Raw genomic sequence first — 48,476 nt, 5'->3', positions numbered from 1 at the left:
GTTCACGTGTTACTCACCCGTTTGCCACTTTACTCGTGGAGCAAGCCCCACTTTCTCGTTCGACTTGCATGTGTTAGGCACGCCGCCAGCGTTGATTCTGAGCCAGGATCAAACTCTCCAATTATAATTCGAAGAGTCCCGAATTTCGAAAAATCCGGGTTACTGGTTTACTATGTGTTATGGAATGGATGTTTCGGACACGCACTATCTAGTTTTCAAAGATCTAGGCAGTTATTCATCATAGTATGTGCAACCCGGTTTGTCAACCTCTACCGAAGTTTCACTCGACCTATGATTGACGAAGGATTTGCCCAATCAGAAGACTGAGAGAATCCAGCCTCTCGACTTCAATCTCTTGCCGTCTCGAAGCGTGATGCATATTAGCCGCAACCGTTTCGCTTGTCAAGAGAGTGAAGCAAAATCTTTCAAATAAGCTGCACAAACTCAATCTCAATGACTGAGGATCCGAATAGTACCGGCGGGTCCGGAGATTGTAAAGGCCAAAATGAGATTTTTCTGCGATCGCATGCATTTTTTCCTCAGGCCTCGGCCGGACGGGCCGCCTGATTAGACGATATCAACTAGGGTAAAAAGGATTTAGGTCGCAGATGCCAGCCTGTCGAACATCAGGGCGATGGCACGCCAGTAAAGCCGGTGCTCCTCGGCCAGAATGCGGGCGGAAAGGGTTTCCTCGGTGTCGCCGTCCTCGACCTCCACCGCCCGCTGCATGAGGATGGGCCCGCTGTCCACCCCCTCGTCCGCCAGGTGGACCGTGCACCCGGAAATCTTCACGCCATACTCCAGCGCCTGGCGCTGCGCGTGGAGCCCGGGGAAGGATGGGAGCAGGGAGGGGTGGATATTCATGATGCGCCCCGGATAGGCGTCGAGCAGCACCGGGGTGACGATGCGCATGAAGCCCGCCAGGCAGACGAGGGCGGGCCGGAAAGGCTCGAGCGTCCGCCCGAGCAGCCGGTCGTATTCCTCTCGTCCCATCCCGCGCGAAGGCAGGCAGACAGCGTCCAGGCCGAACTCCCGGGCACGCTCGAGACCCACGGCGTCGGCGCGGTTGCTGATCACACAGCAGATCTCGGCCTCGAGGTCCCCGCGCTCGATCGCCTCGTGGATGGCGACGAAGTTGGACCCCCGGCCCGAAAGAAGTACTGCGATTCTCCTGTTTTCCATCCGCCTCCTTCCGCGCCGCCGGGCGCATCCCCGCGGGCTCCGGCTAATCCTCTTCCCTGTCGAACAGGCTCTTCTGCTTTTCCTCGGGCGCCACCTCGGTCGGATAGCGGTCGGTAAAACACGCCGAACAGTATTGTTTCCGGTCGTCGACGGCCCGGAACACCGATTGGAGGCTCAGGTAACCAAGCGAATCGGCGCCGATGAACCTGCAGATGTCCTCCACAGATTTCATCGAGGCGATCAGTTCGTGCCGGGTGGGGATATCGATACCGTAATAGCAGGGGGCGATGACGGGGGGCGCGGTTATGCGCATGTGAATTTCCCGCGCGCCCGCGGCGCGGACGATCTGCACGATCTTCCGGCTGGTGGTCCCCCTGACGATGGAGTCGTCGATCAGGATGACGCGCTTCCCCCGGAGAATCTCGCGCACCGGGTTGAGCTTCACCTTGACCCCGAAATTGCGGATCGACTGCCTGGGTTCGATGAAGGTGCGCCCGACATAGTGGTTGCGGATCAGCCCGAACTCCAGGGGAATGCCGCTCTCCCGGGAATAGCCGATGGAGGCCGACACCCCGGAATCGGGTATCGGCACCACCACATCGGCGTCCACCGGGTGCTCGACGGCCAGGTGCCGCCCCATCTCCCTCCGGCTGCTGTTGACCGTCCGGCCGAAGACGATGCTATCGGGGCGGCTGAAGTAGATATGCTCGAAAACGCAGAAGGCGGGCCTCTCCTTCGGCAGCGGCATCTCCGACTCCAGGCTCTTTTCCTCGATCCGCACCACTTCCCCGGGCTCCACATCCCGGACATACTCCGCGTCTATCAGGTCGAAGGCGCAGGTCTCGGAGGCGATGGCGTAGGAGCCGTTGACCTGCCCCAGGCAGAGGGGGCGGAAGCCGTGCGGATCCCGGGCCGCGAGCAGGTACTCCGGTGTGAGCAGCGCCAGCGAGTAGGCCCCCTGGACCATCCTGAGCGCCTCCACGAAAGCCTCCGGGAGGGTGCGCCGCCTGGACCGCGACATCAGGTGCAGGATGACCTCGCTGTCGCTCGTGGAATGAAAGATCGCGCCGTCGCGCTCGAGTTCCCGGCGCAGCTGCGGCGCGTTGGTCAGGTTGCCGTTGTGGGCGAGCGCGATCGGCCCGCGCCAGCAGTCGATCAGGATCGGCTGGGCGTTCCAGGCGGCGCTTCCGCCGGCCGTGGAATAGCGCACGTGCCCCAGTGCGGAATCCCCGGGCAGGCGCCCCAGACGGTTCTCGTCGAAGACGTCCGCCACGTATCCCATCCCCTTTTCCAGGTGGAGCTTGTGACGGTCCGAGGTGGCGATCCCGGCGGATTCCTGACCCCGGTGCTGAAGGGCGTATATTCCCAGGTAGGCGATCCTGGCGGCCTCCGGGTGGGAAACGATGCCGAAGACGCCGCACTCCTCTTCCAGTTTGTCCCAGGGTTCCATAGGCAGGATCCAGACCAGTTCTTGTCGTCAGGGCCGCGGTCCCGCCGGGCACACGCCCGCGGGGCCTCGAGTTTCTCCCCGGCACCCCCGGGAGGCTTCCGGCGTTCCGGCAATATTATACACAATCCCTTCCGCGGCGCCCGGCGAAAACCGGGGGGCGGCCGCATCTTTGGCTTCGCCTTCGGCGGGCCTTGATATACCATAGGGGTTGGCCCAGAAAACGGACGGCGTGGCGCGGGATCGATGTTCATCGACGCGACGCGCAGGCAGGCACAGAAAGGATATCGGCTCATGGCTGACATGGATGGGAGCATCGAAACCAAGGATTTCCACCCGGACATTCCGTCGCGCAACACCCCCTTCTTCCTCAAGGGTTCGGGCGCGCTCGACTGGGGCATGCAGAGCCGCCTCGCCAGGATTTTCAGCGCCTCCTCGGGCAGAACCGTGATGCTGGCCATCGACCATGGGTATTTCCAGGGCCCGACGACGGGGCTGGAACGGGTGGACGTCAACATCGTCCCCCTGCTCCCTTACGCGGACGCGCTCATGCTGACCCGCGGCATCCTCCGCACGACCATCCCCCCCTCCTTCGCCCGGGGGACCGTGCTGCGGGCGAGCGGCGGCCCCAGCATCCTCAAGGAGCTGTCCAACGAACAGATCGCCGTGGACATCGAGGACGCGCTGCGGCTCAACACCGCGGCCATGGCGGTGCAGGTTTTTGTCGGCGGGGAATTCGAAACGCAGTCGATTCATAACATGACGCGCCTCGTGGACCTCGGCAACCGGCACGGCGTCCCTGTGCTCGGAGTCACCGCGGTCGGGAAAAACATGACGCGCGACGCCCGGTATTTCCGCCTCGCGTGCAGGATATGCGCGGAACTGGGGGCGCATTTCGTGAAGACCTATTACGTGCCGGAAGGCTTCGAGACCGTCACCGCGTCCTGCCCCGTCCCCGTCATCATGGCCGGAGGGAAGAAACTCCCCGAGACGGAGGCCCTCGAGATGGCGTACCGCGCCGTCAGCGAGGGGGCCGCCGGAGTCGACATGGGAAGGAACATCTTCCAGTCGGAGGCCCCCGCCGCCATGATCCAGGCGGTGAGGCTGGTGGTCCATGAGAATGCAAAGCCCGCGGAGGCTTTCGAACTGTTCCAGGACCTGAAAAACCGGCAGGCGTAGCCGGCGGACCGGGCTCGGGCGGGGCCCCTCCGCCCCCGGGCAAGTCTAAGAGGGGATCACCCAGACGAGGACAGCATGATCAACCGCTGGTCGGACGACAGGGCCGCTCAATTCATCGAACAATACCGCAAGAAATACGGCGAGGACCTGGCCGTCGGCCTCTACGTGGCCTCCCTGATCGGAGCCGAGACCCGATTGGTGCTGCACGGCGGGGGCAACTCCTCCGTGAAAACGGTCCGGACCAACCTCCTGGGCGAAACCGTCCGGACTTTGTTCGTCAAGGCCTCCGGTTACGACATGGCATCCATCGAACCGGACGGATACACGGGACTGGAACTGGACTACGTGGGAAAACTCCGGTCCCTGGAAAAGCTGTCCGACGAGGACATGGTCAACGCCTTCCGCACCCATTGCCTCGACGCCCGGGCGGCCACGCCGTCCATCGAGACCCTCGTCCACGTTTTCGTCCCGGGTAAATTCGTCGACCACACCCACCCCGATTCCATCCTGGCGCTCACGAACCAGGTGGAGGGGGAAAAGCATCTGCGCGCCGCCCTGGGCGAAGGCGTTTCGATCCTCCCGTACGCCCATCCCGGGTTCCCCCTGGCCAGGGCCGTGGCCGCCGAACTCGAACGGAACCCGGGGGCGAGGGCGATGGTCCTGATGCGGCACGGGCTTCTCACCTGGGGGGAGACCGCCAGGGAATCGTACGACACCACCATCGCCCTGGCCTCCCGGGCGGAGCAGTACGTGGAGCAGCACGCCCGGAAACCGGTGATCACCGCGGCCGCCACTCCCCTCCCCCTGGCCCTTCAGCGGCTGGCCGCGGCGGCCCCCGTGATCCGGGGCCTGCTGGCCCGGCCCACCGGGAATCCCGACCGCCCCTGGGACCGCGTCATCGTGCGTCCGCTGATCAACAGGAAGATCCTGGATCTCGTCGATTCGGGATACGCGCGGGAGTTCGCCGCAACGCCCCCCCTGACGGCCGACCACCTCATCCGGACCAAGCCCTCCTACCTCTGGGTCGAGAATCCCCCGTTCGAGGACCCCGCGGCGTTCGGCGAAAAGGTGGCGCAGGGGATCCGCGATTACGCCGCCGCCTACGACGCCTATGTCGACAGGTTCTCGCGCAGCCGCCCGGAAGGGATCGAGGCGGCCGATTCCCTGCCCCGGGTGATCCTCATCCCCGGCCTCGGGGCGATCGCCGCGGAAGGGAGCGCGGCCGCCGCCGACATCGCCAGGGACATCGCCGAGCACACGCTGGAGGTCAAGGCCCAGATCGCGGCGATGGGCGATTACCGGGGGATGGAGGAAAGGGATATCTTCGAAATGGAATTCCGGGCGATCCAGCGCCGGAAGCTCCACGCGCGCCCTTCGCCGCCGCTGGCCGGGCACGTGGCGCTGATCACCGGCGCCGCGGGCGCCATCGGCGCCGGCATCACCCAGGAACTGCTGGAACAGGGATGCCATGTCGCCGTCACCGACCTGGACGGCGACCCGCTGCACCAGTTCACCGAGGAGATGCGCTCGCTGTACGGGCCGCGCGTCCTGGGGATCGCGCTCGACGTCACCGACTCGCAATCGGTCGCGGACGCCTTCGGCTCCGTGATCGGCGCGTGGGGCGGCATCGACCTCGTGGTTCTCAACGCGGGCATCGCCCATGTCGCCCCTATCGAGGACATGGACCTCGAGACCTTCAGGAAAACCGAAAGAATCAACATCGAGGGGACCCTCCTCATGCTGGCCGAATCGGCGCGCCTGTTCAGGAGGCAGAACACCGGGGGGGACATCGTCATGGTCTCGACCAAGAACGTCTTCGCCCCGGGGGCCAACTTCGGCGCCTACAGCGCGACCAAGGCCGCCGGGCACCAGCTGGCCCGCATCGCGAGCCAGGAACTGGCGCCGATGGACGTGCGCGTGAACATGGTCGCGCCCGACGCGGTGTTTTCCCACGGCGCCCGGAAATCGGGGTTGTGGCTGGAGGTCGGCCCCGAAAGGATGAGCGCCCGCGGACTGAGCGCGGAAGGCCTGGAGGAATATTACCGGAACCGGAACCTGCTCAAGGCGAAGATCACGGCGCGGCACGTGGGCAGGGCCGTCCTTTTCTTCGCCACGCGCCAGACCCCCACGACCGGCTGCACCCTTCCGGTCGACGGCGGGCTTCCGGACGCCACGCCAAGATAGCCTGGCGCCACGCCAGGATACCCTGGCGCCACGCCAAGATAGCCTGGCGCCACGGCACGTGGCCCACGCTAAAGGATATATGATCGGTCAATTGAGAGGAAAGCTGCTGGCCAAGAGCCCGAACCTTCTGCTGGTCGACGTGGGGGGGGTGGGCTACGAAGTGATCATCCCCCTGACCAGCTTCTACGAACTCCCGGAAGAGGGGAACGAGATCACGCTCAAGATCCACACCCACGTGCGGGAAGACGCGCTCCTCCTTTTCGGTTTCCGGTCGCGGAGCGAGAAGAGCCTTTTCCTGAAGCTGATCTCGACGAGCGGCATCGGCCCCAAGCTCGCGATCACGATCCTTTCCGGGGCGCGGGTGGAAGAGCTGGCCGCGGCGGTGGCTGAGGGGAACGTCCCCCGCCTCACCTCCATCCCGGGCGTGGGGCGTAAGACGGCGGAGAGGATGATCCTCGAGCTCCGGAGCCAGATGACGCCGTTCCTCCTGCCCGAGCACGCGGAAGCGGCCCGGCAGGGAACGCCCGGCGGGGCCCTGGAAGAGGATGTCGTTTCGGCGCTGACCAACCTGGGCTACCCCCGGGCGGCGGCGGAGAAGGCCCTGTCCCTGACGCTGCGCGAGCCCGAATGCGGGCGGACGTTCGAGGAAATTCTGCGCAACACGCTCCGGCGGCTGGCCGGTTGACACGGTTTTAGGCTATGACAGAACGCACCTTCACACACGCCCTGCTGAACCCGACCCCGGTTTCGGACGAGAAGACCTACGAGCAGAGCCTGCGCCCCCAGACCCTGGCCCAGTACATCGGCCAGCAGAAGGTCAAGGACAACATCGAGATCAGCATCCAGGCCGCGCTCAAGCGCCGGGAGGCGCTGGACCACGTCCTGCTCTACGGCCCCCCGGGACTGGGGAAAACCACCCTGGCGACCATCATCGCCGGGGAGATGAACGTCAACGTCCGCACGACCAGCGGCCCCGTCATCGAGAAGCGGGGAGACCTCGCCGCCATCCTCACCAACCTGCAGGCCAGCGACGTGCTCTTCATCGACGAGATCCACCGGCTGCACCCCTCCATCGAGGAGATCCTCTACCCGGCGATGGAGGACTTTTACATCGACATCGTGATCGGCGAGGGGCCGGGAGCCCGCAGCATCAAGATGCCGCTCCCCCGCTTCACCCTCGTGGGCGCCACCACGCGGGCGGGCCTGCTGACCGCTCCCCTGAGGGGGCGTTTCGGCATCATCCATCGCCTGGAGTTCTACACCCACGCGGACCTGTGCACCATCGTCGAGCAGTCGGCCCTGACGCTGGGGGTCCCGATCGATCATGACGGCGCGCTCGAAATCGCCTCGCGGAGCCGGGGGACCCCCCGCATCGCCAACCGCCTCCTCCGTCGCGTGCGGGATTTCGCCGAGGTACGGAGCGACGGCCGGATCACCCGCCCCGTGGCCATGCAGGCGCTGGAGATGATGGACGTCGACACCTACGGCTTCGATGAAATCGACCGCAAGCTGATGCTGACGATCCTGGAAAAATACAACGGCGGGCCGGTGGGGGTGGGATCGCTTTCCGCCGCCATCAACGAGGACGAGGACGCCATAGAGGACATCTACGAACCGTACCTCATCCAGATCGGCTTTCTCGACCGCACCCCCCGGGGGCGGATGGCGACCCGGAAGGCCTACGAGCATTTTCAGATCACGCTGCCCGGGAACCAGAAGAACCTCTTCTAGCGGCGGCCCAGCCGACGGCACCGCCAGGAAGGGGATTGATCTCGGCCCGCGGGTTGTGGTATCGAACCTAGCCTGGGAATCAGGCGCTATTATAAACCGGGGGGCCCCGGGCTTCCTGAAAGGAGACAGGATATGACAGCAAAGCTCATCAAGGGAACGGAGATCCGCGAGGAGATCCTGAAGGAAATCGAACAGGAGGTCCAGGACATCAAGGCGAAGCACGGCAAGGTCCCCGGCCTGGTCACCATACTCGTGGGAAGCAACCCGGCTTCGATCTCCTACGTCACCCTGAAGATCCAGACGGCGGAGAGGCTCGGCTTTCACGAGATCCAGGACAACCAGCCCGAGACCATTTCCGAAGCGGACCTGCTGGCCCTCATCGACAAATACAACAGGGACGAGTCGATCCACGGGATCCTGGTCCAGCTCCCCCTCCCCAAGCACATCGACGAGAAGAAGGTGATCAACGCCATCGACCCCGACAAGGACGTGGACGGATTCCATCCCGTGAACGTGGGGCGCCTCATGATCGGCGGCTCGGAGCTGAAGTTCCCCCCCTGCACCCCGGCCGGAATCCAGGAGATGATCGTACGCGCCGGCATCGAAACCAAGGGGGCGGAGGTCGTCGTGGTGGGACGTTCGAACATCGTCGGCAAGCCGATCGCCAACCTGATGCTGCAGAAGGGCCCCGGCGCCAATTCCACGGTGACCATCGCCCACACCGCGACCAAGGACCTGGCCTTCCACTGCAAACGGGCCGACATCCTGATCGTGGCCGCGGGCGTCCCCGGCCTGGTGAAGCCCGAATGGATCAAGCCGGGCGCGTGCGTCATCGACGTGGGCGTCAATCGCGTGGGCGAAAAGAAGAGTGAAAAGACGGGCAGGATGGTGGCCATCCTCAGGGGGGACGTGGACTTCGACGCCGCCAAGGAGATCGCGGGCTTCATCACGCCGGTCCCCGGCGGGGTCGGCCCCATGACCATCACCATGCTGATGAAGAACACCCTGAAATCGCTGAAGTACGCGCTGGGGATCGCCTGATCCCTCGCGGCGGGGTATGCGAGAGGGGCCGGGGCCACCCGGCCCCTTTTTGTTTTCCCCCGCGCAGCGCTATCGATAGTATACTGGGGGCCATGGCAGAACCGGGAGAACCGCAGGACCAGGCCCGCCGGCTGCAGGCCGCGATCGAAACCGTCGTGCGCGGAAAGCCGGACGCGGTCCGGCTCGCGCTCGTCTGTCTTTTCGCCGAAGGGCACCTCCTCATCGAGGATGTCCCCGGGGTCGGGAAAACCACCCTGGCCCAGTCGCTCGCCCGCGCGGTCGATTGCTCCTTCCGCCGCATCCAGTTCACGAGCGACCTGCTCCCCTCGGACATCATCGGCGTCTCCATCTTCGACCGGGAGGAACGCGATTTCGTCTTCCGCCGGGGGCCGCTGTTCGCCAACATCGTCCTCGCGGACGAGATCAACCGCACCACCCCCAAGACCCAGAGCGCCCTGCTTGAAGCCATGGGGGAGGGGCGCGTGAGCGTCGACAACCGCACGCACCCCCTGCCGCAGCCGTTCATGGTGATCGCCACCCAGAACCCGGTGGAGTTCCACGGCACCTACCCCCTCCCCGAATCGCAGCTCGACCGTTTCCTGCTCCGGGTCCGGATGGGTTACCCGGAAGCGGGCGCCGAAAAGGAGATCCTCCGCCTCGCGCACGGTTCCACGTCCGAGTCCCCGCTCCCGAGCGTGATGACGGGCGAGGATCTCATGCGCTGCCGGGAATCGGTCCGTCGCGTCCGGGTCGACGACTCCCTGCTCGATTACATCCTGGCCCTGGTGGACTCCACGAGGCGGTCGGAGTACCTGCTCACGGGGGCGAGCCCCCGGGGGTCGCTCGCACTCCTCGGCGCGGCGCGGGCCGAGGCCTTTCTCGACCGGCGCGATTACTGCACCCCCGACGACATCAAGCGGCTGGCCCTGCCGGTGCTGGCCCATCGCGTGGTGGTCGGTTCCAGCTATTCCTCTCCCCATGAAAGGAGCCGGGAGGCCGAGGCGATTCTTGCGGAAATACTCGAGAGCATCGAAATCCCGCTCTGACGGGGTCCCGGGGGAGTCCGGGGAAGGCGGCGACCGGAGAATTTTCCCCCTTTCCTTCTCCGTCACCGCGGCGGGCGGGCTGTACATCCTTCTCCTGCTGCCGCTCTCCCTGGCCGCCATCCGGACGGGGAACAACCTGCTCGTCATCGTCCTGGCCGCCATGCTCGCAGCCGTCCCCGTGTCAGGGCTTGTTTCGCTCGCCTCCCTCAAGCGCCTGTCGCTTTCGCTCGAGATGCCCGAAAACGTCTTCGCGGGTGAACGGGTGGCCCTCAAGGTCGCCGTGAAAAACCGGAAAAGGGTGCTCGCCTCCTTCTCCCTCCGGGTGGAGGAGCGGGGGACCCCCGGCGCGCCTCCCCTGCTCCGGCGCCTCCGCGCCGCGCTCCCGCGACACCGGAAGCGGGACGGGGCGGCCGGGACGCCCGACGGCCTCATGGACCGGCCGGCCTATTTCCCGGTGGTGGGACCCGGCGAAAGCCGGACCGCGCTGGTCCTGAGGTCCTTCCCCCGTCGCGGCCGTTACACCCTTCACGGCTTCCGGGTGTCCACCCGCTTCCCTTTCGGGCTCTTCGAACGGGCCAGGCTCGCCCGCGCGGAGGGGGAAGTCTTCGTCTACCCATCGCCGCGGTCGATCTCCCCCTTTTTCCATCTTCTCCCCTTCCTCCCGGGGGCGCTGGAAAGCGCCCGCCCCGGCCCGGGGGAGAACCTCCGCTCGATACGCCGGTACCGGGAGGGGGAAAGCGCCAGGATCATCGACTGGAAAGCCACCGCCAAAACGCTCCGGCTCATGGCGCGCGAGTATGCGCGCGAGGAGGAGAGCAGGTTCTGCCTGATCCTGGATACGCGCGCCCATGCGCCGCGCACCGCGGCGGGCGGCGAGGCCTTCGAAAAGGCCGTGTCCATGGCCGCCGGAATCGCATCCCATTTCATCGAGGAGGGGACCGCCATCGCCTTTCTCTCCCCGGCGGCGTACCTCGCCCCGGGCGGAGACGCGCGGCATCTGGACCGGATCCTCCGGGAGCTGGCCGTGATCGCCCAGGACGAGGCGCCTGCAGCGGAAACCGTCGGGCCCTGGGAACCCGGGGCGTTCCGGGACGCCGCCCCGCTGCCCGAACTGGAAGGGATTTTTTCCGATAAGCATTACAAGATCATCCTGACCCCCCGCCCCAGGGGGACCTTCCCGGCGGCCGTATGGCGGTCGGCGCACGTGATCTTTTTCGACCAGCTATGACCTTTTGGCGCTGTTTCAAGGTGTCCTCCTATGGCCTGGCCGGGTCCGGTTTCGGCGCGCTGGCCTCGACCGGGGCGCTCCCCCCCGCCGCCGTCGCCCTCTTTTCGATCGTCTTCGCCCTCAGCTGGTTTCTGGACCCCCGCGCGCTCCGCCGGTCGCTCCCGCCCCGGATCGCCGGCAGCCTCCTGCCGCTCTGTATCGCGTTCGCCGCGATCGACGGCGCCTGGCTGTCGCGTTCGTGGCCGGCCGCGCTGGTGCACCTGCTGCCGCTCGTCACGGCGGTGCGCCTCCTCGTCCGCGCGCGGGAGGGGGACCACGGCGTCCTCGCGCTCCTCGGCCTCGCCCAGCTCCTGGCCGCCGCCACCCTGACGGGAAACCTCGTTTTCCTCTTCTGGTTTCTCCTCTTCCTCCCTTCGGCCAGCGCCTTCCTGATCCTGCTGGAAATGCGCCGGGGCCACGGCAGGAGCCTCCGCCGGACGCCGGCCCCCGCCGCCGCCCCCCCCCCGGCCCCACAGCGGGCCGAACCCGACATCGTCGTCCCCTTCCCCGCAGGCGCCTTTGCCTCCGCCTTCATCGGGGTCGCACTGCTGCTTCTGGCCGGAGCGATCCCCCTCTTCTTCCTGCTGCCGCGGGTCACCCTCGGACTCTACCGGCAGCCGGCCGGACCGACCCGTTTCGTCACCGGGTTCTCGGACCGGGTGCAGCTCGGCCGCGACGGCCGGCTCGAGCCATCGGACACCCTGGTGATGCGCGTGAGAACAGACCCGCCGGACCCGCGGCGGGAGCTGCGCTGGCGGGGGCTGGCGTTCGACCATTTCGACGGCCGGGCCTGGACCCGCAGCGACACCGGGACCCGGCCCGTCCCCGTCCAGGGGCGCTTTTACAAGCTGGAGGAGACCGCGCAGGGGACCCGGTGGATCGAGCAGACCTACTTCCTGGAGTCGCTCGACACCCCCGTGGTTTTCCTCCTCGGCCGGGCCCTGGCCGTCGGCCGCGAAGCGGGCGCCCTCGGGCGCGACGCTTCGGGCAACCTGTACGCGCAACGCCCCCGCGGCTCCAGGCTGAGCTACACCGTCCTCTCCGACGCCGTCGAGCCCGACCCGGCGGCGATCTCCGACCTGTTCCCGGTCCCGAAGGAGATCGGGAGAAAATACCTGCAGCTGCCCGACCTGGACCCCGCGATCGCCCGCCTGGCCAGGGAGGTGACCCGCGCCGCTTCCGGCCGCTACGCGCGGGCGCTCGCCCTCGAGCAGCACCTGCGCCGCGGCTACACCTACTCCCTGGAACTGGACGGGCTTGCCGGTCCCGACCCCCTGGCCGCGTTCCTGTTCGAGGCGGGAGAGGGTCACTGCGAATATTTCGCCTCCGCCCTGGCCATCATGATGCGCCAGGTGGGGATCCCCTCCCGCCTCGTCAACGGGTACCGCGCCGGGGACTACAACCCCTTCGGCGGCAACTGGACCGTCCGGCAGCGGCACGCGCACAGCTGGGTCGAGGCCTGGCTCCCCCCCTACGGCTGGATCGAATTCGATCCCACCCCCTCCCCCCCTCCCCCGTCCCGTCATGCGTTCGTGCGGGCGCTCACCGATATCGGGGACGCCGTCGGCCTCTGGTGGTGGGCGGGGGTCGTCCGCTACGATTCCTCCAGACAGCATCGCGTCGCCGGCCGGGCAGCGGCCTGGGTGACGGAACTCGGCGGCAGGGCGGCGGCGGCCGGACGCCTGGTCCGGGACCGCTGGCCCGGCCGCCTCCTTGCGCGCTCCCCCGACCACCCGCCCCGGATCCCCTGGCGGTGGGCAATATGGCTGGCACTCCCCTTGCTGCTGGCGGCGCCGCCGGTCCGCAAAGCCCTGCTCCGCGCCCGGGCGCGCCTCCGGCGCCGGAAACTTCCCCGCGCCACGGCCGTCTACCTCGAAACCCTGGACCTTCTCGAGGCGCGCGGGTTCGGCCGCCGGCGGGGGCAGACGCCCATGGAGTTCGCCCGCAGCATGGAACCGCATCCCGCCGCCGCCCCGCTCGTCGAACTGACCGGCCTCTACTACGCCGCGCGCTTCGGCAATCCCGCCCCCCCGGCGCCCGGACCCGGTTTCGCCCCCCCGCTCCGCTCTCTCCGGAGCGCCCTTAAAAAAAACCCGGAATCCCCGATATAAGACCTTCTCCCCGGATCGCCCGATGTGCCATTATTCGCGGTCCCGAGGGGAGGGTTCGGCCGTGGAAAAGGATTTTGGCGGGAAAGGGTCCCGGCGCTCCGACGCCCCGGTGGAGGCCGTCGACGCCGGACGCCGGGCCCTCCTGGTCCGGGGGGTCGTGCAGTCGGTCCACCCGGATGACGCCGCCACGGGGTACTGGAGCCGGATGCTCCCCGGCAGCGCGCCCGGGAGCGCCCTGCTGCTCGGCATGGGGGGCGGAACCGTGGCGCGGCTGATCGAGAGGACCTTCGGCCCGACGGCCATCACCGGGGTCGACGAGTCCGCCGCGATGCTCTCGGCCGCGGCCGCATTCGGGGCGCCGCCCGGGCGGGCGCGCATCATCGAGGGCGACGCCTTCGTCTTTCTCCGCGCCGACGCCGCTCGCTACGGCTTCATCGCCGTGGACCTCTACCGGGCCGAAAAGTTCGACCGGGGCGTTCTCGCCCTCCCTTTTCTGCGCGCGCTCTGCGACCACCTGCAGCCGGGCGGCACGGCCGCCTTCAACCTGATGGAGGACCGGGCGCTGGCCCGGTCGCTCGCCCGCATCGAGCGCGTGTTCGAGCGCCTGCGCCTGTCGCCCGCCGGGGGCAACGTCGTCTTCCACGGCCGGCCCCGGCCGGATGCGCAGCCGCGGGGGAAACGGCCGTCCTATTGTCCTTGAACCCGCCCGGCGCCGGGCTTACACTTTCACCTCCCGGAGATCGCGCATTGGCCAGAATCGGTTTCATCAGCCTGGGGTGTCCCAAAAACCTCGTCGACAGCGAGGTCATGATCGGTCTGCTCGAAAGAGAGGGGCACGCGATCACCCCGGATGCGGAGCGAGCCGAAATCCTCATCATCAACACCTGCAGCTTCATCGGGGACGCCAGGCGCGAATCGATCGACGCCGTCCTCGCCGCCGGCGAGCTGAAGAAATCGGGAAGCCTGCGGCGGCTGATCGTCACCGGGTGCCTCCCGGAACGGTACGCGCGCGAAATCCGGATGGAGTTGCCCGAAATCGACGCCATCCTGGGGGTCAACCAGATCCCCCTGATCGCGCGCGCGGTCAGGGGGGAGGCCCTCCCCCCCCCCGACTCTTTCGGCCGGCGCGACGCCGATCTCTACCTGTACGACCACACCACCCCCCGGACCCTGTCGGGCCCGCCCCACGCCGCCTACATGAAGGTGTCCGAGGGGTGCGACCACCGCTGCGCCTTCTGCGTCATCCCCAGGATACGCGGGCGCTTCCGGAGCCGCAGCCTGCCGTCGCTCGTAAGCGAAGCCGAACAGCTCGCCGCGCGCGGGGTGCGCGAGATCACGCTGGTTTCCCAGGACACCACCGCCTACGGCTCCGACCTGGGGATGAAGGACGGGCTGGCCCGGCTCCTGCGGGAGCTCGGCCGGGTCGAGGCCATCGGCTGGATCCGTTTCCTGTACATCCACCCCGACCGCGTCAGCCGGGAGTTGATCGAGGCCGTCAACTCCAGCCCCAGGATCTGCCGCTACATCGACATGCCCCTGCAGCACGCCAGCGGCGCGGTGCTGCGGGCGATGCGGCGCGCGGGGAACCGTTCGACCTTCACCCGCATCATCGAGCGCCTGCGCAAGGGGATTCCCGGGGTCACGCTGCGCACGACCCTGATCGTCGGTTTCCCGGGGGAGACGCGGGCCGATTTCCTCGAACTGAAGGAATTCTGCCGCGAAATGGAATTTGACCGCCTTGGAGTCTTCACATATTCGGATGAAGAGGATACGATAGCGTGCGGCCTCGGGCCGAAGGTCTCCCGGAGGACGGCCGAGCGGCGGCGCAGGATCCTCATGGAGCAGCAGGCCGAAATCTCCCGGCGCAAGAACCGGGAGCTGGTCGGCAGGCGGTTGGAGGTTCTGGTCGAAGGCCCGGCCGAGGAAAGCGACCTGCTCCTGGAGGGAAGGCTCCGGTCCCAGGCGCCCGGGATCGACGGCGTCTGCCTGATCAACGATTCCGAGGTCGGCGAGGTCCGCGCCGGCCAGTTCCGGACTCTCCGGATCACCCGTGCCCTGGAACACGACCTGCTGGGCACCATCGTCGCCTAGGTGAGGGACCGAATGATTGTCCGCTGTCCCCGCTGCGGGAAGGAAACGGAAATGACGGGAAACCCGCATCGGCCCTTTTGCGGCGAGCGCTGCAAACTGGTGGACCTGGGGAACTGGGTCACCGGGGCCTACCGGATCGCGGGGAAAGAGGACGAAGACGAGGACGGCCAACCACCGGCGCCTCCGGAAGAGCTGGAATGAAGAACCGCCTGGCGTTCATCATCGGAACCGTGTTTTACATCGGGCGGATTCCCGGGGCTCCGGGAACCTACGCCTCCATCGCCGCGAGCCTGGCCTTTTACCTGATCCACGCGCCTTCGCACTGGGTCCGGCCGGAACTTCACATCAGCGCCATCTGCCTCGTCACCTTCGCCGGCATCCTGGCCTCCGATGCGATCAGCCGGGCCACCGGCATCGAGGATCCCCAGTTCGTGGTGATCGACGAGGTTGCCGGGCAGTTGATCGCCTTCCTGTTCCTCCCCTTCGGCGTCGTCAACCTCATTCTCGGGACGCTCTTTTTCCGCCTCTTCGATATCTGGAAGCCTTTCCCGATCCGCAGGCTGGAATCGCTCGGGAGGGGGGTCGGGGTCATGGCCGACGATGTGCTGGCGGGCGTCTACGCCAACCTGCTCCTGCACGCCGTCAACAGGGTCCTATAGGAGACCGTACCGCCGCCATGAAAGCCGAAATCATCGCCGTCGGATCGGAGATGCTGACGCCGGACAGCATCGACACCAACTCTCTCTACCTGACCCGGCGGCTCGGCGAGGCGGGCTGCAGCGTCCACCTCAAGACCGTCGTCGGGGACGAACCCGGGGAGATCGTCGATGCGCTCCGTGCGGCGCTCGACCGCTCCGACCTCATCCTCGTCAGCGGCGGGCTGGGACCGACGGAGGACGACCGGACACGCGAGGCGGCGGCCCGCGTCCTCGGCCGCCCGATCCGGATCGACCCGCACCTGCTCGGCGCCCTGAAAGGGAAATTCGCCGCCCGCGGCCTGCGCATGAACAAAAACAACGAGCGTCAGGCGGAGGTGATCGAGGGGGCCGAAGTCCTCGACAATCCCTTCGGAACGGCGCCCGGGATGTGGCTGGAGGAACGGGGGCGCCTCCTGGCCCTCCTCCCCGGCCCCCCCCGCGAGCTCGAACCCATGTTCGAGGCGTCGGTAGCGCCGAGGATCGCGGGGCTGGGCGGGGGCGAGCGGCTCGCCTGCCGGTCGCTATACGTCACCGGGATCTCCGAATCAGAACTGGACGCCCGGATCGCCCCCCTGTACGCGGCGTATCCCCGGGTACAGACAACGGTCCTGGCCGGCACCCGGCATATCGCCGTCCGCCTCTACCGGTGGGTGCCGGCCGGGGAGGAGGGGGGGGATCTCGACGAACTGGCCGCCCGGATCCGGGCGGAATTGGGGGACGCCGTTTTCTCCACCGCGGGGGAAACGATGGAGGAGGTGATCGGACGCCTGCTCCGCGATTCGGACCGGACCCTGGCCGTGGCCGAATCGTGCACGGCCGGGATGCTGGGGATGCAGATCACGCGCGTCGCCGGGAGTTCGGCCTGGTTTCTGGGCGGCGTCCTCTGCTACAGCAACTCATCCAAACGGGATCTTTGCGCCGTACCGGAGGAGGTGCTCCGGCGCTACGGCGCCGTGAGCGCGGAAACCGCCGAGGCGCTGGCCCGGGGGGTGCGCCTGGCCTTCGGGAGCTCGATCGGGCTGTCGGTCACCGGGATCGCGGGACCGGGAGGCGGGTCGGAAGAAAAGCCGGTGGGGCTGGTCCATGTCGGATACTCCGACGGGGAGAGGACGGAGAGCCTGCGCCGGATCCTGCCCGGGGACCGGGAATCGATCCGGGAGCGTTCGGCCGCCCTCGCCCTCTCCTGGCTGCGCCGATTCCTGCTGCGCCCCGGGGAAGACGGCTGAACCATGCGCACCTTCATCGCCATCCCCCTTTCGGCCGAATGCCGGGACACCCTCGGCCGGATGCAGCGGACGCTCCGGGAGACCGGGGCCGACGTCCGATGGGTGGCCGTCCCCTCCATTCACCTCACCCTCAAGTTCCTGGGGGAGGCCGACAGCCTGACGATTCCGGCCCTCGCCCGGGAACTGCGGGCGGAGGCGGGGCCGGCTCCCTCTTTCCGTCTCCGGGTGCGGGGTCTGGGCGCGTTCCCCCACCCCGGCAGCCCGCGCGTCGTCTGGTGCGGTCTGGAGGGGGAGACCGGAGCGCTCGAACTTCTGCAGCGGCGCGTGGAGGCGGCCTCTGAGCGGTGCGGGTTCACGCCGGACAATCGGCCCTTCCGCCCCCACCTGACGCTGGGGCGGGTCAGGGGCAAAAGAAATTTGTCCCCCCTCGCCGACTGCATTAAGATGGGATCGGAGCTGGAGGCCCCCCTCCGCGTGGACCGGTTCCACATCTATGAGAGCACCCTGAAACCGCAGGGGGCGGTGTACACGGTACTCGAGACCATCCCTTTGACCGGGGCTTGAAAATGCGACCTGAATACTGGATCCCGCTCCTGGCCTACCTCCTCGGTTCCATCCCTTTCGGCTTCCTCCTGGTGCGCCTCGGCGAGGGGAAGGACATCCGCAGGTACGGAAGCGGCAACATCGGGGCGACCAACGTCTACAGGAGGAGCCGCGCGGCCGGCATCCTGACGCTGGCCCTGGACGCCGCCAAGGGAACCCTGGCGGTGCTGGCGGCCGGGTGGCTCGGGGGGGGCGTGGAGTGGCAGGCGGTTGCGGCGCTCTTCGCCATCACCGGACACGTCTTCACCCCCTGGCTTCGCTTCAAGGGGGGCAAGGGGGTCGCCACCGGGTGCGGCGCCTTTCTCGCGCTCTCCCCGCTGGCCGTGGCGACAACCCTCGTGGTGTTCGCGCTCGTTCTCGCCCTCTCCCGCTACATTTCAGCCGCGTCACTGGCGGCCGCGGCCACGTTCCCCCTCTTCGCCGGCTTCTACGGGGCGCCCGCCCAGGTGCTTCTCTGGGCTTCACTGGGGGCGGTGTTGATCATCGCCCGGCATCATGAAAACATACGGAGGCTCCGGGCGGGAACCGAGAACAGGTTCCGGCCCGGGTCGCGGTCCTGAGACCAAGGAGGGATTCATGCCGATCAGCAAGGAGTTACTGGACATCCTCGCCTGCCCGCTCTGCAGGAAGCCGGTCGAACCGACCCCGGACGGGACCGGCCTCAAGTGCGTCGAATGCCACCGCGTCTACCCGATCCGCGACGATATCCCGGTCATGCTGGTCGACGAGGCGAGGATCGAAAAGCCCTAGCGGCCGGTCGCATCGCCCGCAGGGCGGCGGTCAATTCCTCCGGGCCGGCCGACGCCGTCCCCAGCTTGCCGACCACGATCCCGGCCGCGATATTGGCCAGCACCGCCGACTCCAGGACCCCGAGTCCCGCCGTCAGACCCAATGCCAGGACCGCGATGACGGTATCCCCGGCCCCCGTCACGTCGAAAACCTCCCGGGCGACCGTGGGGATGCGGGTCACCCCCGATCCCTTGCAGAACAGGGCCATTCCCGCGTCCCCGCGGGTGACGAGGAGGTTTTCGAAGCCCGCCCGGCGCACGATCCTTTTCCCCGCCCGCACGAGTTCCCGGTCGCCCGTGACGGCTACCCCGGCGGCGCGCTCCAGTTCGGCCGTGTTCGGCGTGATCACCGTGGCGGGCCGGTAGATCGAAAAATCGTTCTGCTTGGGGTCCACGCACACGATCTTTCCCGCGTTCCCGGCAAACGGGATCGTGCGCTTCAGCAGCGCCGGCGTCAGCATCCCCTTGGCGTAGTCGGACACGACGACCGCATCCGCGGAGGGGACCAGGGTGCGGAATTTCCGGACCGCGTCCCGTTCCGCGGCCGGAGAAAGAGGGGAGCGGTCTTCCCGGTCGGTGCGGCACACCTGCTGATGGCCGGCCATGATGCGCGTCTTCACGGAGGTCGGGCGCGCGCGGTCGACAACCAGCCCGCCCAGCGGCGCCCTGATGGCGCGGAGCTCCTCCCGCAGCAGGGCCCCCTCGGCGTCCTTCCCCACGATCCCGACCGGGACCGCGGTCGCTCCCAGGGCGGCGATGTTGGCGGCCACGTTGGCCCCCCCGCCCAGGTAGGCTCTTTCCTCCCGGATCTCCACCACGGGGACGGGCGCCTCCGGGCTGATGCGCGAAACCGAACCGAAAACGAAGCGGTCCAGCATCAGGTCTCCCAGGATCAGGATGCGTTTCCCCCGGAAGAGCCCTACCGCACGGATCAGAATCTCAGGATCGCAGCCGGTGTGCTTCATACCCCCCCCTCATGGCGCCACGATGGAGCCGTCAGCCTCATCCCCGGGAAAGAACCTGGCGAGAAAATCGACATAGGCGGAATCCTCGCCGTACTCGGCCCCAAAGGCGTCGATGAGCGCCCGGACGAACGCGAGGCACTCGACGACGGCGCCGGGGGGGAAACCGGAATCCCGGAGCCCCGAAATCCCCTCTTCCTCCCGGGGACGGCGCATCGAATCGACCGCGGCCCGGATTTCGCGCCGCACCCCCTCTACGCGCGGGTCTTCAGCCGTCCGCTCGTACACGATCCCGGCGTCCCCGGCCCGGCAGCTTTCGAGCAGGAGGTCGACCGCATCCCGTGCGTGCCGGTCGGCCAGGTCGCGCTGCCGGATCCGCTGGCGCGCCAGGGTGTATTCGAGCCGCGCGATCGCTTCCGGATAACGTTCCAGGACCCGCTCGTGGATCTCCCGATCGCGCGCCGGCAGCCGGCCCAGCACCTTCCGGTAGGCTCGCGCGTCGCGCTCCCGCCCCGACTCGAGAAAGGGGCAGGAGTCCGGGCAGGGGATCTCCAGGACCCGCTTTTCACCGCAGCACCGGGGACAGATGGGCTCCCTCTCGGCGGGGCACTCCCGTTTCGCCTTCCTCTCCCCGCACAGGATGCATTTCATGCGCCCCCCTCCCGCCTCCGCCGGCGGCAAAACTCCCGGAGAAACCCCCGGGCGCTCCCGTAATCCGGATGCGCCCTCTCCGCCCTGCGGAATTCGGGAGGGTGGTGGCCGGCCGCCCCTCCCCCCTCGAAAACCGCGTGGAGCATCTCATGATACACGATAAATTCCAGCACGAAGCGGGGGACTTCGGGGGAATCGAGGACCGGGCTCACGGTGACCGTATGGTGCGCCGGGTCGTAATGCCCCAGCCGGGTGCGGCTCCGGCGCACCCCCCACCCGATCCGCGCGACCTGGACCTGGCCGTTGAAAAAACGGCGGTTGACCTCCGCGTAGACATCGGGCAGGCGGTGGTGGAAGCCCGCATGGGGGGCGAAACGCTTTTTCCCCTTCTCGATGCGGCGCAACCGGACCGATTCCACGACCGACTCCCGGCGGCGGAAGCCCTCGTACGCCTCCAGGACTTTCCGGGAGGCCTTCCGGCGCAGGATCTTGCATGCCAGGATCGTGACGACGGCCTCGAGCACCGCCGGCGGCGCCTGGCGGCAATGATCGCTGATGCGGATCTCCCAGTCCCCCGAACGGTTCCGGCGGATGGTATGCGTCAACCCGATGTAGGGATAAAAGCGGGCGTGCACCCGGGCGTTTCCGAGCGCGGGGATGCAGCTTGCGAGGACGACTCGGCAGAACCGTTCGAGATCCATCCCGTCCGTCCGGTCGCCGCTCCCCCCCCCCGGCGCGGGAACGGCGCCCGTCATGCCGTGCCCAGGAAGCCCCTGAGCCGCGCCACTTCCCTTTTCAAGGATTCCAGTTCGGCCTTCATTTCGGGCAGCTTCCCGAACAGGGCGTTCAGGCGCTTGTATTCCCCGAGCGGCCGGACCGGCACCCCCCAGTAGACCCCCCCGCTGCGCACGATTTTCCCGGGCAGGATTCCGGCCTTCGACCCGATCACGACTCCAGGTTCGACCCGGGCGTGGTCCCCGAAACCCACCTGCCCCCCGATCACGGCATGGTCTCCGATGACGGTGCTCCCGGAGATCCCGGTCTGCGCCGCGATCACCACGTGCCGCCCTATCTCCACGTTGTGCGCGATCTGGACCAGGTTGTCGATCTTCGATCCGGCGCCGACGCGTGTCGTCCCGAGAGACCCCCGGTCGATGGTGGTGTTGGCGCCGATTTCCACGTCATCCTCGAGGACCACCGACCCGACCTGCGGAAACTTCCAGTAAGCTTCGCCGTCACTCACGTAACCGAACCCGTCCGCACCGATGACGGCCCCGGCGTGCAGCACGACGCGGCTGCCGATCCGGACCCCCGGATAGAGCACGACGCCGGGATGGAGCACACATCCGGCGCCCAGGACGCACCCCCTCCCGACCAGGACCCCGGCGCCCAGGACGGTGCCGGGACCGATACGGGCGCCCGGCTCCACGACGGCGCAAGGCCCCACGTCCACCCGGGCGCCGAGTTCGGCGTCCGCGGCGATCTCGGCCGACGGGTGGCGCGTCCCCCGCCCCTCGGGCCTCGGGTGGAGCCACCCGGCGGCCCGGGCGAAATCAAGCTTGGGCCGGGGGGAGAAAATCACGTTGACGCCGGCGGGAGCGCAGTCGGGGGGGGCGATGACGCACCCGCACCCGGACGGGGGCCCGCTCCCCTTCGCCCCCTCCAGGAAAACCAGGGAGGAGGCGCCGGGGGACTCCCACCCCGACACCGAGGTTATCAGGAGCGCGCCCTCTCCCTGGAATTCGCGGCCGAGGCGCGCGGCAAGCTGCTGGATCGTGTAGCTCATCGATACCTTCCCGAAAAGGATGCCCGGCCGGGAACGCGGCCCTCCAGGAGTGGGCTTCAGGGCAGGATGAGGTCGTGCTCCGCCGTCTCCAGCTCGACCCTCTTCCCGTTGGCGTAGATATCGTGCCTTCCCCGCTGCCGGTTCCACTCGGCCAGGTCCGCCGTGCGGTGGGCGCTCTCGACGATCTGCCGCCACCCGATGCCGGTGTTGTAGGCGCAGAAGGAGATCTCTCCATCCTGGGTGCCGTAGGGGATGACGCACATTTCGGTGCGGCGGAAATCGTAGGTCCAGAGATCCTGGAACCACATTCCCTCCACGCAGAGCACGCGCCACTCGTCCCCGGCGGCGCGCCCTTTCAGGCGATCGCTCCGGTCGCCGTCCGAACGCTCCGAGCTCGGCCGGAACAGGCTGACTATCCGGGACAGGCTGAATCCCGCGGGCGCCAGGTCCGGCCTGCTGTTGCGCAGGACGGCCAGGGCGAGCTGCGCTTCGGTGAGCCGGCGCCCGCGCGCGGCATTGGTGATGACGCGCACGTCCCTGAGAAACCGTTCGTAGTCGAAGAACCGGAACACCGGCATCCATTCCTTCGTCCGGCGGTTGACCAGCAGCAGGGTGAAAACGCCGCAGTCCGGGTGGCAGTTGCAGGCGCTCCAGCCCCAGGGGGCGTCCGGTCCCTGAAGGATGTCCATGAGGGTCGTGAACGCGCTGTAGGTCGACAGCGGGAACCAGTCGCGCATCGGCTCCGGGCGGCCTCCGAGCTGCCGCCGGAGATCCTCCACGAGCTGGGTCAGGGTGTAGCGGCGGGCGGCGCGCGAAGCGTCGTCGATCGTCTCGTCCCGGCCGGTGAAGGAGACCGGCTGGAAGACCACGGTCTGCACCTTGTCGGAGTTGCTGATGGCGAAATCGACGATCGAACCGACGGCGTCCTGGTTCACGGTCTGGATCACCGTGGTGACCAGCGTCGTCTTCATCCCGACCCGCGCCATGTTCTCGATCGCCCGCGCCTTGACGTCGAAGAGGTTCCCAACGCCGCGGTGACGGTTCCGTTCGTTGCCGATGCCGTCGAACTGCAGGTAGGTGCCGTCGAGCCCGGCCTCCCGCGCCTGGCGGGTGAATTCGGCGCTCTGGGCGAAGCGGATGCCGTTGGTAGCCGCCAGGATGCGATAGAACCCGATCTTCCTGGCGTAGGCGACCGCCTCGAGGAAGTGGGGGGACAGGGTAGGTTCCCCCCCGGAAAAAAGGATGATGGTCTGCCGGCGCGGCTTGAAGGAAACGGCGCGGTCCAGGATCGCGCGGATCTCATCGAGCGGGGGCTCGTGAACGAACCCCACCTGGTTGGCGTTGGTGAAACAGGGATTGCACATCATGTTGCACCGGTTGGTCAGATCGACCGTCAGCACCGTGCCCCGCCCGAAGCGGATCGACGAGGATCCGTGGTGGTGGACGGGGTCCTCCCCGGGACCCTCGAAATCGCGGCCGAAGAAGAGCCCTTCGATCCTGCGGGTGAATTCCGGCCGGGTGGAGATCACGTCCTCGAAATCCCCGTGAACGGGACAGGACTTTCGGATCAGGATGCGGCCGTCCTCCTCGACCAGGCGGGCCTTGATTTCGCCGGGACGGTCCCGGAGGAGCGCCTCGAGCGGCATCTCGCCTTCGACCACCCTGCGCCTGATTTCGGGCACGCAGACGGGGCAGAGCGAATCGGTTTCCCTGGGAAAACCGAGCGGCGGGGCGGAACGCTCCCGGCTCTTCGGGATCCTGCCCGGCGCCCATTCCGGCTCCGGCAGCCGGCCCTCGGGGATCGTGCGGTTGACCGCCTGCAGCACCCTCCAGGCCGCATCGGCCGCGGACCTGAGGAGCACGCCCCCGGTCCGGCGGAGGAGGGAATCTTTCGGAGCAATGTCCGGCGGCGGGCCGTCCCCCCGCATCGGTGGCTTCGGTTCCATACAGCCGTAAAACTACCAGCATTTTCCGGCAGCGTCCATCCAATTATCGGACACGCCCTACAGGTACCGCTCGAGCAACAGCCTCCCGACGAGGATCGCCAGCACGAGGAGCAGGCTGGCGCTGTTACGGTGCTCGCGGTTCTGGACCACGCGGGACCAGAGGAAGGCGGAGCCGTCCCCACGCGACCCCGACCAGCGGGGGAAGAACAGGGGCACCCTGCGGGCGTACCCGAGGAACCGTTCCCCGTGCGCACGGTACAGGTCCCCTTCCTCGGCCCGCATGACGGGGAGGTAGAAAACCAGGAAGAAGGCGAGAAAGAGGGGGAGCAGCCAGTATCCCTGGCCGGCGAGGATGACGCCCAGGGCCATGACGAAGGAGCCCAGGTAGAGGGGGTTGCGGGAGAGGGCGTAAGGCCCCCCCTGGGCCAGGACCCGACCCTTTTCGATATACCCCGCGGCCCACAGCCGCCAGAGCCCCCCGGCGACCGCGATCGCGCCGCCGATCCAGAGCGACCGGACCGAGGGGTGCATGAAGACGAGGAACACCACCCCCAGGACCGTGCCGACGGGGACCCGGAACCTCTGGGCCGTTTTCTTCCAGCAGCGGGTTTCCTTCATGCCCGTGCCCCCGCTATGGCTCGGGCGCATCCATGACGGTGCGCTCGCGGGTGAAGGGGGTGGTCAGCCACCGGGCCGCTTCCATCTGCGCGCCGTCGGTGTCGTCGTTGGTGTTCAGGGCCTTGGTGTACTCGGCCATCGCCCTCTGCCGCTGCCCCAGGATATCGTAGATCTTTCCCAGATGGATGTAGCACCACACCTCGATCCACTTCGGGTCCAGGTCCCCGTTCAGCGCATCCCGGAAGGAATTGGCCGCCGACTGCAGGCTGAACTGTTCGTAAAAGACTTCGGCGAGCCGGAAGTGGGCCAGCGACCTCCGGGGGGACAGTTTGAGCGCGGCTTCATAAGCCCGGATCGATTCGACGAAATTCTGTGCCCGTTTCAGATCGTCGCCGAGCGATATCTGGACCGCCGTCTTCAATTCGGCGGAATCCCTCAGCAGTTTGTTGCGGGGATCCACCACCAGCCGGTCGGGCCGGGTGAAGACGTCGATGTCGAAGGGGGTCGAGGTCCCGGACAGGTCCACGGTCTGCACGGTCTCCCGGTCCCTGGTGATGACGGCGACCTCCACGGGCATCCGGAAGAGGTCGCGCTCCTGCCGAAGCGATCCCGTAATCCGGAAGCCGTCGACCGTCTTGAGCAGGACGTAGTCGGCCTCGAGCGTGGGGATGCCGACGGCATCGATCCACTGGGAGAAGAACCATCCGAGCTCCCCGCCGTGGATCTCCTCGGCGATTTTCCGGAACATCTCCCGCCCCCCCCCGCCGGCGGCGGTCCCGGCGCGGGCATATTCCCGCACCAGGCGGTCGAACTTCTCTTCCCCCGTGATCCCCCGAAGCATGTGGAGGATCCAGGCCCCTTTGCCGGCCACCACGGATTCGTACCGGTCGGACCGGTACCCCAGTTCGAACCCCGAGCGGACGGCCGCCTGCTTCTCGAACTTGAGCGCCAGCACGGCCAGCCGGTCGATCTCATCCTTGAAAACGGCGTCCCCGCCCACGCTCCCCAGGTACCGGGCCGCGGAGTAATACGCCATCCCGTCGGCAAGCCACAAATCCTCGACGCCCCGGACCCCGACCGTTTCCTGCCACCACTGGCCGGCGATGCGGCGGGCGAGTTCCCGCGGCTCGGGGGGGGATTGGGACAGTTCGCGCCGGCTGACGAAAAGGGTCCCGTACATTCCATGCTGCCCCCCCTGCGCCTCGTCCACCTCCACCAGGCGCAGGTGCCTTCCCGCCCCCGCGGGGCCGAACGCCGCCGCGTACCAGGAGAGAATCTTCCCCGCCTCTTCCGCCATCCGCTCCATGGCTTCGAGATTGTTTTCCCGCGCGAAACACTCGATCTCGAATTCCCCCGCCTGTACCGTCCGGAGGAAGTACTGACCCGCGATGAAGGACCCGGGCAGGATCGGGGCTTCCGATTTCCAGGCAAAGGTTTCGGCGGCTCCCCGGGTGACGACGGGGAGCCGCTCGCCGGGACCGATGACCGTCATCCCCAGGGGGACGGTCACCGACAGCGTCCCCGTGGCCCGGTCGGCCAGAAACCGGTTCAGGGGGAACCATTTCGCCGCGTACATCAGGGCGGTCCCTTCCATCCCGATGTAGGCCGACCCGAGGTCCCGGGAGAATATCCGGCTGTAGCGGTCGCTGTCGAAGCCCCCGTCGTATTCGATCCGGATCGTGCCCGTACTCCCCGCCTCGAGCCCCCGGGGGAAATGCACCGTCAGGGTTTCCGGGCCGGCCCGGTTCCGGTCGAATTCCAGTTCGACCCCGTCCTGGCCGAGCACCTTCGACACGAACAGGTTGTCGCTGAGTTCGAAGACCGCGTAGTCCGCCTGCTGGAGCGCCTGGAACGTAATCGCGGCGACGGCTTCCAGTTCATGCACATCCGGAAGGAGCGTCACCTCGATGTCGCAGTTCTTCACATCGATGCCCGGGGCTTTCCCGGGCGCCGCGGGCGCCTGCGCCGACAAGGACGGCGCCGTCAGGACGAGGCCCAGGACGATCCCGGCGGCCCATGAGTGTGTTCGATGCATAGCCCATCCTTATAGAAAGCCGTTTACGGCCGCGGCCGCTCTTTCCGAAGCCCGGTGCGCGCCCAGCATCTGCCTCACCCCGCGGAGCCGGTCGCGCATCGCGGCGCTCTCCGCGGGGCTTTCCAGGTATCGCAGCGCCACCCGCGCGAGCGCCTCCGGGCTGGCCTGGTCCTGGAACAGCTCCGGGACGATCCGTTCCCCGGCGATCAGGTTGACCAGCCCCTTCGTGCCGCCGCGGATCAGGAGCGATCCCGCCAGCCAGCTCAGCCGGGATATCTTGTACATGGTCAGGAAAGGGACCCCGGCCAGCGCGGCTTCCAGGGTGCTCGTCCCGCTCTTGACGAAGGCGAAATCGGCCCCTGCGATAATGTCGCGCGAACTGCGCGTGAGAATGTGAAAGTGGCTCCGGCCTTCCCTCCCCCCGAGGGTTTTTTCCACGATCCTTTCGATCTGCCCGGCATCGACGGTGGGCGCCGCGGAAACCAGGAACCGGACCGGCACCCTCTTCATCAGTTCGCATCCGGCCAGCAGGAGGGTGGGCAGGATATGGTCGACCTCCCGACGCCGGCTCCCGGGCAAAAGGGCCACGGTCCGGCGCTCCGGTTCGGGCGGCAGGGCCGGGAAGCGGTCCGGCCCCGGGGATACCTCGAGCAGCGGGTGGCCCACGAACTCCGCCTCGACGCCGCGCGCGCGGTAGTAGGCCTCCTCGAAGGGGAGGATCACCAGCATCCTGTCCACGCACTCCCGGATGGTCCGGATACGGCCTCCGCGCCACGCCCAGATCTGGGGGCTGATGTAGTAAACAACCGGAATCCCCAGCCGCTTCATCCTTTTCGCGAGCCTCAGGTTGAATTCCGGAAAATCCAGGAGCACCGCGACCCGGGGCGGCTCCGCGGCCGACGCCCTGAGGAGCAGTTTAAAGGTTCTGAAGTAGGTGCGCAACCCCGTGAGCGCTTCCCTGGGGCCGATGTGCCCCAGCTCGCGCACGTGGCACAGCAACTCCACACCGGCCGCCTGCATGGCGTCCCCGCCGGCCCCGTAAAACCGGAGGTTTCCGTTCCCGGGAAGCGCGCCGAGGCGCCGCACCAGTTCCGCCCCGTACCGGTCGGCCGAGGCTTCGCCCGCCACGACGAGCACCCTTGCGGATTTCCCCCCCGCCCCCTTCATCTCCCCTCCGCCGACGCGCCTGACGACTCCGGCGGGCGGGCACCGGTCGCGCTCTTTCGGATCCACCCCCCCCCGACGACGGCCCCGTCCCGGTAAAACACGCACGCCTGGCCCGGGGTGACCGCCGGCTGCGGCGAATCGAAAACCACCTCCACGCCGCCGTCTTCGAGCGGCGAGATGACGGCCGGCGCGGCCTCGTGCCTCGACCGTATCCTGGCCCTGACGGCGAGGGGCCCATCGAGCGAGGGGATGGCGATCCAGTTGGGCCGGACCACGCGGCAACGGCGCGAACCGAGCAGCGCCCGTTCCCCCACGACCACGGTATTGTCGCCGGTCCGCAGCTCGAGGACGTAGAGCGGCTCCCGGTGGGCGATGCCCAATCCCCGCCGCTGGCCGACCGTGTAGCGGTGGAGCCCCCTGTGCCGCCCCAGGACGCGGCCATCGACGTCCACGACGGGGCCGTCTCCGGGCGTCCCCGGTCCTCCCCCCGCGCCGCCCGGAGCGCCGTGAGCCTCCACGAAGGAGGCGTAGTCCCCGTCGGGGACGAAGCAGATCTCCTGGCTCTCCGGTTTTTCGGCGACCGGGATCTCCTGGGCGCGCGCGATCCGGCGCACCTCCTGCTTGTCCAGGTCGCCGAGCGGGAACAGGGCCCGGGCGAGCTGGTCCTGGGTGAGTTCGAATAGAAAATAGGACTGGTCCTTGTTCCGGTCCCGGGCCTCGGAGAGCACGAACCTCCCGCTCGAACTGTCGCGCCCGAGCCGCGCGTAATGCCCGGTGGCGATGCGCCCCGCCCCCACCTTCCCCGCAAGCAGGAGCAGCCGGTCGAATTTCATCAGGGAATTGCATCGGACGCAGGGGGAGGGGGTCAGGCCGCTGCGGTAAGCCTCGACGAAGGGGCGCACGATCTCCCGCTCGAACTCCTCCCTCAGGTCGGCCACGTGAAACGGTATCCCGAGCCGGGCGGCCACCGCGCGGGCGTCCCGCAGGTCCCCGGGGAGTCCCGTCTCCTGATCCCGGAACTTCAGGGAAAAACCGACCAGGTCATAGCCGGAGTTCTTCAGGATGACGGCGGCGACGGAACTGTCCACACCGCCGCTCATGGCAATGGCCACCCTTTCCATGGGTCATGCCCCCCGGGGCATCCACAAAACGCCGCTCCGGACAAAATGGATGTCCTTCAGATTCGGATGGAGCCGGTATTCGTCCAGGGCACGGGCCTTTTCCTCGTATTGCGCCCGCAGCGCGGCGATCTCGCGGCGCGCGTCCCGCTCCAGCCCCCGCAGCCGCTCCTCCTGCTCCGAACCGTCGGACGCGGCCGCCGGAAGGGGGGGGAGGTCCCCCCGCAGGAAGAGCCGGGCGATCCGTTCCGAAAACCGGGAGAAGAGGTCCCGGCTGCGCGACTGCAGCCGTGCCTCCTCGAGGTCCTCCGACCCGGACGGGAGCGCGCATTTTTCCCTCAGCTGCTCGAGCCTCCGGTTGTAGCGGTCGCGCAACCGGTCCAGTTCCCCCCGCATCGGCCCCTCGGCAAGCTCGAGGCAGCGGTCGACGAACTCCGGGAGGGCTTCGCCGGAGGCGGACCAGACGCCCAACTCGGAATTCCGGTAGATGCGCACCGCGAAGGCCCTGAGGAGGTACCGGACACACTGTGTCTCCATGAGAGCCAGAAACGGGGCGTCCACGAACGCCGGAAGCGGGCGCGGAAGGGCCCCCTCGGGAAGGGAGGTGCCGATCCTGGAAGGGTCGACATCGACGGCCATATCGTCGACCCAGGGCAGTTCGGCGGCACCGGTGGAAAGATCCACGGCTTTGGCCAGATCGATGCTGGCCCGGAAACCGGTCCGTACATCGCTGAAGTCGATCCGAACCTGCGCGAAGTAGCGGGGGACGTAGTCCCCGGCCCCGGAGGAGAGGTACAGGCAGTCGATATCGCCGCGGGATTCCGGCCGCCGCCCCGGTTCGTCATCGCCCCATTTCCCGCCGGTCATACGCCCCCGATCAGCTCCATGCAAAAACCAATTTTATCATGAAGATAAAACGATTCACAAATGCCGATCGCGGACCGCGGGGATCGCGCGGCAGCTAATTCAGGCTGGGCGCGGGAGTCCGTCCGCCCCCGCTCGTCAGGGAGCGGAAAATGTCCTTGAATTCCTGCCGGCCGTAAAAAAGGCGCGACTTGACGGTGCCGGCGGGACAGTCGAGGATTTCGGCGATCTCCTGGATGGTGCTCCCCTCCATGTCGTGCATGCGTACGACATCCCCCTGTTTCCCCGACATGCGCCGGAACGTCTCCCGGACCGCCGAGCGCAGCTCCGCGAGCGAAGTCGAGGCCAGCGGATCGGTGAAGGCCGTGGGCTGCGCCGGGAGGCGGCGCGCCAGGTCCTCGTCGAGGTCCACCTCCCGGTGGTTTTTCCCCTTGCGCAGCATTCCCAGGCAGACGTTGATCGTGATGCGGCTGATCCAGGTCGAGATTTTGGAGTCCCCGCGGAAACTGGAAATCCCCCGAAAAACATTGATCAGGGTCTCCTGCAGGGCGTCTTCGGCCGAAGCCTCTTCGCCCAGGATCCGGTAGGCCGTGTTGAAGATCCTCCGGTTGTAACGCGAGAAGAGCTCGCTGCAGGCGTCGGGGTCGTTGGATTTACAGCGGCGAAGCAGGGCCATGTTGGCTTCTTCGTTTCTCTGGATATCGATTGCCGGCATAACCTTCCTCCATTTCTCCGTCGGGTGCCCGGGGATGGATCGCCGGGCTCGCCCTTCTGGTGCAAATGGAGGGCCAGACTTCGTCTGAAACTCAATTCATTTATTTACAATACTTTATATAACAAGTGCTCAAACACCGATCCGGGCCGAAGTGTCCACATCCTGGACACCTTTCCGCTATCAACCCCCAAGTTCATTAAATACAGAGGATATGGGGTGTCTAATAATTGGACACTTATCGGAATGAAAATGGACAGATCACTTCATCCGCCGGAGCTTCTCCAGCAGGGACTGGCGGCTGATTCCCAGGGCGCGGGCCGTACGCGACCGGTTCTGGTCGTGGCGCGCCATGGTTTCGCGGATCATCGCTTCCTCCAGGTCCCTGACCGCCGATTTGAGATCTCCGCCCGCGGGCACGGGAGGAGTCTGGCGCCGGCGGATGTGGTCGCTCAACAGGTCCGGACCGATCGGCTTCAGCCCCTCGGCCAGCAGGACGAGCCGCTCCACCTCGTTCTGGAGTTCCCGCACGTTGCCGGGCCAGGAATAGGCCAGGAGCCGCTGCCGGGTCTCCTCCGTGAAGCGCCCGGCCGGACGGTTCAGCTTGAGCGAAAACTGCCGCAGGAAAAATTCGGCGATCGGGAGGATGTCCCCGGTGCGCTCCCGCAGGGGGGGGATGGTGACGGAGAAGACGTTGATCCGGAAGAAAAGATCCTGGCGAAAACGGCCGGACTCGACTTCGGCCTTCAGGTCCCTGTTGGTCGATGCGATCAGGCGGACATCCACCTTGCGGGGCTGGTGCGTGCCCACGGGCATGATCTCGTCCTCCTGGATGACGCGCAGCAGCTTCACCTGGAGTTCCGGCGGCGCCTCGCCGATCTCGTCGAGGAAAATGGTCCCCCCCTCGGCCATCTCGAAGTATCCCTTCCTGTCCTGGGTGGCCCCGGTGAAAGCCCCCTTCGCATGCCCGAAAAACTCGCTTTCCACCAGGTCCTTCGGAATGGCGCCGCAGTTGACCGGGATGAAGATCCGGTCCCTCCGGTGACTCTCGGCGTGGATGAAACGGGCGATCAGCTCCTTCCCCGTGCCGGTTTCCCCCTGGATGAGGACCGTTGTCTCCGTCCCGGTCACCCGGCGCAACAGGCCGAGGATGTGGTCCATTTCGGGACTGCCGTGGATGATGTCCCGGGGATAGGCCTGCGTTTCCATTTCGCGGCGCAGGAGGATGTTCTCGGTCCGGAGCCTTTCGTTGACCGACTGGAGTTCGGAGGCGAGGCGCTCGTTTTCCCTCACGAGTTCCATCTTCTCGAGCGCGTCCCGGACCGCCAGCCTCAGGCTGTCGGGCTCCCACGGCTTGGTGATGTACCTGTGGACCTTGCCGGTGTTGATGGCGGCGATGAGGTCGTCGACCTCCGTGAACCCCGTGAGCACGATGCGGACAATATCCGGCCGGTTCTTCTGGGACAGCTCCAGCAGTTCAATGCCCGTCATTCCGGGCATTTTCTGGTCGGTGATGATCGCGTCGACGGGCACCCGGCCGAGAATTTCCAGCGCCTCCTCGCCCGACCGCGCCCGGTGGACCCCGTACCGGCCCATGAAGGTCCGCTCGAGCTTCTGCAGGTTGGCCAGTTCGTCGTCCACGAGCAGAAGCTCGTATTTCTTCGGGGTCACCGGGACTTCTCCTGAATGACGGGGAGGCGCACCGTGAAGACGCTCCCCCCCCCGGGGGCGCCGCTCACCTCGATTTTGCCCTGGTGCTGCTCGATGATGCCGTAGCTGATGCTCAGGCCCAGCCCCGTCCCCTGGCCGACCGGCTTGGTGGTGAAGAACGGTTCGAAGATCCGCTTGAGATTCTCCGCGGGGATGCCGACCCCGTTGTCCTCGATTTCGATCTCCACCCCGTCCCCCTGCCGGCGGGTGCGGATCCAGACGTCCCCCTTCTCCCTGACGGCGGCAAAAGCGTTGGAGAGGAGGTTCATCATCACCTGGTTCAGCTTGCCCGCGTAGCCCTGGATCCTGGGGAGGTCGCCGTATTCCTTGTGGATCTCGATCCGGTTACGGTACTGGTTGCGCAGCAGGTTGAGCGACATCTCGATCGACGCGTGCAGGTCCACGTCCGAAACCGCGTCGGTATCCATGCGGGAGAAGGTGCGCAGGTCGGAAACGATCGTGTTGATCCTGTGCGCCCCCTCGGCAAAATTGCCGATCAGGATCTTGAGGTCCTCCTTGATGAAGGCGTAGTGGATCTCCTCCTTCCGGCGGGCGATTTCCTCCCGGTCCTCATCGGAAAGGCTGGGGAGACGGTCCAGCCCCTCGACCAGCGACTGGAGCTTTTCGGTGTACTCGCCCAGGAAACCGGTGTTGCCGTATATGAAGTTGAGCGGGTTTTTGATTTCGTGCGCGATCCCGGAGACCAGCTGTCCCAAGGACGCCATTTTCTCCGTCTGGACCAGCTGCTCCTGGGCGCTCTGGAGATCGAAATACGCCCTCTTCAGGGCTTCATGGGAATTCTCGAGCTCCAGCGTGCGCTCCCGCACCATCGCTTCCAGGTTCCGCGTCAACTCCTGAAGCTGCACCTCCCTGGCAAACAGGGCGTCCCCCATTTCGTTGAAGGTGGCCGCAAGGATCCCGAGTTCATCGGAGGAACGGAGCGGCACCCTCTGACGGAAGTTGCCCCGGGCCATCGTTCTCGCGGAACGGATCAGGGCCCTGAGGGAAAGCGTGATGCGCCGCGCGGTCATCCAGGTGAAGAAAACCACCGGCAAAGCCAGTGCCCCGGTGGTCAGCGCCAGCCAGAACCCCAGTTTCCGGAGCGGCCGGAGGATGTCGGTCTCATCCACCTCGACCCCCACATTCCAGCCGAAGGCGGTGTCGGAGACCGGCGCGATCCCGGCGAGCTTGCGCGCTCCGTCGGGCATCCGGTATCCGCTGCCGCGCTCCCGGTCGCGCACGGCATCGCCGAGGGCGAGGATCCCGAAGTCCTCCGTGAACCGCGCCCCGTAGGCATCGGCGGGGGACGCCGACCCGGGCCGGTTCTTCCGGTCCCGGTGGCCGATGACGGTATTGGCGTCCCCCGCGGTCAGGAAGCCGAACCCGGTCGGGAGCTCCATGCCGGCCAGATCCAGTTCCACGTTGTCGAGCACGTTCTGGAAGAGGGACCAGTTCACGATGTTGATCCAGACCCCCGTGATCTCCCGCGTCGCGGGATCGCGAAACGGCTCCGACAGCGCGATGTTGTACCGGTGGCTTCCGTCCTCGTCCTCGTAATCACAGAGGGCCCCCGCAATCGCCGACGCGTACCAGTCGGCATGGGAATGCTGCCCCTGGATCGAGGCGGCGAACAGCCTCCGCTCCTCGGGGAATTCCGAAATGTTCCTTCCAAGGACCCTCTCGAGCCTCGCCCGCGGGATGGGGGCCATGTTCCGGTCCGTGGTGTTCACCGCGACGACGGCACCCGTGGCGTCGACGACCAGGAGCGCATCGTAGCCTTCGTGGTTGAAGCAGTAGTTGTTCAGCAGCGGGATCATCCGGTCCCACCCGGGGGGACTCGCGCGGCGCAGAACCAGCGGAGCGGTGGTCGCCATGGAATGGAGCTCCTCCTTCTTCGCGCGCAGGAGCAGGTCCATCTTGTCGGCGGTGTCCTGGGCCATTTTTTCGAGCGAAAACCGGATGCGGTCCCGGATCTGATTTCCGCCGGCGACATAGGAGAAGATCGACAGGCCCGCCAGGGGGAGGAGCGCCAGCACCGTCACCAGCATCAGGAGCTTCTGCCTGACGCTGTGGAAAAAACGGATTTTCGGCTCTTCCGGTGCCGCGCTCGTTCCGGCGTATGCCTGTCGCACCTCTCCCCCCGGATGCACTGTCCAGACGGCCGCGCCGCGAGGATCCCTTGGCCGAGACCCCGGGCTGGAATGTCTACTTGTTGGACATGCCGATTGTCCATACTTTTAACAGAGATGTCAATCCCCCGTCCCGGCCGGCGGCCCGACGATTCCGCCGGACCGGCATTTCCCTATTCCCAAGAATCGCCCTAAAATAGTATGTTGATAGGGCATGATGCGGAAAGATCCTCTCCTCCTCCCCAGGAGTCTTCTCTGTGCCCTGGTCGTTTTCCTGACCGGCTTGTCCGGATCGGCCGGGGCGCAATCCTATTTCGCCTTTCCCCTCCCCTATGGAAAAATCGTGCGCGAAATAAGGATCCGGGGGTTGGTCCAGACCCCGGAATCCACCGTCATCCGGCTCCTGGAGTCCAAGGTGGGGGAACCCTACACCGAGGAGACGGAAGACCATGACCGCCGCTACCTGGACCGCCTGGGACTTTTTGCCGCGGTGCAGGCCGATCCCGTGGTCGTCGGGGACGAAGTTTTTCTCACCCTGAGCATCCGGGAACTCCCCAATTTCGTCCCCTTTCCCAAACTGACCATAAGCGACACCAACGGGACTTCCGGGGGGATGGGCGTCAGGATGGCCAACCTCCTGGGGCGCACGATCTCCCTCTCGGGATCGTTCAAGCTGGGGGGCGCGACCCACGCGGACCTTTCGCTCGAAACCCCGTGGCAGGCGCCCGGGGAAAAATCGTACGGCGTGCAGTACGACTACCGCGACCGCAGGGACAAGCATGACGCCCACCGCGAGAATTCGCACGAGCTGGACCTGCGCCTGGGGGTGAACCTCCATTCCGACTGGATGTTGAGCGCCAGGGGGGGGTATCTTTCCTTCGGAAGCGACACCCCCGGGATCACCCTTTCCCCTGCCAACCGGGACCACACGCCTTTTCTCGGGGCGATGCTCGAGTACGACCACCTCGATTCCGCGTCCGTTCCCCGCAACGGCTGGAGGGGCATATTCGATTTGACGCAAAACGGCGGCTTCCTGGGGGGGGACGGCGATTTCGTCACGGCCCAGTTCGATCTCCGGCGCTACCAGTCCCTCGCACACCGCCACGGCCTGGTTCTCTTCACCTTCGCCTCCCTGCAGAGCGGGCGGGTCGGGGGGGACCTCCCCGTGTATCGCGATTTTCACATCGGAGGCACGAACACGGTGCGGGGGTGGGAATCGGGCGCCCGCCAGGGAAAGAACCAGTTCATCAACACGGTCGAGTATCGCTACGACCTGCTCCACCCCCGGCTGTTCCGCGTGCGGAGGTACAGCCTCTATTACGGCCTGCAGCTGGCGGCCTTCGCCGACATGGGAACCGCGTGGAGCGAGGGGGGGGACTTCACCCGGAACGTGATCGCGGGAGGGGGGGTGGGGGTCCGGTTCCTCGTCCCGTTCCTGGATGTCATCCGCCTGGATTTCGGTTTCGGGCAGGCGGGCGCGTCGATCCAGCCCCACCTGCACATCCACGAAAAGGCTCACTATACCCGCAAACGGATCCGCTAGAACGCGCCCTTTCGGGCCGCGCGATCGTACGGGATCGGGGGGAGGGGGGAGAAAGCGGGGACGCGCGACCGGCGCAGGGCGCCGGTCGCGCGCAGACGGCCTAACCGACGTCGGCCGGCTTCGGGTTGAGGAGTTCGATATCCAGGCCGGAAGCGAGGAGATCGCTCTCGCCCCCCTCGTCCCCTTCCGGCAACTCCATCGGGACCAGTTCTTCCGTCAGTTTGATGTTGTGGTAGTACTCCATCCCGGTGCCGGCGGGGATGAGGCGCCCCATGATGACGTTTTCCTTCAGCCCCCGCAGGTAATCGACCTTGCCGCTGATGGCCGCCTCGGTCAGCACGCGGGTGGTTTCCTGGAAGGAGGCCGCGGAGATGAAACTGTCGGTGGAAAGCGAGGCCTTGGTGATGCCGAGCAGCAGCGGACGCCCCTTGGCGGGGATTCCGCCCGAAGTTTCGGTCCGGTCGTTTTCCTCGTAGAACCGGAATTTGTCCACCTGTTCGTCGAGCAGGAACTCGGTGTCCCCCACCTCCTCGACCTTGATCCACCGCATCATCTGCCGGACGATGACCTCGATGTGCTTGTCGTTGATATTGACCCCCTGCAGGCGGTAGACCTCCTGGATCTCGTTGACCAGGTAGCCCTGCAGTTCCTTTTCGCCCAGGACCCTGAGGATGTCGTGCGGGTTGCGCGGCCCGTCCATCAGCGCCTCGCCCGCGCGCACGTACTCCCCCTCCTGCACGTTGATGTGCACGCCGCGCGGCAGCAGGTATTCCTTGATGATGCCGCTTTCATGGTGCACCTCGATCTTGCGCTGGTTGCGCACCAGCCCGGCGTAGCGCACGACGCCGTCGATCTCGGTGATGACGGCCGTCTCCTTGGGCTTCCGGGCCTCGAACAGCTCCACGATGCGGGGCAGACCGCCGGTGATGTCTTTGGTCTTGCGGGTTTCCCGCGGGATCTTGGACAGGATGCTCCCCGGGTACACCTCTTCGCCGTTGTCCACCCAGAGATGGGCCTTGGAGGGGAGAAGGTAGCTCTTGACGATCTTCCCCTTCTCGTTCCGGATGCCCACCTGCGGCTGATATTTTTCGTCGGCCGATTCCATGATCACCTGGCGTACCAGCCCGGTGTTTTCGTCGCGCTCCTCCTTGACGGTCAAGCCGTCGTGGATGTCCTTGAAAACGACGGTGCCGCCGAACTCGGTCAGGATCGCGAAGGAGTAGGGGTCCCATTCGATCAGCGTCTGTCCCGGCTTGACCCTCTGGCCTTCCTTCACCTTCAGCGTGGCGCCGTAGGCCGCCGGATACCGCTCCCTCTCGCGTCCCGCCTCGTCGGCGATGATGAGCGTCCCGTTGCGGTTCATCACCACCAGGTTGCCGTCCTTGTTCGTCACGTGCAGCACGTTGAGGAACTTGGCGATACCCTCGTTCCTCGCCTCTTCCGTCGAATGCTCGTGTGTCCGGCTCGCCGTGCCCCCGATATGGAACGTGCGCATGGTGAGCTGCGTTCCCGGCTCCCCGATCGACTGCGCCGCGATCACCCCCACGGCCTCGCCCAGGTCCACCAGGTTCCCGGTGGCCAGGTTGCGACCGTAGCACTTGATGCAGACCCCGCGCTTGGCCTTGCACGTGAGCACCGACCGGATCTTCACCTTCTCGATCCCGGCGGCCTGGATCTCGGCCGCCAGCGACTCGGTGATCTCCTCGTTGATCCCCAGGATCGTCTCGCCCGTCAGCGGGTCCTTGATGTTCTCGAGCGACACGCGGCCGACGATGCGGTCGCGCAGCGGCTCGATGATCTCCCCCCCTTCGATGATGGAGGTCACGTAGATGCCGTCCAGGGTGTTGCAGTCGTCCATGGAGATGATGACGTCCTGGGCGACGTCGACCAGGCGCCGGGTCAGATAGCCCGAATCGGCCGTCTTCAGCGCCGTGTCCGCCAGCCCCTTGCGGGCGCCGTGGGTAGAGATGAAGTACTGCAGCACCGTGAGCCCTTCCCGGAAGTTGGCCGTGATGGGGGTCTCGATGATTTCGCCCGAAGGCTTGGCCATCAACCCGCGCATGCCCGCGAGCTGGCGGATCTGCTGCTTGCTCCCCCGGGCACCGGAGTCGGCCATGATGTAGATCGGGTTGAACTCGTACCCGCTCTGGTCCTGCTGGGCCATCTTGCGGAACATCTCGTCCGATACCCTCTCGGTCACATCCGACCAGACGTCGATGATCTTGTTGTAGCGTTCGCCGTCGGTGATGGCCCCGTCCTGGTACTGCTTCTCGACTTCGATCACGGCTTCGCGGGCCGCGTCGACCAGTTCCCCCTTGTTGTCCGGAACGATCAGGTCGTCGATGCCGATCGATATCCCCGCCTTGGTGGCGTGGAGGAATCCCAGGTTCTTGAGGTCGTCCAGCATCGGCACCGTGGCGTCCAGGCCGAAGCGCAGGTAGCAGTAATTGACCAGCTGCTGCAGCCCCTTCTTCTTCATCAGCCCGTTGACGAACGGAATGCCCTCCGGGAGGACGGAGTTGAAGATCAGGCGACCGATGGTGGTGTTGATGAACTCGTTGTCCACGTCGCGCACGTCGGCCCGCATGACGGCCTGATCGTCGTTCTGCGTGGTCAGGTCCATCAGCGCTCCGGTGTAGCGGTACCGGATGGGCGTCAGCCGCTCGACCATCCCGTTCTCCAGCGCGAACATCGCCTCGTCGAACGAACCGAAAACCCTGCCTTCGCCCCGGGTCCCCCGCTTGGCCTTGGTGAGGTAGTAGCACCCCAGCACGATGTCCTGGCTCGGTATGGCGATCGGCTGGCCGTTCGCGGGCGAAAGGATATTGTGGCTGCTCAGCATCAGGACCGAGGCCTCGATCTGCGCCTCAGGGGAGAGCGGGATGTGCACCGCCATCTGGTCGCCGTCGAAATCGGCGTTGAACGCGGCGCAGACCAGCGGCGGAATCTTGATCGCCTTCCCCTCCACCAGCACCGGCTCGAATGCCTGGATCCCCAGCCGGTGGAGCGTCGGCGCGCGGTTGAGCATCACCGGGTGGTCCTTGATCACCTCCTCGAGGATGTCCCAGACCACCGATTCCTGGCGCTCCACCATCTCCTTGGCGCCCTTGATGGTGGCCGCATGCCCATCCTTCTCCAGGCGGTTGTAGATGAAGGGCTTGAACAGCTCGAGCGCCATCTTCTTGGGGAGGCCGCACTGGTGCAGCTTCAGTTCCGGCCCGACAACGATGACCGAGCGCCCGGAATAGTCCACGCGCTTCCCGAGCAGGTTCTGGCGGAACCGGCCCGATTTGCCCTTGAGGGTGTCGCTCAGCGATTTCAGCGGCCGGTTATTGGCGCCGCGGAGCACGCGCCCCCTGCGGCCGTTGTCGAACATGGCGTCGACCGCCTCCTGGAGCATCCGCTTCTCGTTGCGGATGATGACTTCCGGGGCGCGGAGTTCCATGAGCTTCTTCAGGCGGTTGTTCCGGTTGATCACGCGCCGGTAGAGGTCGTTGAGGTCCGACGTGGCGAACCGTCCGCCGTCGAGCGGCACCAGGGGGCGCAGCTCCGGCGGGATGACGGGGATGACGTCGAGGATCATCCACTCCGGCTTGTTGCCCGATTTGCGGAACGCGTCGACCACCTTCAGGCGCTTGGCGTATTTGAGTTTTTTCAGCTGCGAGGTCTCCGTCTTCATGGCCGCGCGCAGTTCCTCGGCGGCGACCTCGACGTCCACCTGCCGGAGCAGCTCCTTGATGGCCTCGGCCCCCATCATGGCCCGGAATTTCCCGGGGAAATCCTGGACCAGCGAACGGTATCTCTCCTCGTTCAGCAGTTCGCCCGCCTTGATCGGCGCTTCGCCCGGGTCGACGACGACGTAGGCCTCGAAATAGAGCACGCGTTCCAGGTCCCGGAGGCTGATGTCGAGCAGGTGCCCGATCCGGCTGGGAAGCCCCTTGAAGAACCAGACGTGGGAGCAGGGGGAGGCGAGCTCGATGTGCCCGAGCCGCTCGCGGCGCACCTTGGAAAGAGTGACTTCGACGCCGCACTTGTCGCAGACCACGCCGCGGTATTTCATGCGCTTGTATTTCCCGCACAGGCATTCCCAGTCGGTGACCGGGCCGAAGATCCGAGCGCAGAAGAGCCCGTCCCTCTCCGGCTTGAAGGTGCGGTAGTTGATCGTCTCCGGCTTGGTGACCTCGCCGCGGGACCACGCCCTTATCTTTTCCGGAGACGCCAGACTGATGCGGATGCTGTCGAAATCCGTGCTCAAATCCGATTTTTCCATCACATCTTTAAAACTTCTCAATGGACTCCCCCAATCGTGGATGAAGTTTCCTTCAATTCCCTCTCGCCCCTGTCCGGCGATCCCTTCCCGGTCTCACCGGGGACCGCGCGCGGCGCCCTTCATTCCTCCGCCGGCACCTCGACGTGCCGCGCCTTCTGCTTCTGGATCAGCTCCACGTCCAGGCAAAGGCTCTGCAGCTCGCGGATGAGAACGTTGAACGACTCGGGGATGCCCGGAGTGAACTGGGACTCCCCCTTGACAATGGCCTCGTAGATCTTGGTCCGGCCCTGGATATCATCCGATTTGGCCGTCAGCAGTTCCTGCAGGATGTTGGCGGCGCCGTAGGCCTCCAGCGCCCAGACTTCCATTTCCCCGAAGCGCTGGCCTCCGAACTGGGCTTTCCCGCCCAGGGGCTGCTGTGTGATGAGGGAGTAGGGGCCGATGCTGCGGGCGTGGATCTTGTCGTCGACGAGGTGCGACAGCTTGAGGATGTAGATGAACCCCACGGTCACCTGCTGGTCGAACCTTTCCCCCGTCATGCCGTCGTAGAGGTCGATCTTGCCGCTCTCCGGAAGCCCGGCGCGGCGGAGCATCTCCTTGATCTCCGATTCCGAGGCGCCGTCGAACACCGGGGTCGCGAAATGCAGCCCGAGGGCGGACGCCGCCCATCCCAGGTGGGTTTCCAGGATCTGCCCGACGTTCATCCGGGAGGGGACCCCCAGGGGGTTGAGCACGATCTCGACCGGCGTGCCGTCCGGCAGGTAGGGCATGTCCTCTTCCGGCAGGATGCGGGCGATCACGCCCTTGTTCCCGTGGCGCCCGGCCATCTTGTCGCCCACCGAAAGCTTCCGCTTCATGGCCACGTAGACCTTCACCATCTTGATGACGCCGGGAGGGAGCTCGTCGCCGCGCCGCAGCTTGGCCAGCTGTTCCTCGTGGAGGCTCTTGAGAATCTGGATCTGTTTTTCCGTCTTCTCCTCGAGGCTCCGGATGCCTTCGTAGACCTTCCCCTCCTTCTCGGCCTTGAAATCGTTCTTGACCCTGCCGAGTTCGGTGGAGTTGAGGCCCTGGAGGAGCGACCGGGTCAGCTTGGTGTTCTTCTTGATGACCACCTCCCCCGCCCGGTTCACGAGGTCCTCCTGGAGGGCTTCGCCGCTGAAAATGAGGATGAGCTTCTTGTTCCGCTCCTCCTTGATGATGCGGATCTCGTCGTTGAGATCCTTTTCCATCTTGTCGACCTGTTCCTGCTCGATCTGCCGGGCGCGCTCGTCCTTCGGAACCCCCTTGCGCGAAAATATCTTGACGTCGACGATCGTCCCCTCGATGCCCGGGGGGGTCACCAGGGAGGCGTCCCGCACCTCTCCAGCCTTCTCGCCGAAGATGGCCCGCAAAAGCTTCTCTTCCGGGGACAGCTGGGTCTCCCCCTTCGGTGTCACCTTGCCGACCAGCACATCCCCGGGCCGCACCTTGGCGCCGATCCGGATGATGCCGCTCTCGTCCAGGTCGCGCAGGCTTGCGTCGCTGACGTTCGGGATGTCGCGCGTGATCTCCTCCGGTCCGAGCTTGGTGTCCCGGGCCTCGATTTCCAGCTCCTCGATGTGGATGGACGTATAGCTGTCTTCCTTCACCAGCTTCTCGCTCACCAGGATGGCGTCCTCGAAGTTGTAGCCGCGCCAGGGCATGAAGGCCACCAGCACGTTACGCCCCAGCGCGAGCTCGCCCTTGTCCGTGCACGGCCCGTCGGCCAGGACCTGCCCCCTGACGACGGCTTCGCCCCGGCTCACCAGCGGGGTCTGGTTGATGCAGGTGTTCTGGTTCGAGCGTTTGAACTTGGTCAGGGAATAGATGTCCACCCCCGCGTCCCGGTTCGGGGATTTCCCCCCGTCGCTCTCCCCCTCGACGCGCACGATGATACGGGTGGCGTCGACGCTGTCGACCACGCCCGAGCGTTTGCAGGTCACGACGGCGCCCGAGTCCTTGGCGGTGATGTATTCCATCCCCGTGCCGATGTAGGGGGCCTCGGCGCGGAGCAGCGGAACGGCCTGGCGCTGCATGTTGGAACCCATCAGCGCACGGTTCGCGTCGTCATGCTCGAGAAACGGGATCAGGCTGGCGGCCACGCTCACCAGCTGCTTGGGCGACACGTCGATGTAATCCACCCCCTCGCGCTCGACCAGGACGAAATTCCCCTCGTTGCGGGCGTTGACCCGCTCCTGGACCAGCATCCCGTCTTCGCCGATGTCGGCGTTCGCCTGGGCGATGTTGTACTCCTCGGCCTCCCAGGCGGTCTGATAAAAGGAATGCGGTTCCCACTGGGCCGGCCGCTTCCCCGAGGCCTCGCACCTCCGGTTCTCCCTGTCCACGGCCTCCTTTTCCGACTGTTCGCCCACCTTGAGGTGGGTGTCCCCCGGGAATACGATCTGAACGAATTCCAGCACCTTGCCGTTCTTCACCTTGCGGTAGGGGGACTCGATGAAGCCGTACTCGTTGATCCGGGCGTAGCAGCTGAGCGAGGAGATCAGCCCGATGTTGGGCCCTTCCGGGGTTTCGATCGGGCAGATGCGGCCGTAGTGGGTCGGGTGCACGTCGCGCACCTCGAACCCCGCCCGCTCGCGGCTCAGCCCGCCCGGCCCCAGGGCCGACAGGCGCCGCTTGTGGGTGATCTCGGAAAGGGGGTTGGTCTGGTCCATGAACTGGGACAGCTGGCTGCTGCCGAAAAACTCCCGGATCGACGCCATCACCGGCTTGGCGTTGATGAGGTCGTGCGGCATCGCCGTCGTCATTTCCTGGTGGACCGACATCTTCTCCTTGATCGCCCGCTCCATGCGCACGAGCCCGATGCGGAACTGGTTTTCGAGCAGTTCGCCCACGGCGCGCACCCTGCGGTTCCCGAGGTGATCGATGTCGTCCACGGTCCCGATGTTGCGCGGAAGCTTCAGCGCATAGCTGATCACGGCGTAGAAGTCCTCCGCCTGCAGCGTGCGCTGCTCGAGCGGCGTGTTCAGTCCCAGCTTGATGTTGAACTTCAGCCTGCCGACCTTGGAGAAATCGTACTTGCGCGGGTCGTAGAACATCCCCTCGAAAAGCGCGGTCGCGGTCTCGATCGTCGGCGGGTCGCCCGGACGCTGCTTCCGGTAGATCTCGATGAGGGCGTCCGACTGCGATTTGATATGGTCCTTCCGGAGCGTCTGGGAGATGGTCACGCCGGTGTCTTCGTGCTCCGGGTAGAACACCTCGAGCGACGAAATCCCGTTCTCGGCAAGTACCGCGATCGTGCGCGAGGTCACCTCGGTGTTGGATTCGACCAGGATTTCGCCCGTTTCCTGGTTGATCACCTCGGAAATGGACAGGGCGCCTTCCAGCGCGTCCATGTCGATGACGATCTCCTTGACCCCCGCCTTGACGAGCTGGTTGTAGGCGCCGGCGAGGATCTTCTTCCCCTTGGCGACCAGAACGCTCTTCCCCTTCGGGTCCTTGATGTCTTCCGCCGCCCTGGAGCCGACGAGGTCCCGCCCGAGGCCGCGGTACAGCACGTTTTCCTCCCACCGGATCGTGACCGGCGTGTAGAACGTGCGCAGGATTCCGGCGTCGTCGCTGAGGCCGAGGGCCCGCAGGAAGGTGGTCGCCAGGAATTTGCGCTTGCGGTCGATCCTCACGTAGAGGAGGTTCTTCTGGTCGTACTCGAACTCCACCCACGAGCCGCGGTAGGGGATGATCTTCGCCAGGAAGAAGGTGTGCCCGGCGCTGGATTCGAAAAACACCCCGGGGGAGCGATGAAGCTGGCTGACGATGACGCGTTCGGTACCGTTGACGATGAAGGTGCCGTTTTCGGTCATGAGCGGGATGTCGCCGAAATAGACCTCCTGCTCCTTGATGTCGCGCACACTCTTCCCTTCGGTCTCGGCGTCCTTGTCCCAGACGACGAGCCGGACGGTCACCTTGAGCGGAACGGCGAACGTCATCCCCCGTTCCTGGCACTCCTCGACGGAATACTTGACGTTCAGGTCCACCGTTCCGCCGCAGAATTCGCAGCGCGGGTTCTCGATCTCGTTCTTCCCCCCGCAGTGCCGGCAGGTGCCGGCGTCCGGGTTGTAGGGGCTGTTGATGATGGCCTTGCCGCACTCGGCACAGTTCGCTCGGAGGTAATTCAAGCCCTTCAGGTTGCCGCACTTGCACTGCCAGTTCCCAATGGAGTATTCGACGAATTCCAGAGAGGAGGTGCCGCGAAAATCGTTGATCGGGAAGACGGAATTGAACACCGCCTGCAGCCCTACGTCCTCGCGTTCCGCGGAGGGGACGTCCATCTGCAGGAACCGATGGTAGGATTTTCTCTGGACTTCGATCAAATTCGGAATGGGAATGCTGGTGTGGATCTTGGCGAAGTCCACGCGGTCCCGATACACATTCGAAGTGCTGATATTGGTCATTGAAAAATTTACCTCGAAAAGCTCAATATGGGTTTTGACGTGCCTTTAGGGAGAGCCAGGACTGTGGGGTAGAGGACGGAAGACACACCACTGCCTCTACCCTCCTGAGAGAGCAAGACCTGTTCTTTCAGTTTCCCCGTATCTGAAGGCCCGTGCACATTGACCTCAAATGGGGTTGGCAACGCAAAAGCCTGCCGTAGCCGGCAGGCTTGACCGGGTAAAACCAATGCGCGCGGAGAGGCCTGCTGGAGCCCTCTCCGCACGCACGCATCGGCAGGAACCCGACGTCTACTTGATCTCCACGGTCGCGCCGGCTTCTTCGAACTTTTTCTTGACGGCCTCGGCCTCTTCCTTGGCGATGCCTTCCTTGACCGCCTTGGGAGCGGCCTCCACCAGGTCCTTGGCTTCCTTGAGCCCGAGGCTGGTGACTTCGCGGACGACCTTGATCACGTTGATCTTCTTGTCGCCCACGGCGCTCAGGATGACGTCAAATTCCGTCTTCTCCTCGGCCGCCGCGGCCGCCTCGCCGCCGCCCGCGCCGCCGGCGACAACCATGGGCATGGCCGCCGCCGCGCTGATGCCGTATTTCTCTTCGAGGTTCTTGACCAGGTCGGAGATCTCCAGCATGGTTGCCTGATCGATCCATTCTAAAACTTCAACCTTTGTAATCGCCATCATAGACTCCTGTGAGGAATGGGTAGAGATGTATTGCCGAATCTGCCTGGGCTCCCTATTTCGGGACCTGTTTCAAAACCAGGCCCAGGTCGCGTAATGGAGCGTTCAGAACCGAGGTAAGCTTCTGCAGAGGCGCCTTGAGAAGGAAGACCAGCTTGCTCAGCATCACCTCTCTGGAAGGCAGCGAGGCTATCGCCTGGATTTCGCCCGGCGACACCACTTTGCCTTCGACCAACGCCGCCTTGAACTCAAAGTGGGGATTGCTCTTGCCGATATCGGAGAGCAGTTTGGCCAGCCCCACGACATCCTTGGGATGAAACGCGATGGCGGTCGGACCCTGGAAATACGGCGCCAGTTGCTCGAGCGCCGTTTCCTTGGCCGCCCTCAAGGCCAGGGTGTTCTTCACCACCACGTAGCTTCCGTCCATCGCCCTGATCTTCCGCCGGACCTCGGTCGCCTCCACCACCTTCAGCCCGCTGTAATTGATCAGGAAGGCGTTGCTGGTCGAACGGAACTGCTCGTTCAGGAATTCCACGTTCTGCTGCTTTTCGTTTCTATTCATGAGCTCAGACCTTTGGGGCGCCCTCTCGCGCCGCGGATCGTCCGCGCCGCCCGGGCGCCAGGCTTGTCCGGCACGGGCCGGACACGATTTAGCATGTGTCTACAGCGCAGCCTCGTCCACCCGGATACCGGGACTCATGGTGGAGGAAATCGAGATGCTCCGGACGTACTTCCCCTTGCTGCTGGCGGGCTTCGCCCGGAGGACCGCGTCTATCAGGGCCTTGGCGTTTTCACACAGGTTCTTTTCCTCGAACTGGATCTTCCCGCAGGGAGCGTGGATGATCCCGGTCTTGTCCACCCGGAATTCCACCTTCCCGGCCTTGATCTCCTGGACCGCCTTGCCCACGTCGAACGTGACGGTTCCCGTCTTGGGGTTCGGCATCAGCCCCCGGGGGCCCAGCACCTTTCCCAGCTTGCCGACGCTCCGCATCATGTCCGGGGTGGCCACGACGGCGTCGAAGTCCATCCAGCCCCCGGAAATCCGCTCCACGATATCGTCCCCGCCGACCTCTTCCGCCCCGGCATCCCGCGCTTCCTTCACCTTGTCCCCGGAGGCGATGACCACGACCCGCTTGCTCTTCCCCAGGCCGTTGGGAAGGATCACCGTGCCGCGCACCATCTGGTCCGCGTGCTTCGGATCGACCCCCAGCTTCATGGAAACCTCGACGGTTTCGTTGAACTTGGCGAAGGAGATCTTCTTGAGCAGCGTCACCGCCTCGTCCAGACTGTAGGCCTTCTTCTCCACGGCAGCGGCAGCCTTGGTATAGTTCTTTCCCGCCTTAGCCATTGCTTTATACCTCGCAAACAATTTACGACTCAAGATCGACGATCGACGATTGAGGACCCCGCGGGGCCCCGTCAACCGCGAACCGCAAATCGCTAATTTAGCTCGACCTCGACCCCCATGCTGCGGGCCGTGCCCATGACGATCTTCACCGCGGCATCGATGTCCGAGGCGTTGAGGTCGGGCATTTTCAGCTGTGCGATTTCCCGCACATCCTTCATCGTCACCTTGGCCACCTTGTTCTTGTTCGGCTCGCCCGACCCCTTGGCGATGTTGGCCGCCTTCTTGAGCAGGATGGCCGCCGGGGGAGTCTTGGTCACGAAGGAGTAGGTGCGGTCGGCGTATACCGTAACCACCACGGGGATGATCAACCCCTCCTGCTTGGCCGTCTTCGCGTTGAACGCCTTGCAGAAATCCATGATATTGAGCCCGTGGGGCCCCAAGGCCGACCCTACCGGCGGCGCGGGAGTCGCCTTTCCCGCCGCGACCTGCAACTTGATGTTTGCCACAATCTTTTTAGCCATCGAACAACTCCATCGAGCGAATTCCGAATAACGACTTACGAATAACGAACAGGACCCGCCCCTTCGTAATTCGTCATTCGTAAACCGTCATTTTTCAAGCCTTTTCCACCTGCTCGGTTTCCAATTCCACCGGCGTCGCGCGCCCGAGGATGGTGAGCATCACCTTCAGGGTGTTGCGTTCGGGGTTCACGTCCTCGACCACGCCCGTGAAATCCTTGAACGGTCCGTCGTTGATCTTGACCGCTTCGCCGCGGTCGAAGCTGAACTTCGGCTTCGGCTGTTCCGCCGTGATCGAAACCCGGTTGACCACCTCGTTGATCTCCTCTTCCGTCAGAGGAGTGGGTTTCTTTCCCGTGCTGATAAAGCCCGTCACCTTCGGCGTTCCGCGCACGATGTGCCAGGCCTGGTCGGTCATGTCCATTTCCACCAGGATGTACCCGGGAAAGGTCAGCTTGGTGCTGATGACCTTTTTGCCCCCCTTCATCTCCACCACGTCTTCCGTGGGGATCAGGATCTGCCCGATACACTCCCCAAGTTCGTACGCCTGGATGCGGTTCATGAGGCTTTCCGCCACCTTGCGTTCATATCCGGAGTAGGTGTGAATGATGTACCACTTTTTCGTGCTATCCATACATCCGTTTCAAGGTAGTGCCGACAGCGCACTGGAAATGCAGGTCACTCCGCTTCTGACGGCGGGATCCCTACAAGAAGGATGAACTGAGAATGTAGTTCATCCCGGTTCGAACGAAAAGATCCACGACAAAGAGAAAGAGTCCGAAGAAAAACACCGACACGAGCACCACGATGGTGGTCCCGGTCACTTCCCGCCGCCCCGGCCACGAAACGTTATTCAGCTCTTTCCGCGTATCCTTGAGGAACTCGACGATGCTCCGAATCCTGTTCCCAAGCCTGGCAAAAAATTGTTTCATTCGCTTGACTCCGCAGACATTCAGCCGACTGCAACGAACCCGGGGTTCGGAGCGCCGGACCGGATCTGGCAGGCCAGGAGGGACTCGAACCCCCAACATGCGGTTTTGGAGACCGCCGCTCTACCAATTCGAGCTACTGGCCTGTGTGTCCGATCCGATCGCCCGGGCCTCACCGCGTTTCCTTGTGCGGCGTATGCGTACGGCAGTGGTTGCAGAACTTCTTGAATTCCAACCGCTCCGTAGTGGTCTTCTTGTTCTTGGTCGACGTGTAATTACGGCGTTTGCACTTCGTACACTCAAACGTGATGATGTCTCGCATGGCTGCCTCGGATTACTCCAGGATATCCGAAATGGTGCCGGCGCCCACGGTCCGTCCGCCCTCGCGGATCGCGAACCGCAAACCCTTTTCCATCGCTATCGGGGTGATCAGCTTGATGGTCAGGTTCACATTGTCCCCCGGCATCACCATCT

At 65.7% G+C, this 48,476-nt stretch carries 42 protein-coding genes, 1 tRNA gene and 1 rRNA gene; 17 read left to right on the top strand and 27 right to left on the bottom strand.

Annotated elements, in window-relative coordinates:
• The 3 genes from GXY47_11380 to GXY47_11370 form a co-directional block, all read right to left on the bottom strand.
• A 16S ribosomal RNA gene (locus tag GXY47_11380) occupies positions 1-125 on the bottom strand; the annotation flags it as partial.
• Between the two features lie 472 nt (positions 126-597).
• On the bottom strand, positions 598-1,182 hold the full coding sequence (locus GXY47_11375) for a phosphoribosylglycinamide formyltransferase (GenBank protein NLV31740.1): 585 nt from the start codon (positions 1,180-1,182) through the stop codon (positions 598-600).
• A 43-nt stretch (positions 1,183-1,225) separates the two neighbouring features.
• Positions 1,226-2,632, bottom strand: a complete 1,407-nt coding sequence (locus tag GXY47_11370; protein ID NLV31739.1) for an amidophosphoribosyltransferase — start codon at positions 2,630-2,632, stop codon at positions 1,226-1,228.
• Between the two features lie 291 nt (positions 2,633-2,923).
• On the opposite strand from GXY47_11370, the gene lsrF reads away from it, so the two are divergent.
• The 16 genes from lsrF to GXY47_11290 all read left to right on the top strand — a co-directional run bounded on the left by lsrF (position 2,924) and on the right by GXY47_11290 (position 18,556).
• Entirely contained in the window at positions 2,924-3,808 is an 885-nt protein-coding gene (lsrF, locus tag GXY47_11365) for a 3-hydroxy-5-phosphonooxypentane-2,4-dione thiolase (GenBank protein ID NLV31738.1), read from the top strand.
• A 75-nt stretch (positions 3,809-3,883) separates the two neighbouring features.
• The gene (locus GXY47_11360) at positions 3,884-5,992 is read left to right on the top strand and encodes a bifunctional aldolase/short-chain dehydrogenase (GenBank protein ID NLV31737.1); all 2,109 of its coding nucleotides are present in this window, start codon (positions 3,884-3,886) and stop codon (positions 5,990-5,992) included.
• Positions 5,993-6,071: 79 nt separating this feature from the next.
• On the top strand, positions 6,072-6,677 hold the full coding sequence (gene ruvA, locus GXY47_11355) for a Holliday junction branch migration protein RuvA (GenBank protein NLV31736.1): 606 nt from the start codon (positions 6,072-6,074) through the stop codon (positions 6,675-6,677).
• A gap of 14 nt (positions 6,678-6,691) precedes the next feature.
• On the top strand, positions 6,692-7,723 hold the full coding sequence (gene ruvB, locus GXY47_11350) for a Holliday junction branch migration DNA helicase RuvB (protein ID NLV31735.1): 1,032 nt from the start codon (positions 6,692-6,694) through the stop codon (positions 7,721-7,723).
• A gap of 132 nt (positions 7,724-7,855) precedes the next feature.
• Positions 7,856-8,764: a bifunctional methylenetetrahydrofolate dehydrogenase/methenyltetrahydrofolate cyclohydrolase FolD gene (gene folD, locus GXY47_11345; GenBank protein NLV31734.1), complete on the top strand. Its 909-nt coding sequence runs from the start codon at positions 7,856-7,858 to the stop codon at positions 8,762-8,764.
• Positions 8,765-8,856: 92 nt separating this feature from the next.
• Positions 8,857-9,810 carry an AAA domain-containing protein gene (locus tag GXY47_11340; protein ID NLV31733.1) on the top strand — a complete coding sequence of 318 codons (954 nt, stop codon included), beginning with the start codon at positions 8,857-8,859 and terminating at the stop codon, positions 9,808-9,810.
• Positions 9,773-11,038, top strand: coding sequence for a DUF58 domain-containing protein (locus GXY47_11335; protein NLV31732.1), 1,266 nt, complete (start codon positions 9,773-9,775; stop codon positions 11,036-11,038). The genes GXY47_11340 and GXY47_11335 overlap by 38 nt, the downstream gene beginning before the upstream one ends.
• 20 nt (positions 11,039-11,058) lie before the next feature.
• Positions 11,059-13,188, top strand: a complete 2,130-nt coding sequence (locus tag GXY47_11330; protein NLV31731.1) for a DUF3488 domain-containing transglutaminase family protein — start codon at positions 11,059-11,061, stop codon at positions 13,186-13,188.
• 61 nt (positions 13,189-13,249) lie between these two features.
• Positions 13,250-13,888 (top strand): hypothetical protein, encoded by a 639-nt coding sequence (locus GXY47_11325; protein ID NLV31730.1) that lies wholly within the window; start codon positions 13,250-13,252, stop codon positions 13,886-13,888.
• Positions 13,889-13,935: 47 nt separating this feature from the next.
• On the top strand, positions 13,936-15,279 hold the full coding sequence (rimO, locus tag GXY47_11320; GenBank protein ID NLV31729.1) for a 30S ribosomal protein S12 methylthiotransferase RimO: 1,344 nt from the start codon (positions 13,936-13,938) through the stop codon (positions 15,277-15,279).
• A gap of 12 nt (positions 15,280-15,291) precedes the next feature.
• Positions 15,292-15,480 carry a DNA gyrase inhibitor YacG gene (locus GXY47_11315; GenBank protein ID NLV31728.1) on the top strand — a complete coding sequence of 63 codons (189 nt, stop codon included), beginning with the start codon at positions 15,292-15,294 and terminating at the stop codon, positions 15,478-15,480.
• On the top strand, positions 15,477-15,938 hold the full coding sequence (locus tag GXY47_11310; protein ID NLV31727.1) for a phosphatidylglycerophosphatase A: 462 nt from the start codon (positions 15,477-15,479) through the stop codon (positions 15,936-15,938). The genes GXY47_11315 and GXY47_11310 overlap by 4 nt, the downstream gene beginning before the upstream one ends.
• A gap of 17 nt (positions 15,939-15,955) precedes the next feature.
• Positions 15,956-17,203 carry a competence/damage-inducible protein A gene (locus GXY47_11305; protein NLV31726.1) on the top strand — a complete coding sequence of 416 codons (1,248 nt, stop codon included), beginning with the start codon at positions 15,956-15,958 and terminating at the stop codon, positions 17,201-17,203.
• Positions 17,204-17,206: 3 nt separating this feature from the next.
• Positions 17,207-17,767: an RNA 2',3'-cyclic phosphodiesterase gene (gene thpR, locus GXY47_11300; GenBank protein NLV31725.1), complete on the top strand. Its 561-nt coding sequence runs from the start codon at positions 17,207-17,209 to the stop codon at positions 17,765-17,767.
• 2 nt (positions 17,768-17,769) lie between these two features.
• The gene (gene plsY, locus GXY47_11295; protein NLV31724.1) at positions 17,770-18,366 is read left to right on the top strand and encodes a glycerol-3-phosphate 1-O-acyltransferase PlsY; all 597 of its coding nucleotides are present in this window, start codon (positions 17,770-17,772) and stop codon (positions 18,364-18,366) included.
• Between the two features lie 16 nt (positions 18,367-18,382).
• The gene (locus GXY47_11290) at positions 18,383-18,556 is read left to right on the top strand and encodes a Trm112 family protein (protein NLV31723.1); all 174 of its coding nucleotides are present in this window, start codon (positions 18,383-18,385) and stop codon (positions 18,554-18,556) included.
• Here the strand turns inward: GXY47_11290 and rfaE1 are convergent.
• From rfaE1 to GXY47_11225, 13 genes are all read right to left on the bottom strand, one after another.
• Positions 18,519-19,559 (bottom strand): D-glycero-beta-D-manno-heptose-7-phosphate kinase, encoded by a 1,041-nt coding sequence (gene rfaE1, locus GXY47_11285; protein ID NLV31722.1) that lies wholly within the window; start codon positions 19,557-19,559, stop codon positions 18,519-18,521. The genes GXY47_11290 and rfaE1 overlap by 38 nt on opposite strands.
• A 9-nt stretch (positions 19,560-19,568) precedes the next feature.
• Complete coding sequence (locus GXY47_11280; GenBank protein NLV31721.1) at positions 19,569-20,207, bottom strand: hypothetical protein; 639 nt, start codon at positions 20,205-20,207, stop codon at positions 19,569-19,571.
• A complete protein-coding gene (locus GXY47_11275) occupies positions 20,204-20,962 on the bottom strand; it encodes a hypothetical protein (GenBank protein ID NLV31720.1) in 759 nt (252 codons plus the stop codon). Before GXY47_11275 ends, GXY47_11280 begins: the two co-directional genes overlap by 4 nt.
• On the bottom strand, positions 20,959-21,993 hold the full coding sequence (gene lpxD / locus GXY47_11270; protein ID NLV31719.1) for a UDP-3-O-(3-hydroxymyristoyl)glucosamine N-acyltransferase: 1,035 nt from the start codon (positions 21,991-21,993) through the stop codon (positions 20,959-20,961). Before lpxD ends, GXY47_11275 begins: the two co-directional genes overlap by 4 nt.
• A gap of 56 nt (positions 21,994-22,049) precedes the next feature.
• The gene (locus GXY47_11265) at positions 22,050-23,855 is read right to left on the bottom strand and encodes a radical SAM protein (protein NLV31718.1); all 1,806 of its coding nucleotides are present in this window, start codon (positions 23,853-23,855) and stop codon (positions 22,050-22,052) included.
• Positions 23,856-23,996: 141 nt separating this feature from the next.
• On the bottom strand, positions 23,997-24,557 hold the full coding sequence (locus GXY47_11260) for an isoprenylcysteine carboxylmethyltransferase family protein (protein NLV31717.1): 561 nt from the start codon (positions 24,555-24,557) through the stop codon (positions 23,997-23,999).
• 13 nt (positions 24,558-24,570) lie between these two features.
• A complete protein-coding gene (locus tag GXY47_11255; protein NLV31716.1) occupies positions 24,571-26,592 on the bottom strand; it encodes a hypothetical protein in 2,022 nt (673 codons plus the stop codon).
• Between the two features lie 9 nt (positions 26,593-26,601).
• Positions 26,602-27,825 (bottom strand): lipid-A-disaccharide synthase, encoded by a 1,224-nt coding sequence (gene lpxB / locus GXY47_11250; protein NLV31715.1) that lies wholly within the window; start codon positions 27,823-27,825, stop codon positions 26,602-26,604.
• Positions 27,756-28,880: a tRNA 2-thiouridine(34) synthase MnmA gene (gene mnmA, locus GXY47_11245; GenBank protein NLV31714.1), complete on the bottom strand. Its 1,125-nt coding sequence runs from the start codon at positions 28,878-28,880 to the stop codon at positions 27,756-27,758. Before mnmA ends, lpxB begins: the two co-directional genes overlap by 70 nt.
• Before the next feature lie 3 nt (positions 28,881-28,883).
• Positions 28,884-29,744 (bottom strand): hypothetical protein, encoded by an 861-nt coding sequence (locus GXY47_11240; GenBank protein NLV31713.1) that lies wholly within the window; start codon positions 29,742-29,744, stop codon positions 28,884-28,886.
• A gap of 94 nt (positions 29,745-29,838) precedes the next feature.
• The gene (locus tag GXY47_11235) at positions 29,839-30,456 is read right to left on the bottom strand and encodes an RNA polymerase sigma factor (GenBank protein ID NLV31712.1); all 618 of its coding nucleotides are present in this window, start codon (positions 30,454-30,456) and stop codon (positions 29,839-29,841) included.
• 258 nt (positions 30,457-30,714) lie between these two features.
• Complete coding sequence (locus tag GXY47_11230; protein NLV31711.1) at positions 30,715-32,124, bottom strand: sigma-54-dependent Fis family transcriptional regulator; 1,410 nt, start codon at positions 32,122-32,124, stop codon at positions 30,715-30,717.
• Entirely contained in the window at positions 32,121-34,295 is a 2,175-nt protein-coding gene (locus tag GXY47_11225; GenBank protein ID NLV31710.1) for a HAMP domain-containing protein, read from the bottom strand. Before GXY47_11225 ends, GXY47_11230 begins: the two co-directional genes overlap by 4 nt.
• 211 nt (positions 34,296-34,506) lie before the next feature.
• Here GXY47_11225 and GXY47_11220 point away from each other — a divergent pair, with 211 nt between their 5' ends.
• Positions 34,507-35,835, top strand: a complete 1,329-nt coding sequence (locus GXY47_11220; GenBank protein NLV31709.1) for a BamA/TamA family outer membrane protein — start codon at positions 34,507-34,509, stop codon at positions 35,833-35,835.
• Positions 35,836-35,935: 100 nt separating this feature from the next.
• Here GXY47_11220 and rpoC read toward each other — a convergent pair whose 3' ends face one another.
• From rpoC to tuf, 11 genes are all read right to left on the bottom strand, one after another.
• Positions 35,936-40,105 carry a DNA-directed RNA polymerase subunit beta' gene (gene rpoC / locus GXY47_11215; GenBank protein ID NLV31708.1) on the bottom strand — a complete coding sequence of 1,390 codons (4,170 nt, stop codon included), beginning with the start codon at positions 40,103-40,105 and terminating at the stop codon, positions 35,936-35,938.
• A 119-nt stretch (positions 40,106-40,224) separates the two neighbouring features.
• Positions 40,225-44,532: a DNA-directed RNA polymerase subunit beta gene (rpoB, locus tag GXY47_11210; GenBank protein ID NLV31707.1), complete on the bottom strand. Its 4,308-nt coding sequence runs from the start codon at positions 44,530-44,532 to the stop codon at positions 40,225-40,227.
• Positions 44,533-44,820: 288 nt separating this feature from the next.
• Positions 44,821-45,210 carry a 50S ribosomal protein L7/L12 gene (gene rplL / locus GXY47_11205; GenBank protein NLV31706.1) on the bottom strand — a complete coding sequence of 130 codons (390 nt, stop codon included), beginning with the start codon at positions 45,208-45,210 and terminating at the stop codon, positions 44,821-44,823.
• A gap of 52 nt (positions 45,211-45,262) precedes the next feature.
• Positions 45,263-45,769 carry a 50S ribosomal protein L10 gene (gene rplJ, locus GXY47_11200; GenBank protein NLV31705.1) on the bottom strand — a complete coding sequence of 169 codons (507 nt, stop codon included), beginning with the start codon at positions 45,767-45,769 and terminating at the stop codon, positions 45,263-45,265.
• Positions 45,770-45,868: 99 nt separating this feature from the next.
• The gene (locus GXY47_11195) at positions 45,869-46,555 is read right to left on the bottom strand and encodes a 50S ribosomal protein L1 (GenBank protein NLV31704.1); all 687 of its coding nucleotides are present in this window, start codon (positions 46,553-46,555) and stop codon (positions 45,869-45,871) included.
• 92 nt (positions 46,556-46,647) lie between these two features.
• Complete coding sequence (gene rplK, locus GXY47_11190; GenBank protein NLV31703.1) at positions 46,648-47,076, bottom strand: 50S ribosomal protein L11; 429 nt, start codon at positions 47,074-47,076, stop codon at positions 46,648-46,650.
• A gap of 94 nt (positions 47,077-47,170) precedes the next feature.
• A complete protein-coding gene (nusG, locus tag GXY47_11185) occupies positions 47,171-47,707 on the bottom strand; it encodes a transcription termination/antitermination protein NusG (GenBank protein NLV31702.1) in 537 nt (178 codons plus the stop codon).
• Positions 47,708-47,777: 70 nt separating this feature from the next.
• Entirely contained in the window at positions 47,778-48,005 is a 228-nt protein-coding gene (secE, locus tag GXY47_11180; protein ID NLV31701.1) for a preprotein translocase subunit SecE, read from the bottom strand.
• 66 nt (positions 48,006-48,071) lie between these two features.
• Positions 48,072-48,148: transfer RNA gene (locus GXY47_11175), tRNA-Trp, on the bottom strand.
• A gap of 26 nt (positions 48,149-48,174) precedes the next feature.
• Entirely contained in the window at positions 48,175-48,324 is a 150-nt protein-coding gene (rpmG, locus tag GXY47_11170; GenBank protein NLV31700.1) for a 50S ribosomal protein L33, read from the bottom strand.
• 12 nt (positions 48,325-48,336) lie between these two features.
• Positions 48,337-48,476 (bottom strand): elongation factor Tu (gene tuf / locus GXY47_11165; GenBank protein ID NLV31699.1); only part of this gene is annotated, 140 nt, incomplete at its 5' end.

The sequence above is a fragment of the Acidobacteriota bacterium genome (assembly GCA_012729555.1).
In the GTDB taxonomy this organism is placed as follows: domain Bacteria; phylum Acidobacteriota; class UBA6911; order UBA6911; family UBA6911; genus UBA6911.
Note: the sequence above shows the minus strand (reverse complement) of the source record. Positions and strands in the feature narration are given on the sequence as shown.

Bases quoted from the DNA above. Each gene is read 5' to 3' on its own strand.
- GXY47_11375 (NLV31740.1), bottom strand. From the start codon at position 1,182: ATGGAAAACAGGAGAATCGCAGTACTTCTTTCGGGCCGGGGGTCCAAC.
- GXY47_11370 (NLV31739.1), bottom strand. From the start codon at position 2,632: ATGGAACCCTGGGACAAACTGGAAGAGGAGTGCGGCGTCTTCGGCATC.
- lsrF (NLV31738.1), top strand. From the start codon at position 2,924: ATGGCTGACATGGATGGGAGCATCGAAACCAAGGATTTCCACCCGGAC.
- GXY47_11360 (NLV31737.1), top strand. From the start codon at position 3,884: ATGATCAACCGCTGGTCGGACGACAGGGCCGCTCAATTCATCGAACAA.
- ruvA (NLV31736.1), top strand. From the start codon at position 6,072: ATGATCGGTCAATTGAGAGGAAAGCTGCTGGCCAAGAGCCCGAACCTT.
- ruvB (NLV31735.1), top strand. From the start codon at position 6,692: ATGACAGAACGCACCTTCACACACGCCCTGCTGAACCCGACCCCGGTT.
- folD (NLV31734.1), top strand. From the start codon at position 7,856: ATGACAGCAAAGCTCATCAAGGGAACGGAGATCCGCGAGGAGATCCTG.
- GXY47_11340 (NLV31733.1), top strand. From the start codon at position 8,857: ATGGCAGAACCGGGAGAACCGCAGGACCAGGCCCGCCGGCTGCAGGCC.
- GXY47_11315 (NLV31728.1), top strand. From the start codon at position 15,292: ATGATTGTCCGCTGTCCCCGCTGCGGGAAGGAAACGGAAATGACGGGA.
- GXY47_11310 (NLV31727.1), top strand. From the start codon at position 15,477: ATGAAGAACCGCCTGGCGTTCATCATCGGAACCGTGTTTTACATCGGG.
- GXY47_11305 (NLV31726.1), top strand. From the start codon at position 15,956: ATGAAAGCCGAAATCATCGCCGTCGGATCGGAGATGCTGACGCCGGAC.
- thpR (NLV31725.1), top strand. From the start codon at position 17,207: ATGCGCACCTTCATCGCCATCCCCCTTTCGGCCGAATGCCGGGACACC.
- plsY (NLV31724.1), top strand. From the start codon at position 17,770: ATGCGACCTGAATACTGGATCCCGCTCCTGGCCTACCTCCTCGGTTCC.
- GXY47_11290 (NLV31723.1), top strand. From the start codon at position 18,383: ATGCCGATCAGCAAGGAGTTACTGGACATCCTCGCCTGCCCGCTCTGC.
- rfaE1 (NLV31722.1), bottom strand. From the start codon at position 19,559: ATGAAGCACACCGGCTGCGATCCTGAGATTCTGATCCGTGCGGTAGGG.
- GXY47_11280 (NLV31721.1), bottom strand. From the start codon at position 20,207: ATGAAATGCATCCTGTGCGGGGAGAGGAAGGCGAAACGGGAGTGCCCC.
- GXY47_11275 (NLV31720.1), bottom strand. From the start codon at position 20,962: ATGACGGGCGCCGTTCCCGCGCCGGGGGGGGGGAGCGGCGACCGGACG.
- lpxD (NLV31719.1), bottom strand. From the start codon at position 21,993: ATGAGCTACACGATCCAGCAGCTTGCCGCGCGCCTCGGCCGCGAATTC.
- GXY47_11260 (NLV31717.1), bottom strand. From the start codon at position 24,557: ATGAAGGAAACCCGCTGCTGGAAGAAAACGGCCCAGAGGTTCCGGGTC.
- GXY47_11255 (NLV31716.1), bottom strand. From the start codon at position 26,592: ATGCATCGAACACACTCATGGGCCGCCGGGATCGTCCTGGGCCTCGTC.
- mnmA (NLV31714.1), bottom strand. From the start codon at position 28,880: ATGGAAAGGGTGGCCATTGCCATGAGCGGCGGTGTGGACAGTTCCGTC.
- GXY47_11240 (NLV31713.1), bottom strand. From the start codon at position 29,744: ATGACCGGCGGGAAATGGGGCGATGACGAACCGGGGCGGCGGCCGGAA.
- GXY47_11235 (NLV31712.1), bottom strand. From the start codon at position 30,456: ATGCCGGCAATCGATATCCAGAGAAACGAAGAAGCCAACATGGCCCTG.
- GXY47_11220 (NLV31709.1), top strand. From the start codon at position 34,507: ATGATGCGGAAAGATCCTCTCCTCCTCCCCAGGAGTCTTCTCTGTGCC.
- rpoC (NLV31708.1), bottom strand. From the start codon at position 40,105: ATGGAAAAATCGGATTTGAGCACGGATTTCGACAGCATCCGCATCAGT.
- rpoB (NLV31707.1), bottom strand. From the start codon at position 44,532: ATGACCAATATCAGCACTTCGAATGTGTATCGGGACCGCGTGGACTTC.
- rplL (NLV31706.1), bottom strand. From the start codon at position 45,210: ATGATGGCGATTACAAAGGTTGAAGTTTTAGAATGGATCGATCAGGCA.
- rplJ (NLV31705.1), bottom strand. From the start codon at position 45,769: ATGAATAGAAACGAAAAGCAGCAGAACGTGGAATTCCTGAACGAGCAG.
- GXY47_11195 (NLV31704.1), bottom strand. From the start codon at position 46,555: ATGGCTAAGGCGGGAAAGAACTATACCAAGGCTGCCGCTGCCGTGGAG.
- rplK (NLV31703.1), bottom strand. From the start codon at position 47,076: ATGGCTAAAAAGATTGTGGCAAACATCAAGTTGCAGGTCGCGGCGGGA.
- nusG (NLV31702.1), bottom strand. From the start codon at position 47,707: ATGGATAGCACGAAAAAGTGGTACATCATTCACACCTACTCCGGATAT.
- secE (NLV31701.1), bottom strand. From the start codon at position 48,005: ATGAAACAATTTTTTGCCAGGCTTGGGAACAGGATTCGGAGCATCGTC.
- rpmG (NLV31700.1), bottom strand. From the start codon at position 48,324: ATGCGAGACATCATCACGTTTGAGTGTACGAAGTGCAAACGCCGTAAT.